General features: G+C 66.7%; 56 protein-coding genes (2 of these 56 only partly in view). 42 read left to right on the top strand and 14 right to left on the bottom strand.

Translation table 11 applies throughout. The annotated features are described in order from the left end of the window. Positions 1-950, bottom strand: the 5' portion of a protein-coding gene (dnaA, locus tag C936_RS0102160) for a chromosomal replication initiator protein DnaA (RefSeq protein WP_012981417.1). Its footprint begins 418 nt before the window's first position; the window shows 950 of its 1,368 coding nt (coding positions 1-950); its start codon is at positions 948-950; the stop codon falls past the left edge of the window. 151 nt (positions 951-1,101) lie between these two features. On the opposite strand from dnaA, the gene rpmH reads away from it, so the two are divergent. The 21 genes from rpmH (at position 1,102) to C936_RS0102055 (ending at position 19,916) form a co-directional block, all read left to right on the top strand. Continuing rightward, positions 1,102-1,242 carry a 50S ribosomal protein L34 gene (gene rpmH / locus C936_RS0102155; protein WP_012983964.1) on the top strand — a complete coding sequence of 47 codons (141 nt, stop codon included), beginning with the start codon at positions 1,102-1,104 and terminating at the stop codon, positions 1,240-1,242. Positions 1,243-1,264: 22 nt separating this feature from the next. Then, positions 1,265-1,615, top strand: coding sequence for a ribonuclease P protein component (gene rnpA / locus C936_RS0102150; RefSeq protein WP_018175067.1), 351 nt, complete (start codon positions 1,265-1,267; stop codon positions 1,613-1,615). Continuing rightward, the gene (gene yidD, locus C936_RS14465) at positions 1,612-1,869 is read left to right on the top strand and encodes a membrane protein insertion efficiency factor YidD (RefSeq protein ID WP_018649133.1); all 258 of its coding nucleotides are present in this window, start codon (positions 1,612-1,614) and stop codon (positions 1,867-1,869) included. The genes rnpA and yidD overlap by 4 nt, the downstream gene beginning before the upstream one ends. A gap of 8 nt (positions 1,870-1,877) precedes the next feature. Further along, entirely contained in the window at positions 1,878-3,581 is a 1,704-nt protein-coding gene (yidC, locus tag C936_RS0102140; RefSeq protein ID WP_018649132.1) for a membrane protein insertase YidC, read from the top strand. 7 nt (positions 3,582-3,588) lie between these two features. Continuing rightward, entirely contained in the window at positions 3,589-4,902 is a 1,314-nt protein-coding gene (gene mnmE, locus C936_RS0102135; protein WP_018139743.1) for a tRNA uridine-5-carboxymethylaminomethyl(34) synthesis GTPase MnmE, read from the top strand. A gap of 111 nt (positions 4,903-5,013) precedes the next feature. Then, entirely contained in the window at positions 5,014-6,888 is a 1,875-nt protein-coding gene (gene mnmG / locus C936_RS0102130; RefSeq protein WP_012983959.1) for a tRNA uridine-5-carboxymethylaminomethyl(34) synthesis enzyme MnmG, read from the top strand. Then, positions 6,878-7,507, top strand: coding sequence for a 16S rRNA (guanine(527)-N(7))-methyltransferase RsmG (gene rsmG / locus C936_RS0102125; protein WP_018139741.1), 630 nt, complete (start codon positions 6,878-6,880; stop codon positions 7,505-7,507). The genes mnmG and rsmG overlap by 11 nt, the downstream gene beginning before the upstream one ends. After that, entirely contained in the window at positions 7,504-8,259 is a 756-nt protein-coding gene (locus C936_RS0102120) for a ParA family protein (protein ID WP_018139740.1), read from the top strand. Before rsmG ends, C936_RS0102120 begins: the two co-directional genes overlap by 4 nt. 28 nt (positions 8,260-8,287) lie before the next feature. Further along, positions 8,288-9,130, top strand: a complete 843-nt coding sequence (locus tag C936_RS0102115) for a ParB/RepB/Spo0J family partition protein (RefSeq protein WP_018139739.1) — start codon at positions 8,288-8,290, stop codon at positions 9,128-9,130. A 132-nt stretch (positions 9,131-9,262) separates the two neighbouring features. Next, positions 9,263-9,649: an ATP synthase subunit I gene (locus C936_RS0102110; protein WP_012983955.1), complete on the top strand. Its 387-nt coding sequence runs from the start codon at positions 9,263-9,265 to the stop codon at positions 9,647-9,649. A gap of 31 nt (positions 9,650-9,680) precedes the next feature. Beyond that, positions 9,681-10,523, top strand: a complete 843-nt coding sequence (gene atpB / locus C936_RS0102105) for a F0F1 ATP synthase subunit A (RefSeq protein WP_018139738.1) — start codon at positions 9,681-9,683, stop codon at positions 10,521-10,523. 51 nt (positions 10,524-10,574) lie between these two features. Beyond that, complete coding sequence (gene atpE, locus C936_RS0102100; RefSeq protein ID WP_012983953.1) at positions 10,575-10,811, top strand: F0F1 ATP synthase subunit C; 237 nt, start codon at positions 10,575-10,577, stop codon at positions 10,809-10,811. A gap of 53 nt (positions 10,812-10,864) precedes the next feature. Further along, the gene (locus C936_RS0102095) at positions 10,865-11,335 is read left to right on the top strand and encodes a F0F1 ATP synthase subunit B (RefSeq protein ID WP_012983952.1); all 471 of its coding nucleotides are present in this window, start codon (positions 10,865-10,867) and stop codon (positions 11,333-11,335) included. 9 nt (positions 11,336-11,344) lie between these two features. After that, positions 11,345-11,881, top strand: coding sequence for a F0F1 ATP synthase subunit delta (locus C936_RS0102090; RefSeq protein ID WP_018649131.1), 537 nt, complete (start codon positions 11,345-11,347; stop codon positions 11,879-11,881). Positions 11,882-11,894: 13 nt separating this feature from the next. Further along, a complete protein-coding gene (atpA, locus tag C936_RS0102085; RefSeq protein WP_018139737.1) occupies positions 11,895-13,436 on the top strand; it encodes a F0F1 ATP synthase subunit alpha in 1,542 nt (513 codons plus the stop codon). A 12-nt stretch (positions 13,437-13,448) separates the two neighbouring features. Further along, positions 13,449-14,309, top strand: coding sequence for a F0F1 ATP synthase subunit gamma (atpG, locus tag C936_RS0102080; RefSeq protein ID WP_018139736.1), 861 nt, complete (start codon positions 13,449-13,451; stop codon positions 14,307-14,309). 58 nt (positions 14,310-14,367) lie between these two features. Beyond that, positions 14,368-15,744 carry a F0F1 ATP synthase subunit beta gene (gene atpD / locus C936_RS0102075; protein WP_012983948.1) on the top strand — a complete coding sequence of 459 codons (1,377 nt, stop codon included), beginning with the start codon at positions 14,368-14,370 and terminating at the stop codon, positions 15,742-15,744. A 12-nt stretch (positions 15,745-15,756) separates the two neighbouring features. Next, entirely contained in the window at positions 15,757-16,176 is a 420-nt protein-coding gene (locus C936_RS0102070; RefSeq protein ID WP_018139735.1) for a F0F1 ATP synthase subunit epsilon, read from the top strand. A gap of 70 nt (positions 16,177-16,246) precedes the next feature. After that, the gene (gene glmU, locus C936_RS0102065; RefSeq protein WP_081616837.1) at positions 16,247-17,626 is read left to right on the top strand and encodes a bifunctional UDP-N-acetylglucosamine diphosphorylase/glucosamine-1-phosphate N-acetyltransferase GlmU; all 1,380 of its coding nucleotides are present in this window, start codon (positions 16,247-16,249) and stop codon (positions 17,624-17,626) included. Between the two features lie 33 nt (positions 17,627-17,659). Further along, positions 17,660-19,510, top strand: a complete 1,851-nt coding sequence (glmS, locus tag C936_RS0102060; RefSeq protein WP_018139733.1) for a glutamine--fructose-6-phosphate transaminase (isomerizing) — start codon at positions 17,660-17,662, stop codon at positions 19,508-19,510. A 109-nt stretch (positions 19,511-19,619) separates the two neighbouring features. After that, on the top strand, positions 19,620-19,916 hold the full coding sequence (locus C936_RS0102055) for a hypothetical protein (protein WP_018139732.1): 297 nt from the start codon (positions 19,620-19,622) through the stop codon (positions 19,914-19,916). 77 nt (positions 19,917-19,993) lie between these two features. Here C936_RS0102055 and dtd read toward each other — a convergent pair whose 3' ends face one another. The 3 genes from dtd to C936_RS0102040 form a co-directional block, all read right to left on the bottom strand. Beyond that, positions 19,994-20,437 carry a D-aminoacyl-tRNA deacylase gene (dtd, locus tag C936_RS0102050; protein WP_018175064.1) on the bottom strand — a complete coding sequence of 148 codons (444 nt, stop codon included), beginning with the start codon at positions 20,435-20,437 and terminating at the stop codon, positions 19,994-19,996. Further along, complete coding sequence (pip, locus tag C936_RS0102045) at positions 20,434-21,420, bottom strand: prolyl aminopeptidase (RefSeq protein ID WP_018139730.1); 987 nt, start codon at positions 21,418-21,420, stop codon at positions 20,434-20,436. Before pip ends, dtd begins: the two co-directional genes overlap by 4 nt. A 72-nt stretch (positions 21,421-21,492) precedes the next feature. Further along, the gene (locus C936_RS0102040) at positions 21,493-21,783 is read right to left on the bottom strand and encodes a hypothetical protein (RefSeq protein WP_018139729.1); all 291 of its coding nucleotides are present in this window, start codon (positions 21,781-21,783) and stop codon (positions 21,493-21,495) included. 210 nt (positions 21,784-21,993) lie between these two features. On the opposite strand from C936_RS0102040, the gene C936_RS0102035 reads away from it, so the two are divergent. Both C936_RS0102035 and C936_RS0102030 read left to right on the top strand, forming a co-directional pair. Next, complete coding sequence (locus C936_RS0102035) at positions 21,994-22,788, top strand: ATP-binding protein (RefSeq protein ID WP_026278800.1); 795 nt, start codon at positions 21,994-21,996, stop codon at positions 22,786-22,788. Beyond that, positions 22,763-23,659 carry a lysophospholipid acyltransferase family protein gene (locus tag C936_RS0102030; RefSeq protein WP_018139727.1) on the top strand — a complete coding sequence of 299 codons (897 nt, stop codon included), beginning with the start codon at positions 22,763-22,765 and terminating at the stop codon, positions 23,657-23,659. Before C936_RS0102035 ends, C936_RS0102030 begins: the two co-directional genes overlap by 26 nt. Before the next feature lie 98 nt (positions 23,660-23,757). Here C936_RS0102030 and glnA read toward each other — a convergent pair whose 3' ends face one another. After that, positions 23,758-25,167, bottom strand: coding sequence for a glutamate--ammonia ligase (gene glnA, locus C936_RS0102025; RefSeq protein WP_018175062.1), 1,410 nt, complete (start codon positions 25,165-25,167; stop codon positions 23,758-23,760). A gap of 196 nt (positions 25,168-25,363) precedes the next feature. After that, entirely contained in the window at positions 25,364-26,638 is a 1,275-nt protein-coding gene (locus C936_RS0102020) for a cation diffusion facilitator family transporter (RefSeq protein WP_018139725.1), read from the bottom strand. A gap of 86 nt (positions 26,639-26,724) precedes the next feature. On the opposite strand from C936_RS0102020, the gene glyQ reads away from it, so the two are divergent. From glyQ to C936_RS0102000, 4 genes are read left to right on the top strand one after another with little or no spacing between them, the layout of a single operon-like run. Further along, on the top strand, positions 26,725-27,669 hold the full coding sequence (glyQ, locus tag C936_RS0102015) for a glycine--tRNA ligase subunit alpha (protein ID WP_018139724.1): 945 nt from the start codon (positions 26,725-26,727) through the stop codon (positions 27,667-27,669). Between the two features lie 60 nt (positions 27,670-27,729). Then, positions 27,730-29,811 carry a glycine--tRNA ligase subunit beta gene (gene glyS, locus C936_RS0102010; RefSeq protein WP_018139723.1) on the top strand — a complete coding sequence of 694 codons (2,082 nt, stop codon included), beginning with the start codon at positions 27,730-27,732 and terminating at the stop codon, positions 29,809-29,811. A gap of 9 nt (positions 29,812-29,820) precedes the next feature. Next, positions 29,821-30,576, top strand: a complete 756-nt coding sequence (locus tag C936_RS0102005; protein WP_018649130.1) for a 1-acyl-sn-glycerol-3-phosphate acyltransferase — start codon at positions 29,821-29,823, stop codon at positions 30,574-30,576. Then, complete coding sequence (locus tag C936_RS0102000; RefSeq protein ID WP_018649129.1) at positions 30,566-31,207, top strand: hypothetical protein; 642 nt, start codon at positions 30,566-30,568, stop codon at positions 31,205-31,207. The genes C936_RS0102005 and C936_RS0102000 overlap by 11 nt, the downstream gene beginning before the upstream one ends. Positions 31,208-31,278: 71 nt before the next feature. Here the strand turns inward: C936_RS0102000 and C936_RS0101995 are convergent, their stop codons facing one another. The 7 genes from C936_RS0101995 to C936_RS0101965 form a co-directional block, all read right to left on the bottom strand. Further along, the gene (locus C936_RS0101995) at positions 31,279-32,010 is read right to left on the bottom strand and encodes a ThiF family adenylyltransferase (RefSeq protein ID WP_018139720.1); all 732 of its coding nucleotides are present in this window, start codon (positions 32,008-32,010) and stop codon (positions 31,279-31,281) included. Next, positions 32,007-32,789 (bottom strand): TatD family hydrolase, encoded by a 783-nt coding sequence (locus C936_RS0101990; RefSeq protein WP_018175060.1) that lies wholly within the window; start codon positions 32,787-32,789, stop codon positions 32,007-32,009. Before C936_RS0101990 ends, C936_RS0101995 begins: the two co-directional genes overlap by 4 nt. A gap of 11 nt (positions 32,790-32,800) precedes the next feature. After that, a complete protein-coding gene (locus C936_RS0101985; RefSeq protein ID WP_018175059.1) occupies positions 32,801-33,835 on the bottom strand; it encodes an NADP(H)-dependent aldo-keto reductase in 1,035 nt (344 codons plus the stop codon). Positions 33,836-33,849: 14 nt separating this feature from the next. Then, positions 33,850-34,977: an FIST C-terminal domain-containing protein gene (locus C936_RS0101980; RefSeq protein WP_018175058.1), complete on the bottom strand. Its 1,128-nt coding sequence runs from the start codon at positions 34,975-34,977 to the stop codon at positions 33,850-33,852. A 284-nt stretch (positions 34,978-35,261) separates the two neighbouring features. After that, positions 35,262-35,723 carry a hypothetical protein gene (locus C936_RS0101975; protein ID WP_018137574.1) on the bottom strand — a complete coding sequence of 154 codons (462 nt, stop codon included), beginning with the start codon at positions 35,721-35,723 and terminating at the stop codon, positions 35,262-35,264. 109 nt (positions 35,724-35,832) lie between these two features. Further along, positions 35,833-36,723: a phosphoribulokinase gene (locus C936_RS0101970; RefSeq protein ID WP_018137575.1), complete on the bottom strand. Its 891-nt coding sequence runs from the start codon at positions 36,721-36,723 to the stop codon at positions 35,833-35,835. A gap of 49 nt (positions 36,724-36,772) precedes the next feature. Further along, positions 36,773-38,611, bottom strand: a complete 1,839-nt coding sequence (locus C936_RS0101965; protein ID WP_018137576.1) for an SLC13 family permease — start codon at positions 38,609-38,611, stop codon at positions 36,773-36,775. A 250-nt stretch (positions 38,612-38,861) separates the two neighbouring features. On the opposite strand from C936_RS0101965, the gene C936_RS0101960 reads away from it, so the two are divergent. The 3 genes from C936_RS0101960 (at position 38,862) to C936_RS0101950 (ending at position 43,911) form a co-directional block, all read left to right on the top strand. Further along, positions 38,862-39,710 carry a universal stress protein gene (locus C936_RS0101960; RefSeq protein WP_018175057.1) on the top strand — a complete coding sequence of 283 codons (849 nt, stop codon included), beginning with the start codon at positions 38,862-38,864 and terminating at the stop codon, positions 39,708-39,710. A gap of 104 nt (positions 39,711-39,814) precedes the next feature. Next, positions 39,815-41,728 (top strand): ATP-binding cassette domain-containing protein, encoded by a 1,914-nt coding sequence (locus C936_RS0101955; RefSeq protein ID WP_018175056.1) that lies wholly within the window; start codon positions 39,815-39,817, stop codon positions 41,726-41,728. 167 nt (positions 41,729-41,895) lie between these two features. After that, entirely contained in the window at positions 41,896-43,911 is a 2,016-nt protein-coding gene (locus C936_RS0101950; protein ID WP_018139567.1) for a methyl-accepting chemotaxis protein, read from the top strand. 11 nt (positions 43,912-43,922) lie between these two features. Here C936_RS0101950 and C936_RS0101945 read toward each other — a convergent pair whose 3' ends face one another. After that, positions 43,923-45,890, bottom strand: a complete 1,968-nt coding sequence (locus C936_RS0101945) for a GNAT family N-acetyltransferase (protein ID WP_018175055.1) — start codon at positions 45,888-45,890, stop codon at positions 43,923-43,925. 224 nt (positions 45,891-46,114) lie between these two features. On the opposite strand from C936_RS0101945, the gene C936_RS0101940 reads away from it, so the two are divergent. The 12 genes in view from C936_RS0101940 to C936_RS0101885 are tightly spaced (at most 43 nt apart) and all read left to right on the top strand, a layout consistent with a single transcriptional unit that may run on beyond the window. After that, positions 46,115-46,414 (top strand): STAS domain-containing protein, encoded by a 300-nt coding sequence (locus C936_RS0101940; protein ID WP_018139565.1) that lies wholly within the window; start codon positions 46,115-46,117, stop codon positions 46,412-46,414. A gap of 11 nt (positions 46,415-46,425) precedes the next feature. Then, positions 46,426-46,788, top strand: coding sequence for a response regulator (locus C936_RS0101935; RefSeq protein WP_018139564.1), 363 nt, complete (start codon positions 46,426-46,428; stop codon positions 46,786-46,788). Positions 46,789-46,790: 2 nt separating this feature from the next. Next, positions 46,791-48,812: a chemotaxis protein CheA gene (locus tag C936_RS0101930; RefSeq protein WP_018175054.1), complete on the top strand. Its 2,022-nt coding sequence runs from the start codon at positions 46,791-46,793 to the stop codon at positions 48,810-48,812. Between the two features lie 20 nt (positions 48,813-48,832). Beyond that, a complete protein-coding gene (locus C936_RS0101925) occupies positions 48,833-49,354 on the top strand; it encodes a chemotaxis protein CheW (protein ID WP_018175053.1) in 522 nt (173 codons plus the stop codon). Between the two features lie 18 nt (positions 49,355-49,372). Then, the gene (locus C936_RS0101920) at positions 49,373-50,152 is read left to right on the top strand and encodes a ParA family protein (RefSeq protein WP_018175052.1); all 780 of its coding nucleotides are present in this window, start codon (positions 49,373-49,375) and stop codon (positions 50,150-50,152) included. Positions 50,153-50,177: 25 nt separating this feature from the next. After that, positions 50,178-52,367, top strand: a complete 2,190-nt coding sequence (locus C936_RS0101915; RefSeq protein WP_018175051.1) for a methyl-accepting chemotaxis protein — start codon at positions 50,178-50,180, stop codon at positions 52,365-52,367. A gap of 20 nt (positions 52,368-52,387) precedes the next feature. Continuing rightward, complete coding sequence (locus tag C936_RS0101910) at positions 52,388-53,206, top strand: protein-glutamate O-methyltransferase CheR (RefSeq protein WP_018175050.1); 819 nt, start codon at positions 52,388-52,390, stop codon at positions 53,204-53,206. After that, complete coding sequence (cheD, locus tag C936_RS0101905; protein ID WP_018175049.1) at positions 53,206-53,829, top strand: chemoreceptor glutamine deamidase CheD; 624 nt, start codon at positions 53,206-53,208, stop codon at positions 53,827-53,829. Before C936_RS0101910 ends, cheD begins: the two co-directional genes overlap by 1 nt. Beyond that, the gene (locus C936_RS0101900) at positions 53,830-54,900 is read left to right on the top strand and encodes a chemotaxis response regulator protein-glutamate methylesterase (protein WP_018175048.1); all 1,071 of its coding nucleotides are present in this window, start codon (positions 53,830-53,832) and stop codon (positions 54,898-54,900) included. Between the two features lie 13 nt (positions 54,901-54,913). Next, entirely contained in the window at positions 54,914-56,113 is a 1,200-nt protein-coding gene (locus tag C936_RS0101895) for a methyl-accepting chemotaxis protein (RefSeq protein WP_018175047.1), read from the top strand. Positions 56,114-56,156: 43 nt separating this feature from the next. Beyond that, entirely contained in the window at positions 56,157-56,462 is a 306-nt protein-coding gene (locus C936_RS0101890; protein ID WP_018139555.1) for an STAS domain-containing protein, read from the top strand. Beyond that, positions 56,459-56,487: the start of a SpoIIE family protein phosphatase gene (locus C936_RS0101885; RefSeq protein ID WP_018175046.1), read on the top strand. The gene runs 1,699 nt beyond the window's last position; only the first 29 of its 1,728 coding nucleotides appear in the window; it begins with the start codon at positions 56,459-56,461; its stop codon lies off the right edge, out of view. Before C936_RS0101890 ends, C936_RS0101885 begins: the two co-directional genes overlap by 4 nt.

Raw genomic sequence — 56,487 nt, 5'->3', positions numbered from 1 at the left:
ATGCGCTTGCCCATGAAAAAGGCGACCTCGGTTGGCAACTCGATCCCGGCCTGTTCCGCCTTGCGCTGCAGGATGGCCACGCGCGTCTCCAGCTCCGGGGGTTCGATGGCGATGGTCAGGCCCCAGCCAAAACGTGATTTCAGCCGTTCCTCAAGCCCCTCGACCTCCTTCGGATAACGGTCCGAGGTCAGGATGATCTGCTGCTGACCTTCAAGCAACGCGTTGAATGTATGGAAAAATTCTTCCTGGGAACGTTCCTTGTTCGCAAAGAACTGGATGTCGTCGATCAGGAGGGCATCGGCCGTGCGATAGTGCTGCTTGAAGTCGTCGATCGCGTTGTGCTGCAGCGCCTTGATCATGTCGGCGACGAAGCGCTCGGAGTGCAGGTAGATGATCCGGCCTTCCGGCAGCCGGCTCAGGATGCTGTTGCCGATCGCGTGCATCAGATGGGTCTTGCCCAGGCCCACGCCGCCATAGATGAACAGCGGGTTGTACGCGACCCCCGGGTTTTCGGCCACCTGCAGACTGGCCGCGCGCGCCAGTTGATTCGATTTGCCCTCGACGAAGGTGTCGAAGGTGAAGGCCGGGTTCAGGTTGCTGACCGGCCCCTTGGGGACCGCTGCTCGCCGCGCTGGCGCGCTCGCGGGTGCCCGTGAAGGTGCGGAGCCTTCGGGCTCCGCGGCGGTCCACTCCGTGCCCCCGATCCCCAGGCGAACGCGTTGCCTATCGGTCTCTTCGGTGCCGGGGCGCAGTTCGCTGACGGCCTCTTCGATGGAACTCAGGAGATGGTCGCGGACATGTTCGAAGACAAACTGGTTGGGTGCCAGCAGGCGCAAGGCCCCGGCTTCCTCCTCGGCGTGCAGGGGTCGCAGCCAGGTGTTCAGCTGCTGCTCACTCACACGACCCTGCAGGCGATCCAGACAGGCTGTCCACAGGGTATTGGCAGTCACACGCGGGTCTCCGGGATCACGAGGGTTCGGGGGCCCCTGAGTCTACGCCGATGGTGACCCCGTGCGCTAGCCAAGTCTCGCCCGCTGATTGACTTCGCGCACGGTTGACGGTAGTTTTCTCCGCCCTTTATCCCATTGTCCGAGATTCGTCATGAAGCGCACCTTTCAACCGAGTCGGCTTGTCCGCGCCCGTACCCACGGCTTCCGTGCCCGCATGGCCACCCGTGGCGGTCGCAAGGTCCTGAACGCCCGTCGCGCCAAAGGCCGCAAGCGTCTCTGCCCGACCAACTGATCGCGCTGTCCGGCTGGCCATCATGACCGCCGGGGCGCAGGGCTTCCCGCGCCAGGCGCGTTTGCTGGTCGGTGCTGATTACCGGCACGTCTTCGCCGACGCGCGTCCGATCCGTGGCCGCTATTTGACGCTGCTGTACCGTGCCCGCGAGGGCGGCGGCGAGCCCCGGTTGGGGCTCGCGATCGCCAAGCGCCATGTGCGCAACGCTACGGATCGCAACCGGGTCAAGCGCATCGCGCGCGAGGCCTTCCGCCAACGCCGCGCGGCGCTGCCACCTGCGGACCTGATTGTCCTGGCCCGCGCCGGTGCGGGCACCTGTGACCGACGGGCCCTGCGCTCGGAGATGGAAACGCTGCTGGATCGCCTGCAATGACCCTTGTACGCAAGATTGCCCTGTTGCCGGTTCGGGCCTATCAGTACGGCATCTCCCCGTTCATGGCGCCACATTGCCGGCATTACCCGACGTGCTCGGCCTACACCGTCGAGGCGGTGGAAAAACACGGCGTCGCACGCGGCTTCTGGCTCGGACTGCGGCGCATTCTGCGTTGCCACCCGTGGTCCCCCGGGGGCTATGACCCCGTGCCGGAACCCCATCTGTCCGCCCACTCGCATCGATCCCGGAAATAGTCGCGCTCATGGATAACTTGCGTCCCCTTTTGTGGCTCAGCCTGGCCTTTGTCCTGTTCCTGATGTGGCAGGCCTGGAACCAGGACTACGGCACCCCTGCCCAGCCGGAAACGGCCGAGCAGGAGGCGGAGGATCCCGATGCCCGCCCGGAGGATGTCCCCGACGCGCCCCAGTTCGAGGACGAGGACGATCCACGTGCCGCCGCGGATGTGTCCGAGATCAGCCCGATCCAGGAGCCGGATCGTCGCCAGTTCACCGTCCGCACCGACAAGCACGAGCTGCTGATCGACACCCGTGGCGGCACCATCCTGCGCGCAGACCTGCTGCAGTATCCGCGCGATCTGCAGGATGACCCGCTGGTTCCGGTTCGCCTGTTTGACCACCGCGTGCGCGGCTACGTGGCTCAGAGTGGCCTGACGCACGACCGCGTCAACGACCGCGCGATGGAGGGGCGGGCCCCCTCGCACCACGCCAATTTCGAGGTTGACGGCGACCACTTCGAGATGGCCGAGGGCGACGATACCCTTCAGGTCCCGATGCGCTGGGTCTCGGACGATGGCGAGATCGAGGTCATCAAGACCTACACCTTTACCCGCGGGACTCATCTGATCGAGGTGGGTTACGAGGTCCGCAACCAGGGCGATTCCACCTGGAGTGGGCGCCAGTATCGACAGTTGCGCCACGGGCCGACCCCGGACCGCGAGTCCTGGTGGTTGTATACGTTCACGGGGGCCGCGTATTTCGACGGCAGTTACCAGCGGGAGCGTTTCGAGTCGCTCGCCGACGACCCCATCCAGCAACGCCTGCATGGCGGCTGGGTCGCGATGATCCAGCACTATTTCGTCTCTGCCTGGGTCCCGGGCGATGACGAGGTGAACGCGCTGTATGCCCGCGCCGTGCCTGGCGAGGTTGGCGAGGAATACCTGATCGGCCTGCACTCGGCCGAGCCCCTGACCGTGCGCCCGGGCGAGAGCGGGCAGCTTCAGACCCGACTGTGGGTTGGACCGAAGCTCCAGGACGAGCTTTCCCAGATCGCCCAGGGCCTGGAACTGACCGTCGACTACGGGATGTTCACCTTCCTGGCCAAGCCGCTGTTCTGGCTGCTGGATCTGATCCACAGCGTCGTCGGCAACTGGGGCTGGTCGATCGTGCTGCTCACCATCCTGATCAAGCTCGCGTTCTTCAAGCTGTCCGCCACTAGCTATCGCTCGATGGCGCGCATGCGCAAGGTTGCGCCCAAGCTGCAGGCCCTGAAGGAACGCTACAAGGACGACAAGCAGCGCATGAACCAGGCGCTGATGGAGTTGTACAAGAAGGAGAAGATCAACCCGCTGGGTGGCTGTCTCCCGATCCTGGTGCAGATCCCGGTGTTCATCGCCCTGTACTGGGTGCTGCTGGAGAGCGTGGAACTGCGTCAGGCCCCCTGGTGGCTGTGGATCCAGGATCTGTCCTCGCGTGATCCGTACTTCATCCTGCCGATCCTGATGGGCGTGTCCATGTTCGTGCAGTACAAGCTGAACCCGCCGCCGATGGACCCGGTGCAGCAGAAGATCTTCATGGCGCTGCCATTCGTGTTCACGATCTTCTTCGCCTTCTTCCCGGCGGGCCTGGTGCTGTACTGGTTCACCAACAACCTGTTCTCCATCGCCCAGCAGTGGTACATCACGCGCAAGATCGAGGGCGGCGAGGACCCGGACAAGCAGAAGAGCTGACCGGGCCGTGACCGTGGCGGATACCATCGTCGCGGTCGCCACCCCGCCGGGGGTCGGCGGCATTGGCGTGGTCCGTCTGTCGGGCCCCCAGTCGCTGGTGATCGCACGGCGCCTGACCGGGCGCGACCGCCTGCGACCACGCCAAGCTCATTACGGCCGCCTCACTGATCCGGCCAGCGGCGAGACCATCGACGATGGCCTGATCCTCTATTTCCCCGCGCCCCATTCGTATACCGGTGAAGACGTGGTCGAACTGCAAGGCCACGGCAGCCCGGTGCTCCTGGAGGCGCTCGTCGCGGCGGCGGTCGGCCTCGGTGCGCGCCGCGCGCGGCCGGGCGAATTCACCGAACAGGCCTTTCTGAACGGCCGCCTCGACCTCGCGCAGGCCGAGGCCGTCGCCGATCTGATCCATGCCCAGACGGCCCAGGCCGCGCGCCTGGCCCGCTCCAGCCTCGACGGGGCGCTGGCCGCCGAGCTGGAGCCGGTCTCCCGGGCCATCCGCGACATGCGCGTGGTCATCGAGGCCGAGATCGACTTCGGCGAGACTGACCTCGAATCCGAGGCCGCCCCGGACATCGCCCGGCGGGCGGAGGTCCTGCACACGACCATCCTCGCGCTCCTCGAGCGCCTGCGCCCGGCCCGCTATTTCGCCCAGGGCCTGCGTCTGGCCCTGGTCGGTGCCCCCAATGTCGGCAAGTCCAGCCTGATGAATCGACTGGCCGAGAGCGAGGTGGCGATCGTCACCGACCGCCCCGGGACCACCCGGGACGTACTGCGCTCGCCGATCGCCATCCACGGGATCCCGGTGGAACTGATCGACACCGCCGGGCTGCACGCCAGCGACGACCCTGTGGAAAAGATCGGGATGCAGCGCGCCCGCGAGGCTGCGACCGGGGCCGACCTGATCCTGGACCTTCGGGATCTGACCCGGCCGGAGGCCGTCCCCGAGCTGGAGGCCCCGCCCGAGATCCCGCGGCTCACGGTCTGGAACAAGCAGGATTGCGTCGCGGATTCCCGATCTACAGAGGGGATCGTCATCTCGGCGCGCACCGGTGCGGGCATTGATGAACTCAAGCAGGCCATCGTCGAGCGGCTGGGTGCCAGCGAGGGCGGGCAGCAGCGCTTCAGCGTGCGTGCGCGCCACCTCGATGGCCTGCGCCTGGCGGCGCTGCATCTGGGCCGCATCGAGGCCAGCGCCGCGCCCGACCTGATCGCCGAGGAGCTGCGCCTGGCCGAGGCGGCGCTGGACGCCCTGCTGGGTCGCCAGGACCACGAGGCCCTGCTCGGCGAGATCTTCGCCGGTTTCTGCATCGGCAAGTGATGGCGTAGGGAAACATGGATCCCCATGCGGCCGCTTCGACGCCACCGCCACTCCTGCTAAACTGCTGATTTTACTTTTTCGGGCCGCCCAGCGGCCGGGTTTCAAGAGGTCATGGCAGAAGAATTTGATGTCATCGTGATTGGCGGCGGACACGCCGGCACCGAGGCCGCTCTGGCCGCGGCACGCGCGGGTGCGCGCACGCTGCTGCTGACCCATAACATCGAGACCATTGGCCAGATGAGCTGCAATCCGGCGATCGGCGGCATTGGCAAGGGCCACCTGGTCAAGGAGATCGATGCCCTGGGGGGCGTGATGGCGCGCGCGGCGGATGCCGCCGGCATCCATTTCCGCATCCTCAATAGGCGCAAGGGTCCGGCGGTGCGCGCGACCCGCGCCCAGTCCGACCGGCAGCTCTACCGCCAGGCCATCCGCCAGTTCGTGGAGGCCGAACCGAATCTGCAGATCTTCCAGCAGCCGGTGGCCGACATCACCATGGAGGGCGATCGCGTGACCGGTGTGGTCACCGAGGCGGGCCTTGCGTTTACGGCTCGCGCCGTCGTGCTGACGGTGGGGACCTTCCTCAACGGCCAGATGCATACCGGGCTGACCCAGCAGCCGGGCGGGCGGGCGGGCGATCCGCCGAGCGTGCGCCTGGCCGCGCGCCTGCGCGATATGGCCTTTGCGGTCGGGCGCCTGAAGACCGGCACCCCGCCGCGCATCGACGGGCGCAGTGTCGACTTCTCGCGCCTCGAGGTGCAGCCGGGCGATGACCCGCGCCCGGTGTTCTCGTTCACCGGCTCGCCCGGCGACCACCCGGAACAGCGCCCCTGTCATATCGCGCGTACGAGCGAGCGGACCCATGACCTGATCCGCGCCAACCTCGATCAGGCGCCGATGTACTCCGGCCAGATCGACAGCACCGGACCGCGGTACTGCCCCTCGATCGAGGACAAGGTCGTGCGCTTTGCCGACAAGACCAGCCACCAGGTCTTCGTCGAGCCGGAGGGGCTGACCACCCACGAGCTCTACCCAAACGGCATCTCCACCTCCCTGCCCTATGCGATCCAGGTGCCGCTGGTGCAGAGCATCGAGGGCTTCGAGCACGCGCGCATTACCCGTCCGGGCTACGCGATCGAGTACGACTACTTCGACCCGCGCGGCCTGCGCCCATCGCTGGCCACGCGGGAGGTGGCCAATCTGTTCTTCGCCGGGCAGATCAACGGCACCACCGGATACGAAGAGGCCGCCGCCCAGGGCCTGGTCGCCGGACTGAATGCCGCCCGCCTGACCCGGGACGCCGAACCCTGGATCCCGCAGCGTTCCGAGGCCTATATCGGTGTGCTGATCGACGACCTGGTCACCCGCGGCACGCAGGAGCCCTACCGCATGTTCACGTCGCGCGCCGAGTACCGGCTGCTGTTGCGCGAAGACAACGCGGATCTGCGCCTGACCCCGGTCGGGCGCGAACATGGCCTGGTCGACGATGCCCGCTGGGCACGGTTCGAGCGCCGCGCCGCCGCGATCGAGTCGGAAATGAGCAGGCTTGCACAGACGCGACCGGACCGGGATCAGCGCAGCCGCCCGGCCCTGGTCGAGCTCCTCGGCAAGGCCCCGGAGCCGGATGCCACACTGCTCGACCTGCTGCGCCGACCGGAGGCCGACTATGACGCCCTGATGCAGGCACTCCCGGAACTGGATGCGGGCTGCACGCCGGACGTGCGCGAGCAGGCCGAGATTCAGGCCAGATACGCCGGGTACATCGAACGCCAGCAGGCCGAGGTCGCGCGCCAGGCGAAGGCCGATCAGACGGCGCTGCCGGACAACCTCGACTACGCGCGGGTGCATGGTCTGTCCAACGAGATCCGCCAGAAACTCGCCGAATTCCGTCCGCACACGCTGGGTCAGGCCCAGCGCATCCCGGGCGTGACCCCGGCCGCGCTTTCGGCTCTGGCTGTTCACCTGAAGCAGCGCGCCAGTGGCGAGTAACGACTGGCGGGCGGCCCTGGGCGCCGTCGCCGACGAGTGGGCGCTGGACGCAGCCGCCATCGAGGCCCTGGCGATCTATCTCGAGCAGCTCGGGCGCTGGAACCGGGTGCACAATCTGACCGCCGTGCGCGACCCCGCGCAGTGGATCCCCCGGCACATCCTCGACAGCCTGACCCTGCGCCCGTATCTTCACGGGGACCGCATCCTGGATGTCGGGACGGGCGCCGGCCTGCCGGGCTTCATACTGGCTGCCTGCGAGCGCGAGCGCGATTTCTGCCTGCTGGACAGCGCGGCCAAGCGCATCCGCTTCCTGCGCAACGTGATCGGGCTGGCCGGGCTGACCCGGGTCGAGGCCGTGCATATGCGGATCGAGGATTTCGGACCCGCCGCGCCCTACACCACGGTCCTGGCGCGGGCATTCAAGGCACCGGCGGACATGGTCGCGCGCGTCGCACCGCAGGTGGCCACGGGCGGGCGGGTGCTGGCCATGCTCGGGCAGCGCTCGGTGGCGGACGCGCCGCTGCCCGCCCCGTGGTCGTACCGGGCTGTGGACCCGGTTACCATTCCCGGCGAGGCCGCCCAGCGGCACATCGCCATTATCGAGAGAGCCGAGACGTGACCGATACGCTGGCCATCACCAATCAGAAGGGCGGGGTGGGCAAGACCACGACCTGCGTGAATCTCGCCGCCTCGCTCGCCCGGCTGGGCAAGCGCGTGCTGGTCGTGGACCTGGACCCACAGGGGAATGCCACCACCGGTTCCGGCGTGGACAAGCACGCCGACGACCCGACCTCCTGCGAGGTGCTGCTGGGCCAGGCCACGGTTCCGGAGGCCGCTCACCGTGTGGAGGGCGGTTTCGATCTGGTGCCGGCGAACGGGGACCTGACCGTGGCCGAGGTGCGCCTGATGGATCAGGAGCGACGCGAATATCGGCTGCGCGACGCCCTGGGCCCGGTGGCCGCCGACTACGACCACATCCTGATCGACTGCCCGCCGTCGCTGAACCTGTTGACGGTCAACGGGCTGGTGGCCGCCGACGGGGTCGTGATCCCGATGCAGTGCGAGTACTACGCGCTCGAGGGCCTGACCGCGCTGATGCGCACGATCGAGAGCATCCAGAAGGGGCCCAACCCGCAGCTGCGCATCGCCGGGTTGCTGCGCACAATGTTTGACCCGCGCAACCGGCTGTCCGGTGACGTCTCCGACCAGCTCACCGGGCACTTCGGCGAACGCGTGTTCCGGACTGTGATCCCGCGCAACATCCGCCTGGCCGAGGCCCCCAGCTTTGGTCAGCCGGCCTTGTTGTATGATGCCTCCTCGCGCGGGGCGGTGGCCTACCTCGCGCTGGCCGGCGAGATGCTGCGCCGCTGATCCCGCATACACGAGCAGGACTGAAACGATGGCAAAACGTGGACTGGGCCGCGGGCTCGATGCCCTCCTGTCGGGGGCACAAAGCGGCGGCAACGAGAGTGACTCCCTGGCGCAGCTGCCGATCGAACAGATCCGCCGCGGTCAGTATCAGCCGCGCGTGCACATGTCCGAGCCCGCGCTCGCGGAGCTGGCCGAGTCGATTCGTGCCCAGGGCATTGTTCAGCCGGTTGTCGTGCGCCGGGTCGAGGGCGGCTTCGAACTGATTGCTGGCGAACGCCGCTGGCGAGCCGCCCAAATTGCGGGGCTGGAGAGCGTGCCGGCGGTGGTGCGCGACATCCCCGATCAGGCCGCGGCCGCGATGTCGCTGATCGAGAACATCCAGCGCGAGGACCTGAACCCGCTGGAAGAGGCGCAGGCCATCCGGCGCCTGATCGACGAATTCGAGATGACCCATCAGGCGGCGGCGGATGCGGTCGGCCGTTCGCGCACCTCCGTCACCAACCTGCTGCGTCTGCTGGAGTTGCACGACGTGGTCAAGGAACATGTGAACGAGGGCCGGCTGGAGATGGGCCATGCCCGCTCTCTGCTGGCCCTGCCGCTGGACGACCAGCCGGGGGTGGCCGCGACGGTCGTCAAGCGTGACATGACCGTCCGCGCCACCGAGCAACTGGTCAAGAAGGTCCTCTCGGCGCAGCCGGAGCCGCGCAAGGAGGCCGGCCCCTCGCCAGAGGTCCGGCAACTCGAAAGCCGCCTGTCTGATCGCCTCGGGGCCCCCGTCCAGGTCCGCTACAACCGCCAGGGCAAGGGCCGACTGGTCATCGAATACAACAGCCTCGACGAGCTCGACGGCATCCTCGAACACATCCAGTAAAAAGCCCGTCTGCCTCGCCCAAAGCCTCTCCCCACGCCCCTTTGGCCACCCCATAACGGTTTGACCTAATAGAAGGGTGCTCTTATAATGCGCGCACTTTTTGGGAGAGGGGTGGGTGTGCCCATCCGCTGAATGACACCGCGACGCTTCAGACACGCCTTACAATCGATCGGTCTGCAGCTCGCCCTAACGCTGATACTGTCGGGCCTACTACTGGCCCTGTTCCCCCCGATCGTGGCGATCTCGGCCATGGTCGGCGGCTTGACCGCGACCCTCGGCAATGCCGTGGCCGCGGTCGTTGTGTTTCGAGCCTACCGCTCTGATCAGGTGGGCTCGCTCACGGCGCGAATGATGGGCGCCGAGCTGGGACGACTCGTAATCATCGCGGTGGCATTCGGGGTGGCGTTCGCTTACCTGGACGAGCCGAACTTGCTGGCTTTGTTCGGCATCTTCCTCCTGGTGCATCTGGCCCCGCTCTGGTGGCTGCACCGGGTTTCTGATCAAGCAATGACGAGATAACTGCATGGCTTCAGAAAGCGAACTGCCCACGATGGAAGAGCACATTGCTCACCATCTCACGAACCTCACCTTTGGGCTCCACCCCGAGAACGGGTTGAGCTTCGCCACGACCAGCACCCAGGCCGCCGAAATGGGCTTCTGGGCGATCCATGTCGACTCCATGCTGTGGTCGATTGGTCTTGGCCTCCTGTTTATCCTCACGTTTCGCGCTGCCGCCAAGAAGGTCACCGCTGGCGTCCCGGGTGGCTGGCAGAACTTTGTCGAAATGACGATGGACTTTGTTAACGACAACGTCCGTGGCTCGTTCAAGCACAAGAACGACATGGTCGCGCCACTCGCGCTGACCATCTTTGTCTGGATCTTCCTGCTCAACCTGATGGACCTGGTGCCGGTGGATCTGCTGCCGCACATCGCCTATCTGCTGGGTATCCCCTACTTCAAGATCGTGCCGACCACGGACATCAACGTGACCGCGGGTCTGGCGCTGGGCGTGTTCGTCCTGATCATCTACTACTCGCTGAAGATCAAGGGCCCGGTGGGCTTTATCAAGGAACTGACGGGCATCCCGTTCCAGACCAACATCGTGTTCCTGAAGCCGATCTTCTGGGTGATCAACTTCGCGCTGGAGTTCATCAACCTGCTGGCCAAGCCCGCATCGCTCGCCCTGCGACTGTTCGGCAACCTGTACGCGGCGGAGATGATCTTCATCCTGATCGGCGTTATGTACTCCGCGGGCCTGATCCTGGGTCTGGCCGGTGGTGTGCTGCATGTCGGCTGGGCGATCTTCCACATTCTCGTGGTGCCGCTGCAGGCCTTCATCTTCATGGTGCTGACCGTCGTCTATCTGGACATGGCGTACAGCGAAGACCACTGATTCGATTCACCTTCAAACTGACCGTTTCAACACTCGACTGGAGATACAAAAATGGAAATGGCTAACGCTCTGATCGTCCTGGCTGGCTCTCTGCTTCTGGGTCTGGCCGCTGTCGGCGCCGCCATCGGCGTGGGTACCCTGGGTGGTCGCTTCCTGGAAGGCGCCGCGCGTCAGCCGGAACTGATCCCGATGCTGCGTACTCAGTTCTTTATCGTGATGGGTCTGACCGACGCCGTGCCGATGATCGGCGTGGGTATCGGCCTGTACGTTCTGTTCGCCCTGGGTTAACAAGGCTGAGCGAGTCCCGAGGTCCCCTCCACTCGTCAACCTGAGGTAGCAGGATGAATATCAATCTGACCATCATCGGCCAGCTCCTGGCGTTTGCCGTATTCGTGTGGTTCACGATGCGCTACGTTTGGCCGCCCATGTCCGCCGCCCTGGAAGAGCGCCGCAAGAAGATTGCGGACGGCCTGGCCGCCGCCGAGCGTGGCGAAAAGGAACAGGAGCTCGCCCAGGAGCGCGCGACCGCGGTGATCAAGGAGGCCAAGCAGCAGGCCAACGAGATCATGGCCTCTGCGCAGAAGCGTGCGACAGAGCTGGTCGAGGAAAGCAAGACCACCGCGCGCGAGGAAGGCGAGCGTATCAAGGAACAGGCGCACTCCGAGATTGAGCAGGAGATCAACCGTGCGAAGGAAGAACTGCGCAAGCAGGTCTCCCAGCTGGCGGTTGCCGGTGCCGAGCAGATCCTGGCCAAGGAGATCGATGCCAAGGCCCACGGCGATCTGCTGAAGAAGCTCGCGGCCAAGCTCTAAGGAGACGTTATGTCAGACCTGATTTCGGTCGCCCGACCCTACGCCCGCGCCGCTTTCGAGCGGGCCCAGGAGAAAAACGATCTCGCTGGCTGGGCCGAGCAGCTCGAGTTGCTGGCGGCCATCGCCGCCGACCCGCAGATGCACAGTCTCCTCTCCAACCCGCGGCTCCCGCGTGCCGATCGCGCGCAGCTCGTGCTGGACGTGGCCGGCGACAAGGTCGGCCCCGAGGCCGGCAACCTGGTTCGGCTGCTGGCCGAAAATGGTCGCCTGCCCGCGCTGCCCGCCGTCTACGACGCGTTCTCCGCGATGAAGGCCGAGGCCGAAAAGCGCGTCCACGCCGACGTAATCGCCTTCCGCAAGCTCACGCAGGCGCAGGAGAAAGAGATCCACGATGCCCTGGCCAAAGGCCTGGGCTGCGAAGTCGATCTCGAGTGTTCAGTCGACAGCTCCCTGCTCGGCGGGGCCATCATCCGCGCCGGCGACCTGGTAATCGACGGCTCCGTGCGAGGCCAGCTGAACCGCCTGGCTGCCAATTTGAGTCGCTAAGAGGATATTTAACATGCAACTGAATCCCTCCGAGATCAGTGATCTGATCAAACAGCGCATCGAGAAATTCGATGCCTCCTCCGAGGCCGCCAACGAGGGCTCCGTGGTCAGCCTGACCGACGGTATCGCTCGCGTGCACGGCCTTGGCGATGTCATGCAGGGCGAAATGATCGAGTTCCCCGGCGACACCTTCGGCATGGCGCTCAACCTCGAGCGTGACTCTGTCGGCGTCGTGATCCTGGGTGACTACAAGCACATTAAAGAAGGCGATACCGCCAAGTGCACCGGTCGCATCCTTGAGGTGCCGGTGGGCGAGGGCCTGCTGGGCCGCGTGGTCGACTCCCTCGGCCGCCCGATCGACGGCAAGGGTCCTGTGGAAACCGGAGTCTCCAGCCCGATCGAGAAGATTGCCCCCGGTGTTATCGACCGGCAGTCGGTTGACCAGCCGCTGCAGTCCGGCATCAAGGCGATCGACGCGATGGTCCCCGTGGGCCGTGGCCAGCGCGAGCTGATCATCGGTGACCGCCAGACCGGTAAGACCGCGGTGGCGATCGACGCGATCATCAACCAGAAGGACTCCGGCGTTAAGTGTATCTACGTCGCCGTGGGTCAGAAGGCCTCGTCGGTTGCCTCTGTGGTGGCCAAGCTGGAAGAGGCCGGTGCGATGGATAACACCATCATTGTGGCCGCCAACGCCTCCGAGTCGGCCGCGATGCAGTTCATCGCCCCGTACGCCGGCTGCGCGATGGGCGAGTACTTCCGCGATCGTGGTGAAGACGCCCTGATCGTCTACGACGATCTGACCAAGCAGGCCTGGGCCTACCGTCAGGTGTCGCTGCTACTGCGTCGTCCGCCGGGCCGCGAAGCCTATCCGGGTGACGTCTTCTATCTGCACTCGCGCCTGCTGGAGCGCGCCTCCCGCGTGAACGCCGACTACGTCGAGCAGATGACCAACGGCGAAGTGAAGGGCCAGACCGGCTCGCTGACCGCGCTGCCGATCATCGAGACCCAGGCGGGCGACGTGTCCGCGTTCGTGCCGACCAACGTGATCTCGATCACCGACGGCCAGATCTTCCTCGAGACCGACCTGTTCAACTCGGGCATCCGCCCGGCGATCAACGCTGGTCTGTCGGTCTCCCGAGTCGGTGGGGCCGCGCAGACCAAGATCATCAAGAAGCTTGGTGGTGGTGTGCGTCTGGCGCTGGCGCAGTACCGTGAACTGGCGGCGTTCTCGCAGTTCGCCTCCGATCTCGACGAGCTGACCCGCAAGCAGCTTGACCGCGGCAAGCGCGTCACCGAACTGATGAAGCAGGGCCAGTACCAGCCAATGTCCATCGGCGAGATGGCGTTCTCGCTGTACGCCGCCAACGAGGGCTACCTCGATGACGTCGAGGCGGACAAGGTCGTGAGCTTCGAAAAGGAACTGATGGCCTACGCGCGTTCCTCGCAGAAGGAGCTCCTGGACGAAATCAACAGCTCTGGCGACTACAACGACTCCATCCAGGAAAAGCTGAAGAAGGCCCTGGAAGAGTTCAAGGCCAAGCACAGCTGGTAACGGGAGCACGCAATGGCGGGCACTAAGGAGATCCGGACGCAGATCAAGAGTATCCAGAATACTCAGAAGATCACCAAGGCCATGGAGATGGTCGCAGCGTCCAAGATGCGCAAGGCCCAGGACCGCATGGAAGAGTCCCGGCCTTACGCCCAGAAGATCCACGACGTGATCGGTCACGTCGCGATGGCCAACGCGGAGTACAAGCATCCGTTCATGGTCGAGCGCGAAGTGAAGCGTGTGGCGCTGATCATCGTCTCGACCGATCGTGGCCTATGCGGCGGGTTGAACACCAACCTGTTCAAGAAGGCCGTCGGCGAGATGCGGCGTTACCGCGAAGAGGGCGTCGAGGTGGACCTGTGCGTCGTCGGCAACAAGGCGCTGCAGTTCTTCAAGCGCCTGGGTGGCAACATCGTGGCCGAGGCGCGCGATCTGGGTGATCGCCCGCACATCACGGACCTGATTGGCTCCATCAAGGTGGTGCTGGACAACTTCCGCGATGGCAAGGTCGACCGCGTCGTGCTGCTGGAGAACAAGTTCGTCAACACGATGACCCAGCAGCCGGAGGCGACCCAGCTTCTGCCGACCGCGCCGAGCAAGGACGAGTCTCTGAAGCATCACTGGGACTACATCTACGAGCCCGATACGGTTCCGGTGATGGATACCCTGCTCGAGCGCTATGTCGAGTCGCTGATCTACCAGGCGGTGGTCGAGAACGTGGCCTGCGAAATGGCCGCGCGCATGGTCGCGATGAAGTCGGCCTCCGACAACGCCGGCACGATGATCAAGGACCTGCAGCTCGTCTACAACAAGGCGCGCCAGGCCGCGATCACCCAGGAGATCTCCGAGATCGTCAGCGGCGCGGCTGCGGTCTAGCGCCCGCCGGCACGAATCGATCGGCTCGGCACGAATTACGACTTACGAGGATGAACAAATGAGTTCCGGAAAAATTGTCGAAATCATCGGCGCCGTCGTGGACGTGGAGTTCCCCCACGGCGAAGTGCCCAAGGTCTACGACGCCCTGACCCTGGAAAACGGCCTGACCCTGGAAGTCCAGCAGCAGCTGGGTGACGGCGTCGTGCGCACGATCGCCATGGGGACCACAGAGGGTGTGAAGCGTCAGACCCCGGTCACCGCGACTGGCAAGCCGATCTCCGTGCCGGTCGGCAAGGGGACCCTGGGCCGCGTGATGGACGTGCTCGGCCGCCCGGTGGACAACGCCGGCGACGTGGAGGCCCAGGAAACCTGGTCGATCCACCGTGCCGCCCCGACCTTCGACGAGCAGGCGGGCTCCACCGAGCTGCTGGAAACCGGAATCAAGGTGATCGATCTCCTGTGCCCGTTCGCGAAGGGCGGCAAGGTCGGCCTGTTCGGCGGTGCCGGCGTGGGCAAGACCGTGAACATGATGGAGCTGATCCGCAACATCGCGATCGAGCATTCCGGTTACTCCGTGTTCGCCGGTGTGGGCGAGCGTACCCGTGAAGGGAACGACTTCTACCACGAGATGAAGGACTCCAACGTCCTCGACAAGGTGGCCCTGGTTTACGGCCAGATGAACGAGCCGCCGGGTAACCGCCTGCGTGTCGCGCTGACCGGCCTGACGATGGCCGAGTTCTTCCGTGACGAAGGCCGCGACGTGCTGATGTTCATCGACAACATCTACCGTTACACCCTGGCCGGGACCGAGGTCTCCGCGCTGCTGGGGCGTATGCCGTCCGCGGTGGGCTACCAGCCGACCCTGGCGGAAGAGATGGGTGTGCTGCAGGAGCGCATCACCTCGACCAAGAAGGGCTCGATCACCTCCATCCAGGCGGTCTACGTGCCGGCGGATGACTTGACCGACCCGTCGCCGGCCACGACCTTTGCGCACCTGGATGCGACCGTCGTGCTCTCGCGCCAGATCGCCGAGCTGGGGATCTACCCGGCCGTGGATCCGCTGGACTCGACCTCGCGCCAGCTGGACCCGCAGATCATCGGGCAGGAACACTACGACACCGCCCGTGCGGTGCAGAACACTCTGCAGCGTTACAAGGAGCTGAAGGACATCATCGCGATCCTCGGCATGGACGAGCTGTCGGAAGACGACAAGCTGGTCGTGGCCCGTGCGCGAAAGATCCAGCGCTACCTGTCGCAGCCGTTCTTCGTGGCCGAGGTGTTCACCGGGGCGCCGGGCAAGTACGTGTCTCTGAAGGACACCATCCGCGCGTTCAAGGCCATCGTGGCTGGCGAGTATGACCATCTGCCCGAACAGGCCTTCTACATGGTCGGCACCATCGAGGAAGCCGTCGAGAAGGCCGAGAAGCTCGGCTAAGGAGTGAGCAACATGCCCATGACGATGCACGTGGATGTGGTCAGTGCCGAGGAGTCCATCTACTCCGGGACCGCGCTGATGATCGCGGCCCCGGCCGAGGGTGGCGAGGTCGGTGTCTATGCGGGCCACACCCAGATGCTGGCGCGCCTGAACCCGGGCGAGCTGCGCATCCTGGAAAAGGAAGGCGCCGATCCGCAGCCGGTGTTCGTCTCGGGCGGTATCCTCGAGGTCCAGCCGTATCATGTGACGGTCCTGGCGGATACGGCGGTGCGGGCCAAGGATCTCGACGAGGCCGAGGCCCTGGAGGCGAAGAAACGTGCGGAGGAGGCCCTGGAGAACTCCAAGGCCGATTTCGACTACGCCAAGGCGCAGGCGGAACTCGTGGAGGCCGCCGCCCGCCTGCAGATGATCCAGAAGTTGCGCCGGAAATAATCCGGCAAACTGCGACGAATGACCGACCCCAAGGGCCAACCGATTCGGTTGGCCCTTTATGATTGCACCCATGCCTGAGACGACACCCCTTCATATCGCGGTCCTCGCGGCCGGCAAGGGGACGCGCATGCGGTCGCGCCTCCCCAAGGTCCTGCAATCTCTAGCCGGACGCCCCCTGCTGGACCATGTCCTCCAACGCGTGGCGCCGCTGGAAGCCGACGCGCTCCACGTCGTGGTGAGCCACGAACAGGAACGTGTGCGAGCCGCATTTGCCGAGCACGTCCCCGCACTTGACTGGATCGACCAGGGCGAGCCGCGGGGGACCGGGCATGCGGTTCATCAGGCCCTGCAGCACATCCCCGACCATGCGCGTGTCCTGGTGACCTATGGGGACGTCCCGCGGATCCCGGTCGCGGACCTGGAGGCCTGTGCTCGAGGCACTGGCGTAACCGTCCTGGCCGCTCAGGTTCCCGACCCCACCGGATACGGTCGCCTGATCCTCGATGCCGCGGGCCAGCTGGAGCGGATCGTCGAGCACAAGGAGGCCACCAGCGGGGAACGTGCGGTCGACCTGATCAATACCGGCGTGCTCGCCGCACCGGCCGGGGACTTGCGTGGTTGGCTAGCTTCCTGCGAGCCCGATCCGGCAGGGCCGCGCGAGTGGTATCTGACCGACATTGTGGCCGTGGCACGAGGTCAAGGACGGGTGATCGATGTCGTGCGCAGTTCCGATCCCGTCGCCGTGCTGGGTGTGAACGACCGCGAGCAGCTGGCCGTCCAGGAGCGCCTGCACCAGGCGGAGCAGTGCTCCCGGATGATGCGGGATGGTCTCGCAGTGGCGGACCCCGCCCGCCTGGATGTGCGCGGCGTCCTGAAATTCGGACACGACTGTTCGATCGACGTGAACGTCGTGATCGAGGGCACGGTGACGCTGGCGGACGATGTCTATATTGGCCCCGGCTGCGTGTTGCGCGATTGCGAGATTGGATCCGGCACGCAGGTCGCGGCACACAGTGTCCTGGAAGGTGTAAGAATCGGCGAGGGGGCCAATGTTGGGCCGTTCGCCCGTCTGCGCCCGGGGACCGAGCTCGGCCCCGGTGCCCGCGTCGGCAACTTTGTCGAGATCAAGAACGCCACGCTGGGTCCGGGCGCGAAGGCGAACCACCTGACCTACGTCGGGGATGCCAGCGTCGGGGCCGGCGCCAATCTGGGCGCAGGGACGATTACCTGCAACTATGATGGTGCCAACAAGCATCGCACCGAGATCGGCGAGCGAGCGTTCATCGGCTCCAACACGGCCCTGGTGGCGCCCATCCGCATCGGCGATGACGCGACGGTGGGGGCGGGCTCGACCTTGTCCGACGATGTCGACCCGCGTGCGCTGGCGCTGACCCGTGCACGCCCGCGCGTTATCCAGGACTGGCCGCGCCCCAAGAAGAAGTCCGACTAGACACAAAAGTCCGACTCGACATAAGGAGTTTGCATGTGCGGTCTGCTGGCAGGTATTGGTGAGCGCAACCTGGTCCCGATCTTCGTCGAGGGTCTGCATCGACTGGAATACCGCGGGTACGACTCCGCCGGTATAGCCGTCATCGAGGACCGCGCGTTACGCGACGTCCGTGCGGTCGGCAAGGTGGCCACCCTGGAGGAACAGATCGACGCGGCCGGCCTGCAAGGGCCGGTGGGAATCGCCCATACGCGCTGGGCCACCCACGGGCCGCCCACCGAGGTGAATGCCCACCCCCACCGTTCCCGTGACGGCCGGGTCGCCATCGTCCATAACGGCATTATCGAAAACCATGCCCGGCTGCGAGACGAGCTGGCCGCTGCCGGCTGGCACTGCGTGTCGGCAACCGACAGCGAGGTCATTGCCCACCGGATCGAGCAGGCCCTGGTCGACGGGGCCTCGCCCCTCGAGTCCATGCGCCGCGCCTGTGCCGACCTTGAAGGGGCCTATGCCATCGCGGCGGTCTTTGCCGACTATCCCGACGAGCTGATCGTCGCGCGTTTCGGAAGCCCCCTGATCCTCGGGCTCGGAATCGGCGAGTTCTTTGCCGCCTCGGACGTCCAGGCCCTGCTGCCGGTGACCCAGCGATTCGTCGACCTCGAGGACGGAGATATCGCCCGCCTGACGCGCAAGGGCGTGGAGGTCCAGGACCTGCACGGCCAGGCGGTCGAGCGCAGTGTCCGCGAGACCCGCTGCCAGGCAAGCGTTGCCGATCGTGGCGAGTATCGCCACTTCATGCTCAAGGAGATCTACGAGCAACCGCACGCACTGGCGGAGACCCTGTCCGGCCGTCTGGGCGAGGACGCCGTCCTGGAAAACATCCTCGGGCCCGGTACCAGCGAGCGCCTGGCCGAGGTCAGCGCCGTGCAAATCGTGGCCTGCGGCACCAGCTATCACGCCGGAATGGTGGCCGCCCACTGGATCGAGGAGCACCTGGGCCTGCCCGCCCGCGTCGATGTGGCAAGCGAATACCGGTATCGCCGTCACGTGCTGGCCCCGGCCACGCTGCTGGTGGTGATCTCCCAGTCGGGGGAGACCGCCGATACCCTCGCGGTGCTGCGCCAGTCCCAGGACGAGCCGTTCCTGGCCCGTCTGGCCATTTGCAATGTCCCCGAGAGCACCATGGCGCGGGCTGCCGATCTGGTCCTGATGACCCATGCCGGACCCGAGATCGGCGTCGCCTCGACCAAGGCGTTCACGACCCAGCTGGCCGCCCTCGCCACCCTCGTACTCCTGCTGGGCCAGACCGCTACGGCCGCCCGTATGACCGCCGAGGAACGCGTCGCTGCGGTGACGGCCCTGCGCAGCCTCCCCGATCAGGTGGCGCGCATCCTGGCCCTGGACAACCCGATTGCGCGCGTCGCCGAGGATCTGATGGAGCGGCACCACGCCCTGTTCCTCGGGCGCGGGGCGCACTTCCCGATCGCCCTGGAGGGCGCGCTCAAGCTGAAGGAGATCTCCTACATCCATGCCGAGGCGTATCCCTCGGGCGAGCTGAAGCACGGACCGCTCGCGCTCGTGGACACCGAGATGCCGGTAGTCGCCGTGGCCCCCGACGACGCGCAGCTGGAGAAACTCTCCAGCAACCTCCAGGAGGTGCGCGCCCGGGGCGGGCAGCTGATCGTGATTGGCGAGTCCAGTGCGGCGCGTACCCTGGCCCCGGAGGACATCTGGATCGGCCTGCCGCAGAGCGAGCCGCTGAGCCCCTGGCTGGCGCCGATCCTGCTGACCGTGCCGTTGCAGTTGCTGGCCTACCATACGGCGGTGCTCAAGGGCACGGACGTTGATCAGCCGCGCAATCTGGCGAAATCGGTGACCGTGGAATAGCCCCTTGCACGCGGTACTCCCGGAGTTTCTATCAGGAAACGCTTGTATTCGCCGGGCGGGTCGGCTAGATTCGGCCGCGCTCGAATAACCGTACGATCAGGAGTATCCCATGGATCAGCAAGAGCTCAACAACCGCTGCGTCACCCTGTTTCAGTCCCCGCGTATCCAGACCAAGCTCTGGAACCCGCGCATGTTCTGGAACGTCGGCCGCAAGCTGAACGTGACCCCCGAAGAGCTGACCGAGCCCAAGGTCGACCTCTGCGAGCTCGAGGTGATGCTGTCCGCGGCTGCCTACGAGCCGTCTCAGTGCGCCGACAACCTGAATGGTCGCGATGCCGGCCGCGCCGACTTCATCCGTCGTGCCGTGCAGTCCGGCCAGCGTCCGTTCCTGCGTCGCGCCGCCTGATCCGGTCTCCAGACTGGTGATGTCGAGGACCCGGCCTTTGCGCCGGGTCTTTTGTTTGGGCCCTCGGTCAGGCCTCCTCAGCCGCGCGTCTCCAGCCAGAAGGTCACTGGGCCGTCGTTCACCAGGCTGACCAGCATGTCCGCGCCAAAGCGCCCGCTAGCGACTTGCGGATGCGATGCCTGCGCCTGCTTCGCCAGATAGTCGAACAGCGCCTGGCCGTGCTCCGGGCTCGCGGCGCTGGTAAAGCTTGGGCGCATCCCCTTGCGCGTATCCGCGGCCAGCGTGAACTGCGGCACTAGCAAGAGCCCCCCGCCGGTATCCTGAAGGCTCAGGTTCATGCGGCCTTCGGCATCCGCGAATACGCGGTAGCCGAGCAGCCGCTCCAGCAGCCGCCTGGCCGCCGCTTCGCTGTCATCGGGCTGCACCGCGACCAGCGCCAGCAGCCCTGGCCCGATCGCACCGGCGCGCTCGCCGCCGATGTTCACCGCGGCCTCGGTCACCCGCTGGATCAGCGCGATCACGTCGAGGCAGCCCCGGTCCCGCCCGAGACCTGCCCCTCGAGATCATCGGCCAGGGTGTCGGTCGCCGCGATCAGCTTGCGCACGATGCCTGGCTCGGCCGCCGAGTGCCCGGCGTCCGCGATGATCGCCATGCGCGCCTGCGGCCAGACCCGATGCAGTTCCACCGCTTGCTCCACCGGACACACCACGTCGTAGCGTCCGTGCACGATCCAGCCCGGTATGTCGCGCAGGCGTGGTGCGTCCCGCAGCAGCTGGTCCGGTTCCAGGAAGGTGTCGTGCATGAAGTAGTGGCACTCCAGCCGCGCCAGGCTTACGGCCACCTCCGGATCGTCGAAATGCGCGATCACGTCATCGTTCGGGATCAGGCAGGAGGTGTGTCCTTCCCAGCCTGACCAGGCGCGAGCCGCGGTGTGCCGGATCTCCGGATCCGGGTCGGTCAGCCGACGGTAGTAGGCCCCGACCAGGTCGTCGCGCTCCTCCGCTGGAATCGGCCGTAGGTAGTGCGCCCAGGCCTCGGGAAACAGGCGGTCGGCCCCCGACTGGTAGAACCACTGGATGTCCCGCGGCCGGCACAGGAATACCCCGCGCAGGATCAGTCCCAGCACGCGATCGGGATGGGTCTGTGCGTAGGCCAGCCCCAGCGTCGAGCCCCAGGAACCACCGAACACCGCCCAGCGCTCGATGCCCAGGTGCTCGCGCAGGCGCTCGATATCGGCCACTGCATGCCAGGTGGTGTTGGCCTCCAGACTCGCGTGAGGCGTCGAGCGCCCGCAGCCGCGCTGGTCGAACAGCACGATGCGGTAGCGCTGCGGGTCGTAGAAGCGCCGATGCCACGGCTCGCAGCCCGAGCCCGGCCCGCCATGCAGAAACACGACCGGAATCCCGTCGGGTGTGCCGCATTCTTCAAAGTAGAGCTCGTGGCCGTCACCGACCGCGAGCCTTCCTGTGCTGTGCGGTTCGATCTCCGGGTAAAGGGTGTCCATTGATCAGTGTTTCCTAGATTGCGGGCCCCGAGTGTCGCCAAAACGTTCGCGCAGGGAAAGTCCGCAGTCCGTCTATTCGTCGATGATCTGCCCCCGATAGACCCGGCGCCGTTGCGGCTCCACGTGGCGTTCCGACGAGTCCGGCCCAGCTTCCGGCGGTGCCAGGTGCCCCGAACGCTGCAATTCGCTGCGCAGCGAGAGCGCGGCGGCCTGGGCGGCGCTCGACTGCGAGCGTGAGGCGTAGTCCAGGATGGCCTCCATGAAGTCGGGGTTGGTGACCGACAGCCGCGCCACCGCCGGGAACTCTGCGCGCAGGTTCCGGCGCAGCTCGGCGGCCAGGCTCAAGCTCTTGCGATCGTGCATACCGGTCCCCCACCGTTGAAGCGCCTGTCCAACCCGTATGCAAGCGCGGTGCCATGCGTGTGGCCCGCGTCCGGCGCTGGGCGCCGGGGCTTCTTGCCTCCACCGGGTGCATAACGGCGCATGGCTGCACCGACAATGGGCGCCATCCGGCAACCGCTGCGGGTATGGCGGCGCTTGCGAAGCGGGCCTCGCCGCCCTATGTTGCGGGCCATGGAAACGCCCGCCGTCCCCACCTCCATCCGCCGCCTGGCCGGCCGCGCCATCGCGGACTTCGACATGATCCGCGAGGGCGACCGGATCCTGGTCGGGCTGTCCGGTGGCAAGGATTCGCTGACGTTGCTGTGGCTGCTGCATGGCCTGGCGCGGCGGGCACCGGTGCGCTTCGAGGTTGGCGCGGTCACGATCAACCCGGAGATCGAGGGCTTCGAGCCACAGCGGCTGATGGACTATCTCGGTGGTTACGGCATCCCGTATCACTTCGTCTCCGAGCCAATCGCGGAGCTGGCCGGCGAGCACATGGACAACGACTCGTTCTGCTCCTTCTGCTCGCGAATGAAACGCGGCCTGATGTATCGCACCGCGCGCGAACACGGCTACAACGTGCTGGCGCTGGGCCAGCACCTGGATGACCTGGCCGAGAGCTTCATGATGAGCGCCTTCCACGGTGGCCAGCTGCGTACGATGAAGGCCCACTACGCGATCGACGCAGGCGACCTGCGGGTGATCCGCCCGCTGGTCTATGTGCGCGAACGCCAGACCCGCGATTTCGCCGAGGCCGCCGGGCTGCCGGTGATCCTGGACAACTGCCCGGCCTGCTTCGCGATGCCCACCCAGCGCGAACACATGAAGCAGCTGCTCGCGCAGGAGGAGGCCCAGCACCCGCGGTTGTTCCGCAACCTGCGCACAACCCTGAAGCCGCTGATGACCGAGGGCGGCATCCCGCCTCGGACCCCGGCCGATCCACCCGAATCCCGCGATCATGGCCGAACGCCGGCACCTGCGTGACCGGTTGATCGCCGGCGGTCTGCGCCTGCTCGCCCGCCTCCCTCTGCGCGTAAATCATGCGCTGGGCGGGTTGCTCGGCGCGCTGGCCTGGTACTGGCCGACGCGCTCCGCCCGCATCACCCGCCGCAACCTCGAACTCTGTTTCCCGGACAAGGACACCGCCTGGCGCCGCCGGGTCGGGCGTGGATCGCTGATGGCGATGGGCCGGGCACTGACCGAGTCCCCCTGGCTCTGGCAGGCTACGCCGCAAACCCTCGAGCGACTGGCGGTCGAGCCGCCCCGCTACGCCCGCCTGCGCGAACGCGAGGGCGGGCGGGCGCTGTTCCTGTGTGCCCCGCATCTGGGTTCCTGGGAGTTCGCCGGGCTGCAGGCCGCCTGCCACGGGCCGATGGCCACCCTGTACAGCCCGTTCAAGACCCCCGAGATCGACCGCTGGGTGCGCGACGCCCGCGCCTCCACCGGCGCGACCCTGGCCCCGGCCGACCGCTCCGGGCTGCGCGTGCTGCAGCAGTCACGTGATCGCGGCGAGATCATCGGCATCCTGCCGGATCAGAGCCCGAAGGGCGCCTCGGGTACGCATGCGCCGTTCTTCGGCCACCCGGCGCTGACCATGACCCTGCTGCCGCGCCTGCTGCGTGGGCGCGAGGACCATGTCGTGTTCTTGTTCGCCGAGCGCCTGCCGAAGGGGCGCGGGTTTCGCTATCACGAGATCGAGGCCGGGCCGGAGGTTGCCGACCGCGACTTCGCCCGCGCCGCTGCCGCGATCAACGCCCATGTGGAGGCCCTGGTCCGGCGCTGCCCCGAGCAGTACAACTGGGCCTACAAGCGTTTCCACCCGGCCCCCGAGGGCCAGCCCAACCCCTATCGCTGACACCCGGTCGAGCCAGGTTCCGAGCACAAAAAAAGCCGCCGGACCCGAAGGTCGCGGCGGCCGGTGCATCTGGCCCCGAGGGGCCGGATGCGGATGCCTTACAGGCTGTAGTACATGTCGAATTCGACCGGATGGGTGGTCATGCGCATGCGCGTGACTTCTTCCATCTTCAGGTCGATGTAGGCATCGATCATGTCGTCGGTGAACACGCCACCCTGGGTCAGGTATTCGCGATCCTGGTTCAGGGCTTCCAGCGCCTGGTCCAGCGAATGGCAGACCTGCGGGATGCCCTTTTCCTCTTCCGGCGGCAGGTCGTAGAGGTTCTTGTCCATCGCGTCGCCCGGGTGGATCTTGTTCTGGATGCCGTCCAGGCCGGCCATCAGCATCGCGGCGAACGCCAGATACGGGTTGGCGGTGGAGTCCGGGAAGCGCAGCTCGATGCGGCGGGCCTTCGGGCTCATCACGAACGGGATGCGCAGCGACGCGGAGCGGTTGCGCGCGGAGTAGGCCAGCATCACCGGCGCCTCGAAGCCCGGCACCAGACGCTTGTAGCTGTTGGTGGACGGGTTGGTGAAGGCGTTCAGCGAGCGGGCGTGCTTGATGATACCGCCGATGTAGTACAGCGCGGTCTCGGACAGGCCGCCGTACAGGTCACCGGAGAACAGGTTCTTGCCGTCCTTGGACAGCGACTGGTGCACGTGCATGCCGGAGCCGTTGTCGCCGACGATCGGCTTGGGCATGAAGGTCGCGGTCTTGCCGTGCATGTGGGCCACGTTCTGCACCACGTACTTCAGTACCTGCACCTCGTCAGCCTTCTGGGTCAGCGTCGCGGGGCCGACACCGATCTCGCACTGGCCGGCGGTGGCCACCTCGTGGTGGTGCACCTCGGTGGTCAGGCCCATCTCGGTCATCACTTCGCACATGGTCGAGCGGATGTCGTGCAGGCTGTCGACCGGCGGCACTGGGAAGTAGCCACCCTTCACGCCCGGGCGGTGCCCGATGTTGCCGTCTTCGTAGACGCGCTCGGAATTCCAGGAGGCCTCGGAGGAGTCCACGCGGCAGTAGGAGCCGGAGAGGTCCGAGCCCCATTTCACATCGTCGAACACGAAGAATTCATTTTCCGGCCCGAACAGCGCGGTGTCGGCAATGCCGGTGCTCTGCAGATAGGCCTCGGCACGGCGCGCCAGGGAGCGCGGGCAGCGGTCGTAGCCCTGCATGGTGGCCGGCTCGACCACGTCGCAGCGGATGTTCATGGTCATGTCCTCGAAGAACGGATCGATGACCGCGGACTCCGCATCCGGCATCAGGATCATGTCGGACTCGTTGATGCCCTTCCAGCCGGAGATCGACGACCCGTCGAACATCTTGCCTTCCTCGAACGACTCTTCGTCGAGGTCATGGGCTGGAACGGTTACATGCTGTTCCTTGCCCTTGGAGTCGGTGAAACGGAAGTCGACAAAGCGGACTTCCTTTTCCTGGATCTGCTTCAGCACGTCGGCTGCGGACATGGGAGTCTCCTTAGGTTTGCTCTTGGTCTTTGGGTTCGCCGCGCCGATTCGAGCCCGGCCGGCGTTGAATCGGTTCTATGCAGGCATCATGCCAGTTCGATCGATTGGCCCTGTGACGGTCGTTCAGGACTCATCAGGCCCGTACCACGCGGCGGGCTGCACAATATCCGTGCGTCATCGGCACCACAGTAGTGCATCAAGTCTTTTGTTGCACGCCAGTGGTGCATGGGCGATAGAGGATCTTCACCTCACCCAGCCGGTCCTTCAGGCGCGGATGGCCCTGCAGCGACTGTGACAGGCCCTCGCCCCGCGCGTTCAGGTCCGCGGGCGTGCATGCCCCGTCAAGGCGCAGCGTCAGGGTCAGGTGGATGCGCCCGTTCAGATAGTGCATGGAAAGCTGCTCCAGGCGATCCAGTTCCGGGGTGTCGGCCCAGGCCTCGCGCACCGCTTCGGCGATCTCCGGACGCAGGGGCAGGTTCGAGCTTCGAGCCTGATCTTGGTCGTTTTCCGGGTCCACATGGACCGTAAAATCGCGCAGCCGCTCGTGGCGCTGGGTGACGGCCCCGTACACCGCATCGGCAATCCGGTGTCCCTCGGAAACCGAAATCATCGGGGCGACCTGGATATGCACATCGGCGACCACGTCGCTCCCATGCCGCCGCGTGCGCAGCATGTGCGCATCCTTCACCCCGGGCACTTCCATGATCGTGCGGTGGATGCGCGCGACCTCCTCCGGATCCAGTGCCGTGTCAATCAGTTCGGCCGCGCTGCGCACGATCAGGCGCCCGGCGATATGCAGGATGAACAGGGCAACGATCAGCGCCGCCAGGGCATCCGCCCACGGGAAGCCCGCCACCGCGGCCCCGACCCCGACCAGCACGAACAGCGAGGAGATCGCATCCGTGCGGTGATGCCAGGCGTTCGCATCCAGCATCCGCGAGCCGATCCGTTTCGCCACACGGTGGGTGTACTGATAGAGCCCCTCCTTGGCCACCAGCGTCAGCACCGCAAAGGCGAGCGCGGCCGGGGCCGGCCCTGGGGTCGCGGCGTTGGTATCCATCAGCCGCTGTCCGGCGGCCCAGGCGATCCCGAGGCCGGCCAGTGCGAGGAACACACCGACGACTACGGTGGCCAGGGTCTCGATACGCCCGTGTCCGTAGGGGTGGTCATGATCGGGCGAGGCCGCGGCCTTGCCAGCGGCGAACAGCACCACACCATCGGTGATCAGGTCCGACAGGGTGTGCACGCCGTCGGCGATCAGCGCCTGCGAGTTCAGCAGCCATCCGCTCAGCAGCTGTGCCAGGGCAAGAAAGGCATTCACCACCGCGCCCACGACCGTTACCCGGCGCGTGGCACGGTAGCGCCGGCCGTTTTCGGGCGAGATCGTGGCCTCGGAGTTGGCGCGGGGGTCGCTCAGGACATCCCTCCCGAACAGGGTCAGGCCCTCAGTATGGGCGTGCCTCCGCCACATGCAAGACGCTTGCACTGCCTTCAGCGGTGGCCGCAGCCGGAGCCCGGCCGATATACTGTCCGCTTTGCCCTGACCCGGGATCCCGCATGGCGCACGAACGCACCCCGTCCAGCAGCAGCCCCACCTTCCAGGACCTGATTCGCCGGTTGCAGGACTACTGGAACGACCACGGTTGCGTGGTCCTGCAGCCCTACGACATGGAGATGGGGGCCGGTACCTTCCATCCGGCGACCTTCCTGCGTTCGATCGGGCCGGAGCCGTGGCGCGCGGCCTATGTGCAGCCCAGCCGCCGTCCCACCGACGGTCGCTATGGCGACAACCCCAACCGCCTGCAGCACTACTACCAGTTCCAGGTGTTGCTGAAGCCGTCGCCGCCGGACATCCAGGATCTCTACCTGGGCTCCCTGGAGGCCCTGGGCTTCGACACGCTCACCCATGATGTGCGCTTCGTCGAGGACAACTGGGAGTCCCCGACCCTCGGCGCCTGGGGCCTGGGCTGGGAGGTCTGGCTGAACGGCATGGAGGTCACCCAGTTCACCTACTTCCAGCAGGTCGGCGGGCTGGACTGCCACCCGGTCTCCGGCGAGATCACCTACGGGCTGGAACGCCTGGCGATGTACCTGCAGGGGGTGGAGAGCGTATTCGATCTGGTCTGGACCGTCGGGCCCGACGGCCGCCCGGTGACCTATGGCGACGTCTATCACCAGAACGAGGTGGAGCAGTCCACCTACAACTTCGAGCATGCCGATCGCGATGCCCTGTTCGCCGCCTTCGACCAGCACGCAAACGAGAGCGACCGCATGATCGAGCTGGGCCTGCCGCTGCCGGCCTACGAGCAGATGCTGCGCGCCTCCCACAGCTTCAACCTGCTGGATGCCCGCGGCGCGATCTCGGTCACCGAGCGCCAGCGCTACATCCTGCGCGTGCGCGAGCTGTCGCGAAACGTCGCCCAGAAGTACTACGAGTCGCGCGAGGCCCTGGGCTTCCCGCTATGCGCCGACGACGACGCGAACAAGCCCGACGCCGCCTGAACCCTTTTCCGGACCGTGCGCCCGACCGCGCGGCCCTGATGGACCCGAACTGGACCCGACATGGCTGAAGCCCGCGAACTCCTGATCGAACTGGGCACCGAGGAGCTGCCCCCCACCGCCCTGCCGCGCCTGCGTGACGCCCTGGCCCAGGGCCTGGCCACCCGCCTGCGCGAGGCCGGGCTGGAACCGGGCGCGCCCGAGGCCTTCGCCACCCCGCGGCGGCTGGCCGTGCTGTTCCCCGATGTGCCCGCGCGCCAGCCCGACCAGCTCCAGGAGCGCCGCGGCCCGGCCGTGGCCGCCGCCTTCGACGCCGCCGGCGAGCCGACCAAGGCGGTGCTGGGCTTTGCCCGCTCCTGCGGAGTGGAGGTCGAGCGCCTGGAACGCGAGACCACCGACAAGGGCGAATACCTGGTCTTCCGCCAGATGCAGCCGGGCCGCGCCCTCGGCGAGCTGCTGCCGGAGATGCTGGAGGCCGCGCTGGAGGCCCTGCCCACGCCCAAGCGCATGCGCTGGGGCAGCAGCCGCACCGAGTTCGTGCGCCCCGCGCACTGGCTGGTCGTCCTGCACGGGACCGAGGTGCTGGAGATGACGGTGCTGGAGCAGACCGCCGGGCGGGCCACGCATGGTCACCGCTTCCACCAGCCCGGTGCGCTGGAGCTGAAGCGCGGCAACGACTACGCCGAGCGGCTGCGCAGCCCCGGCTTTGTCGAGCCGTCGTTCGAGGCGCGGCGCGAGAACATCCTGGCGCAGGTGCACGAGCAGGCCAAGGCCCTGGGCGGGCGCGCACTGGTCGATGCCGACCTGCTGGACGAGGTGACCGCGCTGGTGGAGTGGCCGGTGGCCCTGACCGGCGGTTTCGATCCGCGTTTCCTGGATGTCCCGCAGGAGGCGCTGATCTCTACCATGCAGGACAACCAGAAATACTTCCCGGTGGTCGACGAGGCCGGGCGCATGCAGCCGCACTTCATCGTGATCAGCAACATCGAGTCGCGCGACCCGCACGCGGTGCGCGACGGCAACGAGCGCGTCCTGCGCCCGCGCTTCGCCGATGCCGAATTCTTCTGGCAGCAGGACCGCAAGAAGCGCCTGGAGGAGCGGCTGGACGCGCTGGACTCGGTGGTATTCGAGAAGCGCTTGGGCACGCTGCGCGACAAGTCCGTGCGTCTGGAGGCCTTGATGCAGCGCCTGGCCGGCCTGATGGGGCTGGATGCCGGGCTGGCCGCGCGCGCCGCGCGCCTGGCCAAGTGCGATCTCGTGACTCAGATGGTGTTCGAGTTCACCGAGCTGCAGGGCACGATGGGGCGCTACTACGCCCTGCACGACCGCGAGGACGAAGCGGTCGCGGCCGCGATCGAACAGCACTACTGGCCGCGCCAGTCCGGCTCCGAGCTGCCGGATGTCCCGCTGGCCCAGGCACTGGCGCTGGCGGATCGGCTGGATACGCTGGTCGGGATCTTCGCGATCGGCAAGCAGCCCACCGGTACCAAGGACCCGTTCGCCCTGCGCCGCGCCGCGCTGGGGCTGGTGCGCATCCTGGTCGAGCGCGAACTGCCGCTGGCCCTGACCCCGCTGCTGCAAGCCGCGGCCGAGCCGATCCGCGAACGGGTGCCGGAGGCCGACCAGGCGGTGGAACCGGTGCGCGAGTACATCCTGGAGCGCCTGCGCGGCTACCTGCTGGAGCAGGGCCAGGCGCACGAGACCATCGAGGCGGTGGCCGCGGTCGTGCCCGATACCCCGCTGGACTTCGTCCGCCGCGTGCGCGCGGTCAGCCTGTTCCGCGAGCGCCCGGAGGCCGAGGCCCTGGCCGCGGCGAACAAGCGCATCCACAACCTGCTGCGCAAGGCCGGCGAGGAGGCCGAGGCCGACCTCGACCCCGAGGCCCTGGCGCTGGACGAGGAGCGCCAGCTCTACCAGGGTCTGCAGGCGGTGCGTCCCGGCGTCGAGCAGGCGGTGGCCGATGGCGACTACCTGCACGCACTGGGCGAGCTGGCGGGCCTGCGTGATCGTGTCGATACCTTCTTCGACCAGGTGATGGTGATGGCCGAGGATGCCGCCGAGCGGCGCAACCGCCTGGCGCTGCTGCGCGAACTGCGCCGCGCGTTCGAGACCGTGGCCGACATCGGCCGCCTGGCCACGGGATAGCGCCGCCGCATGCTCCCCCTGATCCGAGGCCTCCTGTTCCAACTGGGGTTTATCGGCTCCACGCTGGTGTTCGGCCTGCTGGTCCCGCCGCTGATCTGGCCGCTTTCGCGCCCGGCGCGCTATCGCGTCCTGACCCAGTGGGGGCGCTTCAACGTCTGGTGGCTGCGCATCACCTGCGGGCTGGACTACCGGGTGCGCGGTGCCGAGCACATCGACCCCTCGCGGCCGCATGTGGTGCTCTCCAAGCACCAGTCCGCGTGGGAGACGGTCGCTTATGTGGCGATCTTTCCGATGCAGACCTGGGTGCTCAAGCGCGAGCTGATGCGCATCCCCCTGTTCGGCTGGACCCTGTCCATGCTGGACCCGGTCCCGATCGACCGCGAGGCCGGGCGTCAGGCGCTGGAGAACCTGGTCGCGGAGGGTCAGCAGCGCCTGGACCAGGGCCGCTGGGTGATCGTCTTTCCCGAGGGGACGCGCGTGGCACCGGGCGAGCACGGGCGCTACCGCCAGGGCGGCGCAATACTGGCGGCACGCACCGGATACCCGGTGCTGCCGGTGGCGCTGAACAGCGGGAGCTTCTGGCCGAAAAAGGGCCTCCGGCGCTACCCCGGCACCATCGAGGTGGTGGTCGGCCCGCCAGTCGAGACCGCCGGGCGCAAGCCCGTCGAGGTACTAAGCGAAGCCGAAGAATGGATCGAGACCACCATGGCCGAGATCGAGCCGCGTCCCGCGAAATCGCCGTCGGAGGAGCCGCATGAGCAGTGAACCGCTGATCAGTGCCCCGCTGGTCGAATTGCGTGACCGCAGCATCTACCGCGTGGGCGCCTCGGACCCGGCCGTCTGGCTGATCGACGACCGCGAGCTGGGGGGCGTGCTGGTCAACGCCCCGGCGTATTCCGAATCCCTGCTGGAGGCGATTCGGGCGATCACAAAGCCCGCCTACCTGTTTTTGCCCAGTCGCCATGGCGCGCAGGACCTGGATGCCTGGCGGGCGGCTGGGCTGGAGACCCTGGCGTTCGAGGCCGAGGCACCGGCAATCCGTGCGGCCGGCGGCGAGATCGACATCGCCTTCAACCGCAAGCAGCGCCTGTCGCGCACCATCGATTTCCTGCCGATGGCCGGGGTGACCGAGGGTACCTGTGCCCTGCGGCTGAAGAACCTGCCGGGCGTCGTGTTCTTCGGGCCCGCGCTGGCGCCGGGGGCGGATGGCTGGCCCACGCTGATCCAGACGCCGGACGATCATTCCTTCGAGGCGCGCCTGTTCGGCGCCCTGGGCGTGAAGGACCTGAAGTTCGCCTACGCCTTCTGCGACCGCTTCGACCCGGCCGGCACGCAGTACGGCCCCGACGCCGACCAGCACATCCAGGCCCGCATCGAGGCCGTGTTCGACGAATAGCAGGACCGCTGGGGGAGCTCCTCGGCGATTGCCGCGGCGCTTTGCGCCTCGCAATGACGGGGCTGGGCGAGTCAGGCGCGGGCGATCAGGGTCTGGATCACGTGGCCGGCGGCGGTCAGGCCGAAGATCGCGGGCAGGTAGGAGATCGTGCCGTTGACCGAGCGTGGCCGGCCGCCCTCGACCGGCCGGTGTTCGGTGCCCTTGCGCGGCTGCTCGATCGAGAACACCACGGGGTAGTCGAGCCGCGCGTCCATGCGGCGCAGGTTCTTGCGCATCTGCCGCGCCAGCGGGCAGACGCGGGTGGACTCCAGCGGGCCGACCCGTACGGCCGTGGGGTCGATGCGCCCGCCGGCCCCCATGCTCGAGATCACCGCCTGGCCGCGGCGCTGGGCCCCGGCGACCAGCGCCGCCTTGCAAGCAATGGAGTCGATTGCGTCGAGCACGAAGTCGGCGTCTTCCGGCACCAGGTCGGCAATGCTGTCCGGACGCAGGAACTCGCGCTGGATGTTCAGTTCGATCTCCGGGTCGATATCGCGGATGCGTGCCTCCATCACCGCGGTCTTGGGCTGGTCCACGGTGGAGCGCAGTGCGACCAGCTGGCGGTTCAGGTTGGAGGCGGCGACCACATCGTGATCCACCAGCGTCATGCGTCCGACCCCGGCGCGTGCGATCGCCTCGGCGGCAAAACTCCCGACCCCGCCCAGCCCGGCGATGAATACATGCCGGTCGCGCAGGCCGGCGGTGACGTCGGGACCCAGCAGGAGGTCGGTGCGTTCGCTGTAGGGATTGTGGGGCGTGCTCATGGATCCGGGTCGTTCGGGAGCCGGAGGACCCGGCGTGCATTTTGTGACGTGATTATAGCCATCTCGGCCGGGTCGATGTCCCGCAGGCGGGCCAGATGGCGGTTCACCTCGGCGGTCATCATCGGTTCGTTGCGCTCGCCCTGGTGCCCGGCCAGTGGCTGGTCCGGGGCATCGGTCTCCACGACCAGCGCCTCCAGCGGGGCCTCGCGCACCACGCGGTGCAGTCGTTTCGCCCGTTCGTAGGTCACCGGCCCGCCGATGCCCAGACAGCAGCCGAGATCCGCCGCTTGTCGGGCCTGCTGCGGCGAGCCGATAAAGGCATGCAGGATCCCGGTCACGCCGGGCTGCTGGCGCAGGCCTTTCAGCACTGCGTCCAGCGCGCGCCGGCTGTGGATGATCACCGGCAGGTCGCGCTCCCGCGCGATGGCCAGCTGCCGCGTGTAGAAGCGCCACTGGCGGTCCCAGTCGAGCCCCTCTTGATAGCCATCGAGCCCGATCTCGCCGACCGCGATGGTCTCCGGGTGCGTATCCAGCCAGGCCTCCAGGGCGTCAAGGTCCGCGTCCGCATGCGCCTGCAGAAAGATCGGGTGCAGGCCGTAGGCGACATGCAGACCCGCGTGCTGGCGGTACAAGGCGTCGAGGTCCGGCCAGCGTGCGCGGGTGACGCCGGGCAGGACGAGTTCCTGAACCCCGGCGGCGCGGGCGCGGTCCAGCACCGCCGGGCGATCCGGATCGAACGCGTCCAGGTCCAGGTGGACATGCGTATCGATCAGGTGCACCGGCGGTGGTCCTACGGACAGGGGTAGGTATAGCGGGCGTGGATGGCCTCGATGGCCTCCAGCACGGCATCGGACAGGGTGATGTTGACGGTGGCGATGTTCTCGCGCAGCTGCTCCATCGTGGTTGCCCCGATCAGGTTGCTGGTCACGAAGGGCTGCTGGTTGATGAAGGCCAGCGCCAGCTGTGACGGGGTCAGGCCGTGTTCGCGGGCCAGGCGCGCGTACTCCGCGGTCGCGGCCAGGCCGGATTCGTTGCTGTAGCGCTGGAAGCGCTCGAACAGCGTCAGGCGCGCCCCCGCGGGCTTTGCCCCGTCCAGGTACTTGCCGGAGAGCATGCCGAAGGCCAGCGGCGAATAGGCCAGCAGGCCGGCGTCCTCGCGGATGGCCATCTCCGCCAGCCCCGCCTCGAAGCTGCGGTTGAGCAGGTTGTAGGGGTTCTGGATGGAGACGATGCGCTCGGACAGGCCGCGGTCATGGGCGCGTATCCACTCCATGAACCCCCACGGGGTCTCGTTGGAGATGCCGATGGCGCGCACGCGGCCGCTCTCGACCACGGCCTTCAGCGCCGCCGCGGTCTCTTCGATCGAGGTCGCGCTCTCGTCCGGCTTGTGAACGTAGCCGAGCTGGCCAAAGAAGTTGGTGGCGCGCGCCGGCCAGTGGACCTGGTAGAGGTCCAGGTAGTCGGTCTGCAGGCGCAGGAGGCTGTCGTTCAGGGCCTGCTCGATGTGTTCGCGGTTCAGCTGCGGGCCACCGCGCAGGTAATCGATCATCCCGGGGCCGGCGACCTTGCTGGCCAGCACCACGCGGTCGCGGTTGCCGCGCTTCGCCAGCCAGTTGCCGATGTAGGTCTCGGTCAGCCCCTGAGTCTCCTCGCGCGGCGGGACCGGGTACATCTCGGCCGCATCGATCAGGTTCACGCCCTGGTCGAGCGCGTAGTCCAGCTGCTCGTGTGCCTCGGCCTCGGTGTTCTGCTCGCCCCAGGTCATGGTGCCCAGGCCGATCAGGCTGACCTCGATATCGGTGCGTCCCAGTTTGCGGTATTGCATGCCAGTCCCTTGGTTCAGGTGAATAGGGTAAGGACCCCGGTGTAGCCGTACAGGCGGTTGGCGAAGATCTCGCCATTGGCGAAAAAGCCGATCAGGGGTACATCCCCCAGACCCTGCTGCACGATTGCCAGTTCCGCGCCCTCCTGGCCGAACTGGTGGCGCCCGCGTCCGATGCAGGAGACATAGATCGCCCCGCGGATCCCGTTCGGGGCCTGGGCGCGAATCTGCTCCAGCATGCGCTCGAGGTCGTCGCGAGCGGCCTGGCCGTCGCGGCGTACGAACAGGATCTTCTGCCCGGGCTCCAGCAGTTCGCCGACCGCGAGCACCTGCTGATCGAGGTCCACGCCGATGATATTGCGGACCCGGTAGTCGCCGGTGTCCGAGCCGGCGATCGGGAAGCCGACCAGGATGTAGCCCAGCGCCCGCTCCAGGTCGCGCGACAGGACGTCGCCGATGATGCCCTTGAATGCCGGCAGTGCTCGCTGACCATCCAGCTGCACGATGATGTTGCGCCAGGTCTCAGTCAGCTCGTGCTGGCCGGGCAGCGGGGTGCAGCCCTGGCTGTGGCGTGCGGCGATCGCGACATCGTCGCGCAGCGCGAGCCCGGTCATGCCCGAGGCGACCACGCCATCGGCGATCTGCCCGGCCCCCTCCTCGCCGGAGTGTACGCCGCCGGTGGCGAACCAGGCGGTCTGGTCGCCGATCTCGGTCAGCACGGCCTCGACACCCTCCGTGCGTGGATCGGCGTTCAGCAGCAACCGGCCCGGGGTGGCGGGGTCGAGGAAACCGTCCAGGGCCTGCTTCAGCTCGTCCAGGCTGTGGACCGGACGCTGAATCACGCGCGCGGAACCGGTCGGCAGGTCGCCGATCATCAGGGTAATCGCCGGGTCTTCGTAGAATTCCCGGTCTGGCCCGATCACGGCCATGCCCATGCCGCCGACGAAATGGTCCACCCCGAGTGCCTTGCGCAGCGTGTCCATGACCAGGCGAACATTGCGGCTCAGCGCATCCGACACGTAGATAAAGCCCACGCGCACGGTCTCCGGATCCCGGGGCGGCAGCGTGCCCAGCCCCTGGATCAGTTCGGCGGCGAGGGTGCGCGGATCATTGCCGCTGGCGGCGGTACTGACAAAGCGTTCCATCAACGTTCAGGACTCCATCAAAGCCCCAGGGAAACACTGATCAATGTACACGCTCGCGCTCGAGTCGCTTTTGCGTGCGAACAAGGCGCGGTGACTGCCGTGCAGTCATTCTGCACAAGGGAGCCGCAACGCCGTGCGCATGCAAAAGCGGCCGAGCCCCTTCGGGGTTGGCACCCCAGGTTCCCCGATCCTGCGTTGCGCCGCTTGCGGGTAGAACCACTACCCGCTGCACGGCGCGCCTGGTCTCGGAAAACCTGGGGTACCAACGCGAGTGTGTACATTGATCAGTGCTTCCCTAGCTGTTCCAGCATGCTGAGGGCCTCGTTGTCGGTTTCGGGGATGCCGCGCCGGATGGTCATCTGGTCGTTTTCTGTGAACTCCAGGCGGGCATGGTGGCGGGTGTCCAGCTCCTCCAGGAACCAGGCGATCTCGGAGGGGTGGACCGCCCGTTCGCCCCGCATCAGGTGCCGCGCGAGGATCGCATCCTCGCGGATGTCCAGGTAAAGCGGCTGGGGCAGCGCCAGGGGCAGCACATGGGTCTGTACCAGCCACTCGATCGGCGTGGGGCGCCGCGTCGGCAGACGGCGGCTGTCGATACGGAAGTGCCCGCCGCCGCCGGGCTGCTTCAGCAGTTCCTCCAGCCAGTCGCCCTCGAAGCCCTGGTGCACGATCAGCGAGCGGCCGGTATAGCGGCTGCGAAAGCGTTCCATCTGTTGCGCAGGGCGTGGCCCGAACAGTCCGAACACGGCAACTCCATGAGTCCAGGTGGGATCGCCGGAATGCTAGCCCAAACACCTGTCGCCACAAAAAAGCCCCGCCGGAGCGGGGCTAGGGGAACTTCCGGAGCGCTTGCGCTCAGCCGCGACGCGACAGCATGTCGTGGATGATCGGCGCGAGGATGACCTCCATCGCGAAGCTCATCTTGCCGCCGGGCACCACGATGGTGTTCGGCCGGGACATGAAGGAGTCGGGCAGCATGTTCAGCAGGTAGGGGAAGTCCACACCGAACTTCTTCGGCTCCCTGAAGCGGATGACCACCATGCTCTCGTCGGGGGTGGGGATGTCCCGGGCGATGAACGGGTTGGAGGTGTCCACCGTCGGCACGCGCTGGAAGTTGATGTCGGTGTGGCCAAACTGCGGGGTGATGTAGTTCACGTAATCCGGCATGCGGCGCAGGATCGTGTCCACAATCGCCTCGGCGGAATAACCACGCTCGGCATTGTCGCGGAAGATCTTCTGGATCCACTCGAGGTTTACGATCGGCACCACGCCGATGCCCAGGTCCACGTGCTGCGCGGCATTTACTTCACCGTTCACGACCAGGCCGTGCAGGCCTTCGTAGAACATCAGATCGGTGCCCGGCTGGATCTCTTCCCAGGGGGTGAACTCGCCCGGGCCGAGGTTGGTGCCGAGACGCTCGTTGTGAGCGGCGGCTTCCTCGTCGGAGTGCAGGTAGTAGCGCTTCTGGCCCTGGCCGGTCTCGCCGTAGGTCTTGAACAGATCCTCGATGCGATCGAACAGGTTGGCCTCGGGGCCGAAATGGGAGAAGTGCTGATTGCCTTCGTCGGCGGCCTTCTGCATGGCCTCCTTCATCGCCTTGCGGTCATAGCGATGGAAGCTGTCGCCCTCGATGACGACCGGGTTGATCTGCTCGCGGCGGAAGATCGACTCGAACGAGCGCTTCACGGTGGAGGTGCCGGCTCCCGAGGAGCCGGTGACCGCGATCACGGGATGTTTTTGCGACATGGGGTTTCTCCTTGCATAGCTTCTTGCGACGAATAGTGTACGGACGAGTTTAGAAAATGAGATTGAGCATCAGCATGGCCACGATACCGAACAGCAGCGTCATGATGCCGCCGGCCTTCATGTAGTCCTTCACCCGGTAGCCGCCGGGGCCCATGATCAGGGCGTTCACCTGGTGGGTCGGGATCAGGAAGGAATTCGAGGTGGCGATCGCCACGGTCAGCGCGAACACGCGCGGGTCGGCGTCCATCCCCGCGGCCTGGGCGGCGATCGCGAAGTTGATCGCCAGCGGCACCAGCAGCACGGTCGCACCGACATTGGACATGACCAGCGTAAAGAACGTGGCCAGCGCGAAGATCGTCGCCTGCAGCACCCAGGGCGGGACGGTCCCCAGCAGTTCCAGCGTGTTCTGCGCAATCCACGCGGCGGTGCCCGTGTTCTCCACCGCCATCCCCAGCGGTATTAGTGAGGCCAGCAGGAACACCGTCTTCCAGCTCACCGAGCGATAGGCGTCGTCGAGGCTGATCACGCCGGTCAGGATCATGCCCAGCGCGCCGGTCAGCAGCGCGACCGACAGCATCAGGTCGGTGAACAGGATCAAGCCCACCGTCAGCGCCAGGAAGAACAGCGCATGCGGGACCTTGGAGGGGCGCAGCTCCTCGCGCGGGTAGTCGGAGGTAATCACGACAAAGTCGCGATCCTTGTCCAGGCGCGCCAGCGACTCCCAGGTGCAGTGCACAACCAGGATGTCGCCGATCTCCAGCGGGATGTCACGCAGGCCCTCGCCGAAGGTCTCGCTGCCGCGCTGGATGCGCATCACCGACAGGCCGTAGGTCTGGCGCATGGCCAGTTCGGTCACGGTCTTGCCGGCGAGGTTGGAGCCAGGCGCGATGGCGACCTCGGCGACCCCCGAGCGGCTGGTGTCCAGCGCGTTCGCAAACACGTCCAGGCGCGTGGTGGGGCGCTTGCGCGTGCCCTCGCACAGCTTTTCCATGCGCGCGGGGCTGGCGAGCACCGCCAGGTGCGAGTTGGCCTGGATCTCGTAGCCGGTCCAGGGGGCCATGCGCAGCTCGTCGCGCACGTAGGTGCCGACGATGGCGATCCCGGTCTCGCGTTCGATCTCGGCCACGGTGCGGCCCACCAGCGGGTCCTTCTCGGGAACGAATACTTCGTGGATCTCGTAGGACAGGCCGTATACCCGCTGGAAATACTCCTGTGCACTCTCGCGCTGCGCGGACTTGGACTTGACCGAAGGCAGTACGAAACGGCCCAGCACCACGAAGTAGACGATGGTAGTGGCCAGCAGCGCGAGGCCGATCGGGGTGACGTCGAACAGCTGGAAGGGCTCCATGTTCGACGGCAGCAGGTCATTCAGCAGGATCAGCGGGCTGGAACCGACCAGGGTGATGGTGCCGCCGACGATCGCGGCGAAGCCCATCGGCATCAGCAGGCGCGACAGCGGGATCCCGAGGCGGCTGGAGATCCGGCTCATCACCGGCATGAACAGCGCGGCGGCGCCGATGTTCTGCATGAAGCTCGAGATGACGCCGACGGTGCCGGAGACCGTCGGGATGATGCTCTTCTCGGTGGTGCCGCCCACGCGCATGATGAAGGCGGCCACCTTGTGCATCACGCCGGTCTTGTCGAGACCGGCGCCGATGATCATCACCGCGATGATCGCGATCACCGCATTGGAGGCAAAACCGCTGAACAGTTCGTCCTGCGCGACCAGCAGCCCGAGCCCGGGCACCAGCGTCAGCAGGCCGAGCAGCACCATCACCGAGATGGCAGCCAGGTCCACACGGATGACCTCCGTCACAAACAGGAAGATGGTGAACGCCAGTAGCGCGAGCACCACGATCATCTCGGTGGTCAGCGTAAGGTTTTCCATGTATCGATTTCGTATCCTGAAGACCCGCACCGGACGGTGCAGAGCCGGGGCTGAGGGGGCTGGCGAGTGGCCCTGGCCGGTGGCCAGTGGCGTGGGAGGCGTCGCCGGTGCTTCCCCTTGAAAGCGCGCGATTATTTCATCCCGGGCGGTTGGACGCAAAAAGCGGGCCGTTCGGACCTTTCGCGAGACGCTGGCTGTCGTGCGCCGGCCGGTCGGTTATGCTGGTCGAAAACTGTCAGGGAGACGCCCCATGTCCGATGCCCCGCTTTGCCGTTTCGAGACGATCGTGCTCGCGACTGACGGCTCCGAGTTCAGCGAGTCGGCCGAGGCTGTCGGCCTGGATCTGGCCCAGCGTTGCGGGGCCCGGCTCATCCTCGCGCGTATCATTCCTACCGATACGCAGCACGACGCACTGTCGCCCCGGCGCAGCCACGATGCGAGCGTGACCGCGCAGGGCGACCTGGACGTGCTCGAGAAAAAGGCGCGCGAGCAGGGCCTCGATGCCCTGCCCATCCTGCGCCACGGAGTGGACCGGCATCAGGAGATCGTCAAGATCGCCGAGGAGTACAAGGCCGGCCTGATCGTGATCGGGCGCCGCGACCGCAACGATCTCGCGCGTCTGATGGTCGGCGACGCGACGCGCAAGGTGGTGGGCACGGCGCCGTGTAACGTCATGGTCGTTCCGCGTGGCGCGCAGGCGCCGCACCGGGGGCTGCTGGTCGGGACCGATGGCTCCGAACTGGGCGATCAGGCGGCGCGTGCGGCGATCGAACTGGCCGGCTATTGTCAGCTGCCGATCACCATCGCCTCGGTCGCCGTGCCCGGCCAGAGTGACGAACGCCGCCAGGAGGGCGTCGATGCGATCCAGCGCCTGCAGGGCGAGGCCCGGGAGCAGGGCCTTCAGGCGGACGCGACCTTCGAGGAAGGCCGCGCCGAGGTCACCCTGATTGACGTGGCGCGGCGCGACAATCGCGACCTGATCGTCGTGGGCAGCCACGGACGTACCGGCCTCAAGCGTCTGCTGATGGGTTCGGTGTCCGAGCGCGTGATTGGCGGTGCTGACTGCCCGGTGCTGGTGGTCAAGGGCCTGAACGTCTAGGGAAACATTTGTTTCCCTGGTCGCACTCCCTGGTTCACGATTCCCCCTGAACCCCTTCTGCCCGGCGTTTGCCGGGTTCCCCAACTGGATTCCTCTCGATCTCGATGGCTCTGCTGACCCTGCGCGATATCCACCTGGCCTATGGCATGGCGCCGTTGCTGGATGGCCTGAATCTGAGCCTGGAGCCCGGCGGACGCGTGGCGGTAGCCGGGCGTAACGGCGAGGGCAAGTCGACCTTGCTCAAGGTGATTGCGGGTGCAATCCAGCCGGACTCGGGCGAGGTGGTCCGCCAGGACGGCCTGGCGACCGCATACCTGACCCAGGAGCTGCCGCCCGGGGTCGAGGGCACGGTGTTCGATGTGGTCGCCGAGGGGCTGGGCGAGGCCGGGCAACTGCTGGAGCGTTTTCACCACCTGAGCCAGGCCGCCGCCAGTGGTGACGCCGAGGCCCTGGAGAAGATGGGCCCGGTCCAGGCCCGGCTGGAGGCGATCGACGGCTGGAGTCTGCAAAACCGGGTCGAAACGACGCTTTCGCGCCTGGAGCTCGACCCCGAGGCCGGATTCGCTGCGCTCTCCGGCGGGCTCAAGCGTCGCGTCTGGCTGGCGCGCGAGCTGGTGCGCGAGCCGCAGCTGTTGCTGCTGGACGAGCCGACCAACCACCTGGATGTGGCTGCGATCCGCTGGCTGGAGGAGTTCCTGCGCGGGAGCGGGCTCACGGTGGTGTTCATCAGCCATGACCGCCAGTTCATGGAACAGGTCGCCACTCGCATCCTGGAGCTGGATCGTGGCCAGGTGTACGAACACCCGCCCTCGATCGAGGCCTTCCGCACGCGCCAGGCCGAGCGCCTGGAGGTCGAGGCGCGTCAGCGCGCCGAGTTCGATCGCAAGCTGGCGCAGGAGGAGACCTGGATCCGCCAGGGCATCAAGGCCCGGCGTACCCGCAACGAGGGGCGGGTGCGCGCCCTGCAGGCCCTGCGCAAGAAGCGCGCCGAACGACGCGAGCTGGGGGGACAGGTACGCATGCAGCTGTCCCCCGAGCAGCGTTCCGGCCGTTTGGTGATCGAGGCGGAGCATGCGGACTTCGGCTACGGCGACACGCCGGTGGTGCGCGACGTGAACCTGCTGCTCCAGCGTGGCGACGCCCTGGGCATCATCGGCCCCAATGGCGCCGGCAAGACCACGCTGCTGCGCGGGCTGCTGGGCCAGGTGGAGCCACTTTCCGGAACGGTCAAGCTGGGCACCCAGCTCGAGATCGCCTATTTCGACCAGGCACGGGCGCGTCTCGACGAGACGACCACCGTGCAGGATGCGGTCGGCGAGGGCCGTGACCGCGTCACCGTGAATGGCGAGACCCGACATGTGCTGAGCTATCTCGGGGATTTCCTGTTCCCGCCGGAACGCGCGCGCCAGCCCGTATCGGCCCTGTCCGGTGGCGAGCGCAACCGGTTGCTGCTGGCCAAGCTGTTTCTGCGCCCGGCCAATTTGCTGGTACTCGACGAGCCCACCAACGACCTGGATGTCGAGACCCTCGAGCTGCTGGAACAGCTTCTGATCGAGTACACCGGCACGGTGATCGTGGTCAGCCACGACCGCGCGTTCCTCGACAACGTTGCGACCAGCACGCTGGTGCTGCCCGGCGATGGCACGGCCGAGGAATTCGTCGGCGGTTGGTCGGACCTGCCCGCACGCGTCACGCAACGCCTGCTCACGCGCGAAGCGGATACCGGAGCCCAGGAGGCGCCCGCCGCACCCGAGGCCCGCTCCGAGCCGACGTCCGCGGTCGCGGAACCGCCGCCCCGCGCCCGCAAACTCTCCTACAAGGAGGCTCGCGAGCTGGAGGCCCTGCCAGGCCAGATCGAGGCGCTGGAAAACGAGCACCAGTCGCTGGCCGAGGCCCTGTCGGATCCAGAGGTATTGCGCGATGGGGAGCGCGTGCGCGAGTTGCAGGCCCGGCTCGAACAGGTCGAACGAGACCTGGCGGTGGCTTACGAGCGCTGGGAGGCGCTGGAATCACCCTGACTCTTTCCGCGTCATTCGGTGTGATGTGATTCTCAAAACGGCCAGGGCTCAACTTCAGGGGAAGGCGGCCGTAACAGGGGATGAATCGTCTCTACAGGCAGCGGAATGATCCGTTTGCACGTGATGGCATGCGCCCGGCAGAAGGCGCTGAGGAAGGAGTCAACACCATGCTGGACAAACTCTCCATTCGGGGGCTGCTGATCGCCGGCTTCGGGCTGGTCGTCGCGATCCTGATCATCAATTCGCTGCTGGCACTGCGTGCCCTGAATGTGGGTGGACAGGGCGTGGCTGAACTGACCCAGTCCGACTATCCGGCGGTGGCACGCGTCAACGACGTGGAGCAGCTGTTGCAGGAGAGCGCCGCCTTCCTAGGCTTCTACCTGATGAGCGAGGAGGACGAACACCGCGACGCCTGGCTGAATGCGATGGACGAGCTGGACGTCGCCATGGATGCCCTGGTCAACGATCCGGTCGTGCAGGGCTCGGATGATCTGACTGCCTCCGCGGAACAGGTGCGCGCGAACATTGACGGCTTCGCCGCGCACCGTGAGCGCCTGATCGAGGTGGCCGAGGACGTGGCCCAGAACATGCCGGCCCAGGGTGTCGCCAACTCGCGCGCCAACCCGGCGACCATGCAGATGACCCAGTTGACCAGCACCATGATCGACGAGGAGATGGCGCGGGCACGCTTCCAGCGCTCGTTCGAGCGTCTCGGCGATTTCTACAGCCTGCGCACCAACCTTCTGCAGATCACCTCGAACCTGCGCGGTTTCATCGCGTTTCGTGATGACTCCTTCGAGCAGAACCTGCGTCTGTACCTTGGCCAGACCCACGACGTGCTGGCGCGGTTGCTGGAACAGTACGACGAGCTCGATTTCGAGCAGCAGATCGCGGTCGAGGACTTCGAAGGGCTCCTGAACGAGCTGGATAGCGCGATCCAGGACATCGTTCGCATCCACGGCAGCGAGGAGGCCCTGCAGGACGCCTTCCTGATCCGTACCGAGGTCGGCCCGGTGATCTTCGAGGCACGTAATGAACTGCAGCAGTTGTCCGAGCGCATCACCGGCCGTGCTGAAGTGTCCGCCGCCGAGCTGACCGCGACCATGCGCAATACCCAGGTGACGCAGGGCGTCCTGGCGCTGATTGGCGTGATCCTGGGAGTGGTCGGCGCGGTCTTCATCATCCTGGTGGTGCGCCGTGCGCTGGCTCACTCGACCGAGGCGCTGGAAGAGATCGCCGACGGCGATGGCGACCTCAGCCGCCGTCTGGACGAAAACGGTCTGATGGAGACGGCCCAGCTGGGGCGTGCGTTCAACCGCTTTACCGACAAGATTGCGCAGGCGATTGGCAACGCCCGTAGCGGTACCGAGACCCTGAACCGTGCGACCGAGAACCTGAATCAGGAGGCCTATCAGGCCCGCGAGGTGGTCTCGCGTCAGCGCGACGAGACCGAGCGCGTCGCCACGGCGATCAACGAGCTGCAAAGCAGCGCCGAGGAGATCGCGCGTAATACCGACGCCACCTCCCAGGCCGGACAGGAGGCCAGCGGTGCGGTGAACAACGGCGCCGACGTGATGGAGAAGAACATCGAGTCCATGTCCTCCCTGCTGGGCACGGTCGAGCAGGCCGCCGGCACTGTTGCCAAGCTGGGTGAAGACTCGAAACAGATCGGCACCATCCTTGAAGTCATCCGCGGCGTAGCCGAGCAGACCAATCTGCTGGCCCTCAACGCGGCGATCGAGGCCGCCCGTGCCGGGGAACATGGCCGCGGGTTTGCCGTGGTGGCCGACGAGGTACGCAAGCTGGCGACCCGCACGCAGGAGTCCACCGACGAGATCGAGAGCATGATCTCGCGTCTGCAGACCGCCACAGGCTCTGCGGTGAAGGCGATGCAGCACGGCCAGGAAGAGGCCGAGACCACCATGGAGCACACCGCCGAGGTGAATGGGGCCCTGCAGCAGATCCGCCAGTCGGTGACCACGATCGTGGAGATGACCGATCAGATCGCGGTTGCCGCGCGTCAGCAGAGCACCGTGGTCGAGGACATCAACCGCAACATCGTGCAGATCTCCGACGGGGCCGATCAGTCTGCCAACACCGCCGATCGGGTCAGCGCGGCCTCCGACGAGCTCAAGCAGGTCGAGCGCGAGATCCAGCAGGCGCTGGCCCAGTTCCGGCTCTGATGACGGCTGGATCAGCCCGGGGGCTGCCCCCCGGACTCGACCCGGGTGCGCCAGGCCTGCGCGGCCTGACGCAAACGCCGTACCACGCCGCGGCGTCCGGAGACCCCCAGACGGACAGCCAGGTCGTCCCAGTCGATCGGTGGCTCCAGGGCGGTGGCCAGCACGGTTCCTTCTGTATCGGTCGGCGGCTGCGCGCGTAGCTGGCGGACCAGGGCCGGGAGTACCCATTCCAGTGGCCGGGCGCGCTCGGCGAAGGCCTTGAGCTCCGCCAAGTCCTTTGTCATCGCCGGATCAGGTCCGGCCTCCGGAAAAAGGGCTTCCAGCGCCCGTGCCAGGGCCGTTTCGTGCCAGGGCCACAGACGATCCCGCCATGCGGGCCAGTCCCGGGCCTGTGCGGCTGCCAGGCATCGTATCGGCCCGGCGAGCGCGTCATCGACCGCCTTCAGGACTACACCCCCTGGGCGGCCGCTGTAGGGATCCGGGCGCAGGCCGGCACGTAGCAGGTCGAAGCCCCCGCGTTTCCACAGCCCGAGCAGGCCGGGATCCAGGCCAAAGCTGGCCCCGACCATGCCGATACCCTCGGCCCGAGCGCGTTCGGTGATCTGGTGCAGCAGCCGCTGTCCCAGCCCGCGACCCTGCCAGTGCGGATGCACCGCGATGCGCTGGATGCGCCAGACCGGGTGCCGGGCCAGGTCGAACGCCCCCTGGGCTGCCAGCACGCAGGGCAGAAAATGCCCCTGGGGTCGGCGCTCTCCTGCCCAGACCGCTTCGGCCATGCTGGCGTCCAGTCCCGGTTCCACGCCCACCAGCACCACGCCGAACAGGGCCCCGTCGCGGATGCCCTCGAGCGTCAGCAGGTGGATGGCGGCGTCGTCCAGCCAGCGCTGCAGATCCGAGGGCCGGGTGCGGTAGTGCGCATCGGCCAGCAGGCCGGCCACGGCCTCCAGTCGCCCGGGCTGCGTCGCCAGCTCGGATGCATGGCTCCAGTGCCATCGCACCGCCTGCGGCTCTGGCGCGGCACTGCGGGCCCCCAACAGGAACAGGTCATCGATCCAGCGCTCCAGCGGGTCGCCGGGTTCCCAGCGCACTGGCGTCTCCAGGCGCGCGTGGCGCATGCGAAGACCCGCCTGTTCCAGCGCGGGCAAGGCGCGCAGCCGAAAGCCCTGCCCGCTCCCCTCGAAGCCACCCGTCGTAGTCGCCAGCACCAGTCGTTGCCCCCGCCGTGCCAGCCGCAGGAGGTGGTCGACCGGGAGTGCGGCGGCCTCGTCCACCACCAGGGTTTCCGATTGGGCGGCCGCCGCCTCCAGCGCGGCAGGGGCGTGGTAGCGCAGCTCTTCGGGGACACGGCCCAGGTGCGCTTGTATGGCCTTGTGTACCGCCTGGACAGCCGCCTCGGTCGGGGCTGTCAGGGCCATGCCCCTGGGCGTGGGGGTCGGAGAGGATCCGGCCATCCAGTCCCCCAGCAGGGTCGATTTGCCGCGGCCGCGGGCTGCGGTCAGGACGCCGCATTCGCCGGGTGCCAGTGCATCCAGCAGTCTGCGGGCCGCCTGCTGGTCCGGCGTCCACTCAAAGGGTGTTCTCTCGCTACGCGGGAGTGGCCAGCGATCCGGTCCTTCCTGGACCCATTCCACCAGTGGCGCCCGCAGCGCTGTGCGCCAGCGCCTGGACCAGGCCCCGTGGCCGGGTTCGTCCACCAGCAGCAGCAGAATCCCACCACCGCGCAGGAGCCCGGCGGCGATCGCAAGGGCATCACCGGGAAGGGGTGTGGTGGCCTCGAACACCACTGCATCACACTCGTGGCCCAGCCAGTGGCCGGCCTGGGCCGGCCGGGTACGGGGCACGCCTTCTGGTGGATGGCTGCCCACCCAGAGCGGTTGGCAGTTGTCCGGCATGCGCGCCAGCCAGCGCGTCGCCTGGTCCCGACCCTGGTTCGACCCGCGGAGCGCGAGCACGCGCCGAAAAAGGGTGTTCACCGCCATCCCCATTCGCCTTTCGGCGTGCCCGGCAAAATATCCGGGTAATCGTGCAGAGGCCCGCGCGGCCCCACGCTGCCAGCAGATTGTTGAGAACGGGTTCTCAAGTTTTCGACTCGGAGGCCGTACAAGTATTCTACAGGGACCCTGTATTTTCTTGTACAGATCCTGTACAAAAGAGTCCGGAGCATGGGGATCCGTCGCTTCGTCACTCACAAAGGGTACTGCACATGAACAAGGTTCTGCTGCCGGAAAGGCTGCGCATCGACACGGTGGGTGAATGCTGGGAGAGCCTGCGAGGGGCGATCGAGGCAGGCCAGCCGGTCGCGCTGGAGGCAGCGGGTGTGCGGGATGTCGACGCTGCGGGCGCCCAGATGCTGCTGATGGCAGAACAGGCCGCTCGCCACCAGGGTCAGGCCCTGGTCTACGAGTCCTGCAACAACACCCTTGAACAGGCGCTGGCCGCACTGGGTCTGGCTGAACTGCATGCCCGGATGCAGGCCGCGCCTGCCACTCACGACCCGATTTGAGGACATAACGTATGGCGAAGGTACTGGTGGTGGACGACTCGGCCTCGATGCGCCAGATGGTCGCATTCACGCTCAAGCAGGCGGGCCACGAGGTCACCGAAGGCCGCGACGGCAATGATGGGCTGAGCAAGGCCCAGGGCCAGAAGGCGGATCTCGTGATCACCGACGTGAACATGCCGGGTATGGACGGCCTGCAGATGACGCGCGAGCTGCGCAAGCTCGGCGACTACAAGTTCACCCCGATCCTGGTGCTGACTACCGAGGCCGGCCCGGAGAAGAAGCAGGAAGGCAAGGCGGCCGGCGCGACTGGCTGGCTGGTCAAGCCGTTCGACCCGGACCAGCTGATGAACACCGTGAACCGGGTGCTGCGCTAGTCATGTCCATCGACATGGCCCAGTTCGTCGACGCCTTTCTCGAGGAGAGCTTCGAGGGGCTGGAGCGCATGGAGACCGAGCTGCTGGCGCTCGAGGGCGGTGGCGATCCGGAGACGTTGAATACCATCTTTCGTTCCGCGCACTCCATCAAGGGCGGGGCCGGGACCTTCGGCTTTGCCGCGATCTCCGAATTCACCCATGGCGTGGAGACCCTGCTCGACCGCCTGCGTAATGGCGAACAGGCCGCCGACCGTGACACGGTCAACCTGCTTTTGCGCGCGGTGGACATCCTGCGCGCGCAGCTGGAGGCCGCGCGCGACGGCGGCGAGGCGGACCCGGCCGAGGTGGCCGAGGTGCGCACCCTGATCGAGGCCCATCTGGGCGAGCCGTCATCGGCCGAGCCGGCACCCGGGAGTGCCGGTGGGGAGTCGCGCGCCGGCTCGGGCTGGCGCATCCACTTCCGGCCGCACCGCGACCTGATGCGTACCGGCAATGACCCGCTGCGTATGTTCGAGGTGCTGGAGGAGCTCGGCGAGCTGCGGGTGACCTGCGAGACCGGTGATCTGCCGGATACCGCCGCCGGCTTCGACCCGGAGGACTGCTACCTTGCCTGGACCCTGGAGTTGGAGGGTGACGCGACCGAGGATCAGCTGCGCGAGGTCTTCGAGTGGGTCGAGGATGAGTGCGACCTGAGCATTGAGCCGCTGCCATCCTCCTCCGCGTCCACTGACCAGGACGTGCCGGTTGCTGAGGAAAGCTCAACCGGGGAGCGAGAGCCCGCCGAAGATGGTGCCCGTCAGCCCGCCGCCAGTCGGGGGGCCGAGTCCAGCTCCATGCGAGTCAATACCGGCAAGATCGACGCCCTGATCGACATGGTCGGTGAACTGGTGATCACCCAGTCCATGCTCACCGACATCAGCGAGCAGCTGGAGGAAGACCCGTCGCAGGTGGAGGCACAGATCGAACGCCTGCGCACCGGCCTGGCCGACCTGGAGCGCAACACCCGCGAGTTGCAGGAGAGCGTGATGGGCATTCGCATGGTGCCGATCGCGCAGATCTTCAATCGCTTCCCGCGGCTGGTGCACGACATCTCCGGCAAGCTCGGCAAGCAGATCGAGCTGACCTTGAAGGGCGAATACACCGAGATCGACAAGACCGTGATGGAGCACCTGGGTGACCCGCTGGTACACCTGGTGCGCAATGCGGTGGACCACGGCATCGAGCTGCCCGAGGCCCGTCGCGCGGCCGGGAAGCCGGAGACCGGCGAGGTTACGCTGGAGGCCTACCATCGCGGCGGCAACGTGATCATCGAGATCCGCGACGACGGCAAGGGCATGGATGCCGAGCGCATCCTCGCCAAGGCTCGCGATGCCGGCCTGGTGGGTCCGAATCAGCATCTGGAACGCCACGAGATCCTGCAGCTCATCTTCGAGCCTGGGCTGTCCACCGCCGACCAGGTGAGCGACCTCTCCGGCCGGGGCGTCGGCATGGACGTGGTGCGCAAGAACATCCGCGGCCTTGGCGGCAACGTGGAGCTGGAGTCCGAACCCGGCCAGGGCTCGCGCCTGACCATCCGCCTGCCCCTGACGCTCTCGATCATGGACGGCCAGCTGCTGAAGGTGGGCGAGGAGACCTTCGTGATCCCGCTGATCGCGATTGTCGAATCGCTGCAGACGCAGGCCGGCAGCGTGCAGCAGGCCTTTGGCAAGCTGCCGCTCTACCGGCTGCGCGACGAGTACATCCCGATCGTGGACCTGGCGGCCCTGTTCGGGCGCGCCGAGCCCAGCCCGCTGCCGGAACCGGCCCTGCTGGTCGTGGCCGAGGCCGACGACCAGCGCGTGGCCCTGCGGGTGGATGACCTGCTCGGCCAGCAGCAGGTCGTGATCAAGACACTGGAAACCAACTTCCGCAAGGTCCCCGGTACCGCCGGCGCCACCATCCTCGGGGATGGCCAGGTCGCCCTGATTCTGGATGCGGCGGGCATCGCGCGAATGGCCGCCGGGCGCGACACCCGCGCGGCCTGACCTACAAGGAGCCAAGCACCATGGCGAACGACGCAACCCAGTCTATCCACGATCCGGCCACGGCCGGCGAGGATCAATACCTGACCTTCATCCTCGCCGAGGAGGAATATGGCGTCGACATCCTGCGCGTGCAGGAGATCAAGGGCTGGGAGCGGCCGACCCCGCTGCCCAATACCCCGGACTACATCCGCGGCGTGATTAATGTGCGCGGCATGATTGTCCCGATCATCGACATGCGCCTGCGCTTTGGCATGGAGCCGATGGAATACGGTCCGACCACCGTGGTGATCATGCTGCGGGTGGTCAGCGAGGAGCGCGAACGGGTGATGGGCGTGGTCGTGGATGCGGTTTCCGAGGTCTACAACATCGGTGCGGACGATCTGCAGCCCGCGCCTGATTTCGGGACCCGTATCGGCATCGACTTCGTGCGTGGCCTGGCCACGGTCGAGGAAAAGATGATCCTCGTGCTGGATATCGACACCCTGCTCGGCGCCGGCCTGATCGCCAGCGCCGATGCCATCGAAGCGGGGGCCACGGCCTGATTCCGGCCGGCAAGGACGATGCGGACGATCGCGGTGATCAACCAGAAGGGAGGGGTCGGCAAGACGACCGTGACCCTGAATCTGTCGCATGCACTGGCGCTGGCCGGACATCGCGTGCTGGTGATCGACGCCGATCCGCAGGGCCACCTTTCGATGGCCTTCGGCCTGGAAGACCCCACCGGCCTGGACCGCGTCCTGCACGGCGAGGCGCGCCTGGCGGACGTCTTCAGCGAGGCCGGAAATGGCCTGAAGATCGTCGCGGCCGGAGAGCACCTGCAGGAGGTGGAAAACCTCAATGAGGGGGGGGCCGAGCGGGGCTGGCGCCTGAAGCGCGCGCTGGACGACTTGCCGGAGTCGTTCGACTTTGTGCTGATCGACTGCCCGCCCTCGGCCGGGTTGTTGGGGATGAACGCGATCATTGCCGCCGACGAATTGCTGATCCCGGTCGCCGGCGACTTCCTGGCCTTGAACGGGCTGTCGCGGCTGATGCGCATCCTGGCCGGCATCGAGTCGCGGCTGGGGACCACCCGTGACAAGTGGATCGTCCTGTCGCGCTTTGTCGAGCAGCGCCGCCATGCGCGCGAGGTCCGCGAGCGCATCGAGGAGCACTTTGCGCGGCAGCTTCTGCCCACCGCGATCCGCGAGACGGTGGTGCTGGCGGAGAGCCCGAGCTTCGGCGAGACAATCTTCGAATACCAGCCGCGACATCGCGCGGCACAGGATTTTCAGGCCCTGGCCGCGGACCTGGTCGGGGTGCGCCCGCAATCCGCGGTCGCGCCGCAGGCGGCACACGCCTGAGCGAAAGGATCAACGAGACCCAATCATGAGCACACGCAAACGCAACAAGCTGGGCAACGACCCGCTGGGCTGGCTGGACCGCCCGGAGCCGGACACCCAAGAGGGCCAGCCGGAAGCCTCACCGACCCCGGCGCCCGAGCCGCCTCCGGCAAAGACACCTACCCGAGGCCGCAAGACGCCGGCCCGACGTACCCGAACCCAAGAATCAAGCGAGGACACCACCATGGCTGCCAATCCGCAAACCGAAGTCGCCAATAACGCCCCGGACATCACGATGGACAGCCGCTTCATGCAGGCCGCCTGCGAGGGTTCGAAGATGGCGGTGATGATGTGCGACGCCGAGATGAACATCATCTATGCGAATTCGTCCGTGCTGTCCTTCCTGCGGGACCGCCGCGACGCGATCCGCAGGGAGTTCCCGGATTTCGACCCCGACAACCTGATCGGCCAGTCCATCGACCAGTTCCACAAGGATCCCTCGCACCAGCGCGCGATCCTGCAGAACCCGGCGAAGCTCCCATATACCGCGGAGATCGAGGTCGGGGGTATCGATTTCAAGCTCCAGGCCTCCGGCATTACCGACGAGAGCGGCCGCATCATCGGCAACATGGTCGAGTGGCAGGATGTAACGGAAATCAATGAGATGGAGCGCGAGCGCGCCCGCCTGCGCTCCGCATTCAAGGGTGCGACCCAGGCGCAACTGCTGACCGACGAGCAGTTGAAAATCGTCTATGCCAACCCCGCCGCAATGGATCTGCTGCGCGAGCACCGGGCCGCGCTGCAGGAAATGGCGCGCGACTTCGACCCGCTGAAGCCGCAGGGTTGTGACCTTTCCGAGATCTATCAGGATGCACCGCGTCCCCGCGGTGGTGATCATCTCAGCCTCCCCGAGAAATACTCGCTCAAGACCGGCGAGCTGCAGATCGACCTGAACGCGACGGAACTGAAGGATGACGAGGGCGAGTTCTCCGGCTACATGGTGGAGTGGAATGACGTCACCGACCTGCGCATGGCGGAAAAGGATATCGACGACCTGATCCGTGACGCCGCGCGCGGCAAGCTGAACGAGCGCCTGACCCCGGACAGCTACGACGGCTTCGTGAAGAACATCGCCGAGGGCGTGAACGAGCTACTGGATGCCGTTGTACCCCCGCTGCGCGAGGGTTCGCGTGTGATGCAGGCCATGGCCGAAGGTGATCTCACCGCGCGCCTGGAAGGCGACTTCAAGGGCGAGTTCGCCGAGTTCCGCGATGCGATCCACACCTCGCTGGAGAACCTTGACCAGCTGGTCGGGCAGATCCTTGAGGGGGCCGGCAATGTGCGATCGGCCTCGACCGAGATCGCCCAGGGCAATACGGATCTGTCGCAGCGGACCGAGGAGCAGGCCTCTTCGCTGGAGGAGACCGCCTCCTCCATGGAGGAGATGACCAGCACGGTGAAATCCAACGCCGACAACGCCCGCCAGGCCAACCAGCTGGCTACCGCCGCGCGCGACAAGGCGCAGGAAGGTGGCGAGGTTGTGGACAAGGCCGTCACCGCGATGGGCGAGATCAATCAGTCGTCGAAGAAGATCGCCGACATCATCGGCGTCATTGACGAGATCGCCTTCCAGACCAACCTCCTGGCGCTGAATGCTGCCGTCGAGGCGGCGCGGGCCGGCGAACAGGGCCGCGGCTTCGCGGTGGTCGCCACCGAGGTGCGCAACCTGGCGCAGCGCAGCGCCCAGGCCGCCAAGGAGATCAAGACCCTGATCAACGACTCGGTGGAGCGTATCGGCGAAGGCAGCAAGCTGGTCGACAACTCCGGCAAGGCCCTGGAGGACATCGTCGACTCGGTGAAGAAGGTCTCCGACATCATTGCCGAGATCGCCGCCGCCAGCGAGGAGCAGTCCACCGGCCTGGACGAGATCAACAAGGCGGTGACCCAGCTCGACGAGGTGACCCAGCAGAATGCCGCCCTGGTCGAGGAGGCCGCGGCCGCCAGCGAATCCCTGGACGACCAGTCACGCGAACTGCTGGAACTGATGAGCTACTTCAAGGGCGAACGAGCGGCCGCCGCCACTACCGAGATGCAGAAGCCGAAGCCCGCCGCCCCCGCGCGCACGGGCAGCACCGAGCTGAAGCGGCCAGCCTCGGCTGGTGGTAACGGGACCCAGCGCCCGGCTCCGGCGCCCTCGCGCCAGGCGGCTACCAGCGAAGACTGGGAGGAGTTCTGAGGTTGGAGGATCGATGCTAAATGGCCGCCTCGGAACAACTGAGCGAGCGTGATTTCCGGCGCGTCGTGCGCCTGACGCAGGAACGTACCGGAATCATGCTCAACGACAGCAAGCGCGAGCTGGCGTACAGCCGGCTCAAGCGCCGACTGCGTGCGCTCGGGATGGAAACCTTCGAGGGCTACCTCGACCAGGTGGAAGGCGGGGACGAGACCGAACTCGAGGAGTTCATCAACGCCCTGACCACCAACCTGACGGCCTTCTTCCGCGAGGCCCATCACTTCGATCTGCTTGCGGGGCCGGCGCTGACCGCCATGCGGCAGCGTAATCCCCAGTCCCCGCTGAAGATCTGGTCGGCCGGCTGCTCGACGGGCGAGGAGCCCTACTCCATCGCGATGACCCTGGCCGAGGCGGAAGGGGTCGACCAGGCCCGTATCCTGGCGACGGATATCGACTCCCGCGTCGTACGCCACGGGGACGAAGGTGTCTACGATGCCCAGCGGGTGACCGGCATCCCACGCGACCGCCAGCGGCGCTGGTTGCTGCGCGGCGGTGGCGCCAACGAGGGCCGGGTCCGAATCCGTGACGAGCTGCGGTCGATGGTGCACTTCCGGCAGATGAACCTGTTCGATGACTGGCCGATCAAGGGCCCACTGGATGCGATCTTCTGCCGCAACACCCTGATCTATTTCGACAAGCCGACCCAGAAGCAACTGGTGGAGCGCTTTGCCAAGCTGCTGCGGCCGGAAGGCTATCTGTTCATCGGTCACTCGGAGTCGCTGTTCCGGGTGACCGATGCCTTCCATCTGCTGGAACAGACCGTGTACCGGAAGGTGGCCTGATGTCCGCACTACCCTCCCTGCACGACCATGCCTTTGCGCATATCAACCGCTACTGGGACCGGGTACATGCCGTCCCGGCCGCCAAGTTGCTGCCGGGCGAGGCCTACGTGTCGGTGTCGCCGACGGAGCTGATCACCACGGTCCTCGGTTCCTGCGTCTCCGCCTGTGTCTGGTCGCCGACCATGGGGGTCGGTGGCATGAACCACTTCATGCTGCCGGACGGTGACCGTGACCGGGGCTGGGGTCCGGCGATCTCGAGCGCGACCCGCTACGGGACCTACGCGATGGAGTTCCTGGTCAACGAACTGCTCAAGCTCGGTGCCCCGCGCGAGGATCTGCGGGTCAAGATGTTCGGCGGTGGCCGGGTCATGGCGGGGATGACCGATGTCGGCGCCCGCAATATCGCGTTCCTGCGCCAGTTTGTGCGCGAGGAAGGCCTGTCCCTGGTGGCCGAGGACGTCGGCGGCCCCTGGCCACGCAAGGTCGTGTTCTTTCCGGCCTCGGGCCGCGCGCGGGTCAAGAAACTGCTGTCCCTGCATAACGACACCCTGCTCCAGCGCGAGCAGGACTACCGCCGCCGCCTGGAGACCGATCCGGTGGCCGGCGACGTGGAGCTCTTCTAGATGAATGCTCGCCCTCCGGTACGTGTACTGGTCGTGGACGACTCGGCCCTGATCCGCAAGCTGCTGACCGAGATCCTCGGCGCGCAGGACGGGATCGAGGTCGTGGGTGCCGCGACCGACCCCTATGATGCCCGCGAGAAGATCAAGCACCTGGAACCGGACGTCCTGACCCTGGACGTCGAGATGCCGAAGATGGACGGCATCACCTTCCTGCGCAATCTGATGCGCCTGCGGCCGATGCCGGTGGTGATGGTCTCCTCGCTGACTGAGGCCGGGGCCGAGGTGACCCTGGAGGCGCTGGAGGTTGGCGCGGTCGACTTTGTCACCAAGCCGAAGGTCGATGTCTCGCACGAGCTGCAGGCCTACAGCGACGTGCTGGCCGAGAAGGTGCGCACGGCAGCACGCATGCGCCTGCAGGCCCGCAGTGCCGCCACGCCAGCCCCGCAGCGGCTGGCCGCCGTGGGCGGTCGCCTGAAGACCACGGACCGGGTGATCGTGCTGGGGGCCTCCACCGGGGGCACCGAGGCCCTGCGCGAGGTCCTGACCGCGCTGCCGCCGGACGCCCCCGGCATCCTGATTACGCAGCATATCCCGGCGGGCTTCAGCAAGGCCTTCGCCGATCGCATGGACCGCAACACCGCGCTCAGCGTGAAGGAGGCCGCCGATGGCGATGTCGTGATGTCCGGTCACGCCTATGTCGCCCCGGGCACTGACTACCATCTGCGCCTTGCGCGCGACGGTGCCCGCTATGTCTGCCGCCTCGACACCTCGGGGCCGGTCAACCGGCACCGTCCGAGTGTGGATGTGCTGTTCCGCTCGGCCGCCGAGCAGGCGGGAGCCAATGTGGTCGCCGCCCTGCTGACCGGAATGGGGGATGATGGCGCCGAGGGTCTGCTGGCCCTGCGCGAGGCGGGCGCCCACACCGTTGCCCAGGACGAGGCCACCAGCCTCGTCTGGGGTATGCCCGGCGAGGCCGTGAAGCGCGATGCGGCCGTGCAGGTGTTACCGCTGAACCGTATCGCCGCCGCCTTGATCCGCGACCACCGCGAATCCGCCGCAACGGGCATCTGAACAGGAGGTCGTCATGCAAACTCTCAAGGACTGGATTGTGCGTAGTGGCACGCTGCGGGGGCTGGCGTTGGCCCTGGTCGGCGTATTGTTCCTTCTGGCCCTCGCGATCGCGGCCAGCGGACATCCTGGCCAGGCCGCGCTGATGGTGCTGCCCCTGGTGCTGGCTGGGCTCCTCGTCGTTGGCTTTGGCCTGCGCGAGGCCGCGACTTCCGGTGAACCATCGGGGACTGACTCCCATGCTCCCCAGGTGACCGGGGGCGCCGAATTCTCGGAGGAGCTCGATCAGGCCATGCGGTTCGAGCTCGGGCAGCTGGAAGAAGAACTGACCCGACAAAAGGGACTGATCGCGGATGCGGTCGGGGACCTCAACGACAGTTTTGCCAGCATGCACCAGATCACCGAGCGCCAGATGCAGCTGATGAACAGCAACCTGCAGGCGGAAGGTGGCGACGAAGGCATGAGCCAGACCCAGATCATCGCGGAGCTTACGCGGCGCTCCGACGAGACCCTGCAGATGTTCATTGACACCCTGGTGGAGATCTCGCGCCAGAGTGTCGAGAGTGCGCACCACATGGAGGACATGGGCCAGCACATGGACGGGGTGTTCAAGCTGCTCGACTCTGCCGGGGCGATCGCCGGCCAGACGAATCTGCTCGCGCTGAATGCCAGCATCGAGGCGGCGCGGGCCGGCGAGGCCGGGCGCGGGTTTTCCGTCGTCGCCGACGAGGTGCGCGCCCTGTCGCAGCGTTCGGCGACCTTCCACGAGGACATTCGCGGCCAGATCGATGCCGCCCGCGAGGCGATCGCCAAGGTGACGGGCACTGTCCACGACATGGCCTCGCGCGACATGAACCAGAGCCTGGAGGAGAAGGAACGCATCCAGGAGCTGTTCGGCTACGTGCAGCGTGCCACCGACGAGCTGGACACGCGCATGCAGGAGGAGGCGGAACTCAGCGAGCGCATGCACCAGGCGGTGGCCACCGCCGTGCGCTCATTGCAGTTCGAGGATATCGCCCGGCAGTCTCTCGGCACGGCCGAGGATGCCCTTGCCCACCTGCACGAGTTGCAGGGCATCCTGCAGGAGGCGCGAGCCACCGACGATGCCCATGCGATGGCCGGGCGCGTGCGGGCATGGCGCGAGGAGCGACAGAACACGCATCACCGCGCAGTCAGCCAGGAAGGGCTGAGTGCCGGCGAGGTGGAACTGTTCTGAACCGTCGAAGACCCATTCCCCGACAACCAACAGCGAGGAACGCATGAGTATCGAATCCCACTCCAGCGCCGACGGCAAGGAAGTTCGCATTCGCGTCCGCGGCCGTTTCGATTTCGAGTCCCATCAGGAATTCCGCGCGGCCTATCGCAATACGCCCGGCACGGGTATTCGCTACGTAGTCGACCTTTCGCAGACGGAATATATGGACAGCTCCGCCCTTGGAATGCTGCTCCTGCTGCGCGAACACGCCGGGGGCGAGTTTGCCGAAGTAACGATTGCCGGCCCGTCCGAGGGCGTGCGCAAGGTGCTGGATATCGCAAACTTCGGCCGCCTGTTCACCATCCAGTGACGTACGCCTCCGACGCATTCTCGCG

This window comes from Thioalkalivibrio sp. ALJ4 (assembly GCF_000377225.1).
GTDB lineage: Bacteria > Pseudomonadota > Gammaproteobacteria > Ectothiorhodospirales > Ectothiorhodospiraceae > Thioalkalivibrio.
Note: the sequence above shows the minus strand (reverse complement) of the source record. Positions and strands in the feature narration are given on the sequence as shown.

Excerpts from the sequence above, each read along its gene's own strand:
- rpmH (WP_012983964.1), top strand. The coding sequence starts at position 1,102 with ATGAAGCGCACCTTTCAACCGAGTCGGCTTGTCCGCGCCCGTACCCAC.
- rnpA (WP_018175067.1), top strand. The coding sequence starts at position 1,265 with ATGACCGCCGGGGCGCAGGGCTTCCCGCGCCAGGCGCGTTTGCTGGTC.
- yidD (WP_018649133.1), top strand. The coding sequence starts at position 1,612 with ATGACCCTTGTACGCAAGATTGCCCTGTTGCCGGTTCGGGCCTATCAG.
- yidC (WP_018649132.1), top strand. The coding sequence starts at position 1,878 with ATGGATAACTTGCGTCCCCTTTTGTGGCTCAGCCTGGCCTTTGTCCTG.
- mnmG (WP_012983959.1), top strand. The coding sequence starts at position 5,014 with ATGGCAGAAGAATTTGATGTCATCGTGATTGGCGGCGGACACGCCGGC.
- C936_RS0102115 (WP_018139739.1), top strand. The coding sequence starts at position 8,288 with ATGGCAAAACGTGGACTGGGCCGCGGGCTCGATGCCCTCCTGTCGGGG.
- C936_RS0102110 (WP_012983955.1), top strand. The coding sequence starts at position 9,263 with ATGACACCGCGACGCTTCAGACACGCCTTACAATCGATCGGTCTGCAG.
- atpB (WP_018139738.1), top strand. The coding sequence starts at position 9,681 with ATGGAAGAGCACATTGCTCACCATCTCACGAACCTCACCTTTGGGCTC.
- atpE (WP_012983953.1), top strand. The coding sequence starts at position 10,575 with ATGGAAATGGCTAACGCTCTGATCGTCCTGGCTGGCTCTCTGCTTCTG.
- C936_RS0102095 (WP_012983952.1), top strand. The coding sequence starts at position 10,865 with ATGAATATCAATCTGACCATCATCGGCCAGCTCCTGGCGTTTGCCGTA.
- C936_RS0102090 (WP_018649131.1), top strand. The coding sequence starts at position 11,345 with ATGTCAGACCTGATTTCGGTCGCCCGACCCTACGCCCGCGCCGCTTTC.
- atpA (WP_018139737.1), top strand. The coding sequence starts at position 11,895 with ATGCAACTGAATCCCTCCGAGATCAGTGATCTGATCAAACAGCGCATC.
- atpG (WP_018139736.1), top strand. The coding sequence starts at position 13,449 with ATGGCGGGCACTAAGGAGATCCGGACGCAGATCAAGAGTATCCAGAAT.
- atpD (WP_012983948.1), top strand. The coding sequence starts at position 14,368 with ATGAGTTCCGGAAAAATTGTCGAAATCATCGGCGCCGTCGTGGACGTG.
- C936_RS0102070 (WP_018139735.1), top strand. The coding sequence starts at position 15,757 with ATGCCCATGACGATGCACGTGGATGTGGTCAGTGCCGAGGAGTCCATC.
- glmU (WP_081616837.1), top strand. The coding sequence starts at position 16,247 with ATGCCTGAGACGACACCCCTTCATATCGCGGTCCTCGCGGCCGGCAAG.
- glmS (WP_018139733.1), top strand. The coding sequence starts at position 17,660 with ATGTGCGGTCTGCTGGCAGGTATTGGTGAGCGCAACCTGGTCCCGATC.
- C936_RS0102055 (WP_018139732.1), top strand. The coding sequence starts at position 19,620 with ATGGATCAGCAAGAGCTCAACAACCGCTGCGTCACCCTGTTTCAGTCC.
- pip (WP_018139730.1), bottom strand. The coding sequence starts at position 21,420 with ATGGACACCCTTTACCCGGAGATCGAACCGCACAGCACAGGAAGGCTC.
- C936_RS0102040 (WP_018139729.1), bottom strand. The coding sequence starts at position 21,783 with ATGCACGATCGCAAGAGCTTGAGCCTGGCCGCCGAGCTGCGCCGGAAC.
- C936_RS0102035 (WP_026278800.1), top strand. The coding sequence starts at position 21,994 with ATGGAAACGCCCGCCGTCCCCACCTCCATCCGCCGCCTGGCCGGCCGC.
- C936_RS0102030 (WP_018139727.1), top strand. The coding sequence starts at position 22,763 with ATGGCCGAACGCCGGCACCTGCGTGACCGGTTGATCGCCGGCGGTCTG.
- glnA (WP_018175062.1), bottom strand. The coding sequence starts at position 25,167 with ATGTCCGCAGCCGACGTGCTGAAGCAGATCCAGGAAAAGGAAGTCCGC.
- C936_RS0102020 (WP_018139725.1), bottom strand. The coding sequence starts at position 26,638 with ATGTGGCGGAGGCACGCCCATACTGAGGGCCTGACCCTGTTCGGGAGG.
- glyQ (WP_018139724.1), top strand. The coding sequence starts at position 26,725 with ATGGCGCACGAACGCACCCCGTCCAGCAGCAGCCCCACCTTCCAGGAC.
- glyS (WP_018139723.1), top strand. The coding sequence starts at position 27,730 with ATGGCTGAAGCCCGCGAACTCCTGATCGAACTGGGCACCGAGGAGCTG.
- C936_RS0102005 (WP_018649130.1), top strand. The coding sequence starts at position 29,821 with ATGCTCCCCCTGATCCGAGGCCTCCTGTTCCAACTGGGGTTTATCGGC.
- C936_RS0102000 (WP_018649129.1), top strand. The coding sequence starts at position 30,566 with ATGAGCAGTGAACCGCTGATCAGTGCCCCGCTGGTCGAATTGCGTGAC.
- C936_RS0101995 (WP_018139720.1), bottom strand. The coding sequence starts at position 32,010 with ATGAGCACGCCCCACAATCCCTACAGCGAACGCACCGACCTCCTGCTG.
- C936_RS0101985 (WP_018175059.1), bottom strand. The coding sequence starts at position 33,835 with ATGCAATACCGCAAACTGGGACGCACCGATATCGAGGTCAGCCTGATC.
- C936_RS0101980 (WP_018175058.1), bottom strand. The coding sequence starts at position 34,977 with ATGGAACGCTTTGTCAGTACCGCCGCCAGCGGCAATGATCCGCGCACC.
- C936_RS0101970 (WP_018137575.1), bottom strand. The coding sequence starts at position 36,723 with ATGTCGCAAAAACATCCCGTGATCGCGGTCACCGGCTCCTCGGGAGCC.
- C936_RS0101965 (WP_018137576.1), bottom strand. The coding sequence starts at position 38,611 with ATGGAAAACCTTACGCTGACCACCGAGATGATCGTGGTGCTCGCGCTA.
- C936_RS0101960 (WP_018175057.1), top strand. The coding sequence starts at position 38,862 with ATGTCCGATGCCCCGCTTTGCCGTTTCGAGACGATCGTGCTCGCGACT.
- C936_RS0101955 (WP_018175056.1), top strand. The coding sequence starts at position 39,815 with ATGGCTCTGCTGACCCTGCGCGATATCCACCTGGCCTATGGCATGGCG.
- C936_RS0101950 (WP_018139567.1), top strand. The coding sequence starts at position 41,896 with ATGCTGGACAAACTCTCCATTCGGGGGCTGCTGATCGCCGGCTTCGGG.
- C936_RS0101945 (WP_018175055.1), bottom strand. The coding sequence starts at position 45,890 with ATGGCGGTGAACACCCTTTTTCGGCGCGTGCTCGCGCTCCGCGGGTCG.
- C936_RS0101940 (WP_018139565.1), top strand. The coding sequence starts at position 46,115 with ATGAACAAGGTTCTGCTGCCGGAAAGGCTGCGCATCGACACGGTGGGT.
- C936_RS0101935 (WP_018139564.1), top strand. The coding sequence starts at position 46,426 with ATGGCGAAGGTACTGGTGGTGGACGACTCGGCCTCGATGCGCCAGATG.
- C936_RS0101930 (WP_018175054.1), top strand. The coding sequence starts at position 46,791 with ATGTCCATCGACATGGCCCAGTTCGTCGACGCCTTTCTCGAGGAGAGC.
- C936_RS0101925 (WP_018175053.1), top strand. The coding sequence starts at position 48,833 with ATGGCGAACGACGCAACCCAGTCTATCCACGATCCGGCCACGGCCGGC.
- C936_RS0101920 (WP_018175052.1), top strand. The coding sequence starts at position 49,373 with ATGCGGACGATCGCGGTGATCAACCAGAAGGGAGGGGTCGGCAAGACG.
- C936_RS0101915 (WP_018175051.1), top strand. The coding sequence starts at position 50,178 with ATGAGCACACGCAAACGCAACAAGCTGGGCAACGACCCGCTGGGCTGG.
- C936_RS0101910 (WP_018175050.1), top strand. The coding sequence starts at position 52,388 with ATGGCCGCCTCGGAACAACTGAGCGAGCGTGATTTCCGGCGCGTCGTG.
- cheD (WP_018175049.1), top strand. The coding sequence starts at position 53,206 with ATGTCCGCACTACCCTCCCTGCACGACCATGCCTTTGCGCATATCAAC.
- C936_RS0101900 (WP_018175048.1), top strand. The coding sequence starts at position 53,830 with ATGAATGCTCGCCCTCCGGTACGTGTACTGGTCGTGGACGACTCGGCC.
- C936_RS0101895 (WP_018175047.1), top strand. The coding sequence starts at position 54,914 with ATGCAAACTCTCAAGGACTGGATTGTGCGTAGTGGCACGCTGCGGGGG.
- C936_RS0101890 (WP_018139555.1), top strand. The coding sequence starts at position 56,157 with ATGAGTATCGAATCCCACTCCAGCGCCGACGGCAAGGAAGTTCGCATT.